This is a genomic window from Xanthobacter autotrophicus ATCC 700552, assembly GCF_043194565.1.
Taxonomy (GTDB): Bacteria; Pseudomonadota; Alphaproteobacteria; order Rhizobiales; family Xanthobacteraceae; genus Xanthobacter; species Xanthobacter autotrophicus_F.
The window spans coordinates 230686-272395 of sequence record NZ_JBAFVS010000007.1 but is presented as its reverse complement, the minus strand read 5'-3'; the positions used below and the strand labels follow the sequence as shown (position 1 = coordinate 272395).

The 41710-nt window shown below is 68.2% G+C and carries 33 protein-coding genes and 1 tRNA gene (1 of these 34 cut by a window edge); 19 read left to right on the top strand and 15 right to left on the bottom strand.

Annotation, left to right across the window (positions count from 1 at the left end; translation table 11 throughout):
* Positions 1 to 118 precede the first annotated feature (118 nt).
* The 11 genes from V5F48_RS10425 (at position 119) to rpoC (ending at position 14072) form a co-directional block, all read left to right on the top strand.
* Positions 119 to 697: a hypothetical protein gene (locus tag V5F48_RS10425; RefSeq protein ID WP_394258632.1), complete on the top strand. Its 579-nt coding sequence runs from the start codon at positions 119 to 121 to the stop codon at positions 695 to 697.
* Positions 698 to 867: 170 nt separating this feature from the next.
* Positions 868 to 944: transfer RNA gene (locus tag V5F48_RS10420), tRNA-Trp, on the top strand.
* 225 nt (positions 945 to 1169) lie between these two features.
* Entirely contained in the window at positions 1170 to 1367 is a 198-nt protein-coding gene (gene secE / locus V5F48_RS10415) for a preprotein translocase subunit SecE (RefSeq protein WP_282641352.1), read from the top strand.
* 17 nt (positions 1368 to 1384) lie between these two features.
* Complete coding sequence (gene nusG / locus V5F48_RS10410) at positions 1385 to 1915, top strand: transcription termination/antitermination protein NusG (protein ID WP_012115334.1); 531 nt, start codon at positions 1385 to 1387, stop codon at positions 1913 to 1915.
* A gap of 167 nt (positions 1916 to 2082) precedes the next feature.
* Positions 2083 to 2532, top strand: a complete 450-nt coding sequence (gene rplK, locus V5F48_RS10405) for a 50S ribosomal protein L11 (protein WP_012115335.1) — start codon at positions 2083 to 2085, stop codon at positions 2530 to 2532.
* 5 nt (positions 2533 to 2537) lie between these two features.
* Positions 2538 to 3233, top strand: coding sequence for a 50S ribosomal protein L1 (gene rplA, locus V5F48_RS10400; RefSeq protein ID WP_394258631.1), 696 nt, complete (start codon positions 2538 to 2540; stop codon positions 3231 to 3233).
* Between the two features lie 221 nt (positions 3234 to 3454).
* Positions 3455 to 3694 carry a YjiS-like domain-containing protein gene (locus V5F48_RS10395; protein ID WP_394258630.1) on the top strand — a complete coding sequence of 80 codons (240 nt, stop codon included), beginning with the start codon at positions 3455 to 3457 and terminating at the stop codon, positions 3692 to 3694.
* Positions 3695 to 4429: 735 nt separating this feature from the next.
* Positions 4430 to 4948 carry a 50S ribosomal protein L10 gene (gene rplJ, locus V5F48_RS10390; protein ID WP_394110859.1) on the top strand — a complete coding sequence of 173 codons (519 nt, stop codon included), beginning with the start codon at positions 4430 to 4432 and terminating at the stop codon, positions 4946 to 4948.
* A 69-nt stretch (positions 4949 to 5017) separates the two neighbouring features.
* Positions 5018 to 5389, top strand: coding sequence for a 50S ribosomal protein L7/L12 (gene rplL, locus V5F48_RS10385; RefSeq protein WP_394110858.1), 372 nt, complete (start codon positions 5018 to 5020; stop codon positions 5387 to 5389).
* Positions 5390 to 5673: 284 nt separating this feature from the next.
* On the top strand, positions 5674 to 9750 hold the full coding sequence (gene rpoB, locus V5F48_RS10380; protein ID WP_394110857.1) for a DNA-directed RNA polymerase subunit beta: 4077 nt from the start codon (positions 5674 to 5676) through the stop codon (positions 9748 to 9750).
* A gap of 137 nt (positions 9751 to 9887) precedes the next feature.
* Complete coding sequence (gene rpoC, locus V5F48_RS10375; protein ID WP_394258629.1) at positions 9888 to 14072, top strand: DNA-directed RNA polymerase subunit beta'; 4185 nt, start codon at positions 9888 to 9890, stop codon at positions 14070 to 14072.
* Between the two features lie 111 nt (positions 14073 to 14183).
* Here the strand turns inward: rpoC and V5F48_RS10370 are convergent, their stop codons facing one another.
* The 7 genes from V5F48_RS10370 to V5F48_RS10340 form a co-directional block, all read right to left on the bottom strand.
* Positions 14184 to 14687 carry an ureidoglycolate lyase gene (locus V5F48_RS10370; protein ID WP_394258628.1) on the bottom strand — a complete coding sequence of 168 codons (504 nt, stop codon included), beginning with the start codon at positions 14685 to 14687 and terminating at the stop codon, positions 14184 to 14186.
* Between the two features lie 38 nt (positions 14688 to 14725).
* Positions 14726 to 15994, bottom strand: coding sequence for a Zn-dependent hydrolase (locus V5F48_RS10365; protein ID WP_394258627.1), 1269 nt, complete (start codon positions 15992 to 15994; stop codon positions 14726 to 14728).
* A complete protein-coding gene (locus tag V5F48_RS10360; RefSeq protein ID WP_394258626.1) occupies positions 15994 to 16974 on the bottom strand; it encodes an ABC transporter ATP-binding protein in 981 nt (326 codons plus the stop codon). The genes V5F48_RS10365 and V5F48_RS10360 overlap by 1 nt, the downstream gene beginning before the upstream one ends.
* On the bottom strand, positions 16971 to 18053 hold the full coding sequence (locus V5F48_RS10355) for an ABC transporter ATP-binding protein (RefSeq protein WP_394258625.1): 1083 nt from the start codon (positions 18051 to 18053) through the stop codon (positions 16971 to 16973). Before V5F48_RS10355 ends, V5F48_RS10360 begins: the two co-directional genes overlap by 4 nt.
* A complete protein-coding gene (locus V5F48_RS10350; protein WP_394258624.1) occupies positions 18050 to 18934 on the bottom strand; it encodes an ABC transporter permease in 885 nt (294 codons plus the stop codon). The genes V5F48_RS10355 and V5F48_RS10350 overlap by 4 nt, the downstream gene beginning before the upstream one ends.
* A gap of 27 nt (positions 18935 to 18961) precedes the next feature.
* Entirely contained in the window at positions 18962 to 19906 is a 945-nt protein-coding gene (locus tag V5F48_RS10345; protein ID WP_394258623.1) for an ABC transporter permease, read from the bottom strand.
* A gap of 254 nt (positions 19907 to 20160) precedes the next feature.
* The gene (locus tag V5F48_RS10340; protein ID WP_394258622.1) at positions 20161 to 21843 is read right to left on the bottom strand and encodes an ABC transporter substrate-binding protein; all 1683 of its coding nucleotides are present in this window, start codon (positions 21841 to 21843) and stop codon (positions 20161 to 20163) included.
* Between the two features lie 355 nt (positions 21844 to 22198).
* Between V5F48_RS10340 and V5F48_RS10335 the strand changes: the two genes are divergently transcribed.
* The 5 genes from V5F48_RS10335 to V5F48_RS10315 all read left to right on the top strand — a co-directional run bounded on the left by V5F48_RS10335 (position 22199) and on the right by V5F48_RS10315 (position 28499).
* Positions 22199 to 22894 (top strand): aspartate/glutamate racemase family protein, encoded by a 696-nt coding sequence (locus V5F48_RS10335; protein WP_394258621.1) that lies wholly within the window; start codon positions 22199 to 22201, stop codon positions 22892 to 22894.
* A 95-nt stretch (positions 22895 to 22989) separates the two neighbouring features.
* Positions 22990 to 24837 (top strand): sensor histidine kinase, encoded by a 1848-nt coding sequence (locus tag V5F48_RS10330; RefSeq protein ID WP_394258620.1) that lies wholly within the window; start codon positions 22990 to 22992, stop codon positions 24835 to 24837.
* Positions 24834 to 25469 (top strand): response regulator transcription factor, encoded by a 636-nt coding sequence (locus V5F48_RS10325; RefSeq protein WP_394258619.1) that lies wholly within the window; start codon positions 24834 to 24836, stop codon positions 25467 to 25469. Before V5F48_RS10330 ends, V5F48_RS10325 begins: the two co-directional genes overlap by 4 nt.
* Before the next feature lie 174 nt (positions 25470 to 25643).
* Complete coding sequence (locus V5F48_RS10320) at positions 25644 to 25790, top strand: hypothetical protein (protein WP_394258618.1); 147 nt, start codon at positions 25644 to 25646, stop codon at positions 25788 to 25790.
* Positions 25791 to 26114: 324 nt separating this feature from the next.
* Positions 26115 to 28499 carry a tetratricopeptide repeat protein gene (locus tag V5F48_RS10315; RefSeq protein ID WP_394258617.1) on the top strand — a complete coding sequence of 795 codons (2385 nt, stop codon included), beginning with the start codon at positions 26115 to 26117 and terminating at the stop codon, positions 28497 to 28499.
* A gap of 25 nt (positions 28500 to 28524) precedes the next feature.
* Here the strand turns inward: V5F48_RS10315 and V5F48_RS10310 are convergent, their stop codons facing one another.
* The 7 genes from V5F48_RS10310 to V5F48_RS10280 all read right to left on the bottom strand — a co-directional run bounded on the left by V5F48_RS10310 (position 28525) and on the right by V5F48_RS10280 (position 36956).
* Entirely contained in the window at positions 28525 to 29211 is a 687-nt protein-coding gene (locus V5F48_RS10310; RefSeq protein ID WP_394258616.1) for a response regulator transcription factor, read from the bottom strand.
* A 52-nt stretch (positions 29212 to 29263) separates the two neighbouring features.
* Positions 29264 to 31966 carry a DUF4118 domain-containing protein gene (locus V5F48_RS10305; protein WP_394258615.1) on the bottom strand — a complete coding sequence of 901 codons (2703 nt, stop codon included), beginning with the start codon at positions 31964 to 31966 and terminating at the stop codon, positions 29264 to 29266.
* Positions 31967 to 32118: 152 nt separating this feature from the next.
* Entirely contained in the window at positions 32119 to 32724 is a 606-nt protein-coding gene (locus V5F48_RS10300; protein WP_394258614.1) for a K(+)-transporting ATPase subunit C, read from the bottom strand.
* 11 nt (positions 32725 to 32735) lie between these two features.
* The gene (kdpB, locus tag V5F48_RS10295) at positions 32736 to 34829 is read right to left on the bottom strand and encodes a potassium-transporting ATPase subunit KdpB (RefSeq protein WP_394258613.1); all 2094 of its coding nucleotides are present in this window, start codon (positions 34827 to 34829) and stop codon (positions 32736 to 32738) included.
* 159 nt (positions 34830 to 34988) lie between these two features.
* Positions 34989 to 35138, bottom strand: coding sequence for a hypothetical protein (locus V5F48_RS10290; protein ID WP_394258612.1), 150 nt, complete (start codon positions 35136 to 35138; stop codon positions 34989 to 34991).
* Between the two features lies 1 nt (position 35139).
* The gene (gene kdpA, locus V5F48_RS10285; RefSeq protein ID WP_394258611.1) at positions 35140 to 36855 is read right to left on the bottom strand and encodes a potassium-transporting ATPase subunit KdpA; all 1716 of its coding nucleotides are present in this window, start codon (positions 36853 to 36855) and stop codon (positions 35140 to 35142) included.
* Positions 36856 to 36866: 11 nt separating this feature from the next.
* On the bottom strand, positions 36867 to 36956 hold the full coding sequence (locus V5F48_RS10280; RefSeq protein WP_041575709.1) for a K(+)-transporting ATPase subunit F: 90 nt from the start codon (positions 36954 to 36956) through the stop codon (positions 36867 to 36869).
* Between the two features lie 765 nt (positions 36957 to 37721).
* On the opposite strand from V5F48_RS10280, the gene V5F48_RS10275 reads away from it, so the two are divergent.
* The 3 genes from V5F48_RS10275 to V5F48_RS10265 all read left to right on the top strand — a co-directional run bounded on the left by V5F48_RS10275 (position 37722) and on the right by V5F48_RS10265 (position 41029).
* Positions 37722 to 37955 carry a hypothetical protein gene (locus V5F48_RS10275; RefSeq protein ID WP_394258610.1) on the top strand — a complete coding sequence of 78 codons (234 nt, stop codon included), beginning with the start codon at positions 37722 to 37724 and terminating at the stop codon, positions 37953 to 37955.
* Positions 37952 to 39376, top strand: coding sequence for an amidase (locus tag V5F48_RS10270; protein ID WP_394258609.1), 1425 nt, complete (start codon positions 37952 to 37954; stop codon positions 39374 to 39376). Before V5F48_RS10275 ends, V5F48_RS10270 begins: the two co-directional genes overlap by 4 nt.
* Before the next feature lie 111 nt (positions 39377 to 39487).
* Positions 39488 to 41029: an acyl-CoA synthetase gene (locus V5F48_RS10265; protein WP_394258608.1), complete on the top strand. Its 1542-nt coding sequence runs from the start codon at positions 39488 to 39490 to the stop codon at positions 41027 to 41029.
* A gap of 7 nt (positions 41030 to 41036) precedes the next feature.
* Here V5F48_RS10265 and V5F48_RS10260 read toward each other — a convergent pair whose 3' ends face one another.
* On the bottom strand, positions 41037 to 41710 hold the final stretch of the coding sequence (locus V5F48_RS10260; RefSeq protein WP_394258607.1) for a GMC family oxidoreductase. Its footprint extends 997 nt past the window's final position; 674 of the gene's 1671 nt are visible here — the last part of the coding sequence; the start codon falls outside the window, past its right edge; its stop codon occupies positions 41037 to 41039.

The window sequence follows — 41710 nt, the reverse complement described above, 5'->3', positions numbered from 1 at the left end:
TGGAGCAGGGGTGGTTGCTTCGATCATCGAGTGATCCGACCCATCGTCGGATCGCTAATTTGCAATGGAAATCGGAAAGGCAGGCTTCGGCCTGCCTTTCTTGCGTCAGGGGGGATGAATGGTCAGGGCCATTCGGATACATGGATCGATCGCGGCCCTGTGCGGGGCGTTGCTGGGCTGCGCGACGCCGCAACAGGTGGAAGACGCCCAGGCAAAGCGGGCGCAGAGCTGGGGCGGGCGTACGCTTATCGGCGCCTACCGCTTCAGCGGACCTATCGCCGCATACTTCGAGCCGCCTCCGTCGGGCGCGATGGGCGGGCGGCTTCTGGTCTGGGAAGAGGGGCGCCGCGAGGTAATCCAAGGCGAATGGACGATCCGGAACTTCAAGCTCTGCGTGAAGCCGAACGTCTACTACAAGGAGATGATGGGCGCGCCCTTCGACCGGGAGGCGTGCCTTGGATTTGACTCCAGCGTGGTCGAGTTCGACCACTACGCTGGCGACGTGTTCGTCCTCAAGGGCAAGCGCGACGCACCCTATGTGAGCAGCAAGGCGGACAACGACAAGTTCGCGGCCGTGATGCGCACCACCCCCTATTTCGCGCCTTCCAACGGCGGCTTCAGCGAGGCGCTCTATCCCGCCCACGAAACGCCCAAGGCCGGTGCCGCGGAAGCTGTGGCTACCGGCGTTGCGCAGTAGCATACCCCTTTACACGCGCCGCGCATGCCACTACACACACCCGTCCGATGCGCTGGGTCACTCCCCGGCGCGGCGGAGTCTACCCTCGAGGCCGGCGGGCGATGGCTCGCGCTTCGGGGTGCCGGCCCTGATGCCGGGGCGAAGCCCTTCGGGCAACGCTCTCAGGCTATAGGAGTGTAGCTCAACTGGTTAGAGCACCGGTCTCCAAAACCGGGGGTTGGGGGTTCGAGTCCCTCCACTCCTGCCACTTCCGAGAGGGGCGGCAGGCACGGCGAGACGGCGGCAAAGGGGCGCGACGACGCAGCCCCATCCCCGCCCGAATGATCCCGTAGCAAGGTCTCGCAAGAGCCGGCGCCAGCGGGTCGGAGTATTCTTGAGGCGGCGTTTCTGCCGCGACACAGAGGTGGCGGTCACCGGAGCAGCCCATGGGGCGTCCGGACCAGGCGGCCGGGAACGATTGGCGAAGAGCGCTATGGCGAAGAACAGTCCTGTCGAGTTCTTTCAGCAGGTCCGCGCCGAAACGGCGAAGGTCACCTGGCCGACCCGGCGCGAGACGCTGATCACCACGGGCATGGTGTTCGTGATGGTCCTCCTTGCCTCCATCTTCTTCCTCATCGTCGACCAGATCATCCGATTCGGCGTGTCGACCCTCCTGACCCTCGGGCACTGAGCGGAAAGGAAGGCATTATGGCCAAGCGCTGGTACATCGTTCACGCCTATTCCAACTTCGAGAAGAAGGTGGCCGACTCCATCCGCGAGCAGGCCGATCAGCGCGGGCTCACCGACCTGTTCGAGCAGATCCTCGTTCCCACCGAGAAGGTGGTGGAGGTACGCCGCGGCCGGAAGGTGGATGCCGAGCGCAAGTTTTTCCCCGGCTACGTGCTGGTGAAGATGGACCTCACCGACGAGGCCTTCCATCTCATCAAGAACACGCCGAAGGTCACCGGCTTCCTGGGCGCCGACAACAAGCCCATGCCCATCTCCGAATCCGAGGCCATGCGCATCCTGCAGCAGGTGCAGGAAGGCATCGAGCGGCCCAAGCCCTCCATCACCTTCGAGGTGGGCGAGACGGTGAAGGTGGCGGACGGTCCGTTCGCCTCGTTCAATGGCATCGTGGAAGAGGTGGACGAGAGCCGCTCGCGCGTGAAGGTGGCGGTGTCCATCTTCGGTCGCGCGACGCCGGTGGAACTGGAATTCGCTCAGGTCGAGAAGGTCTGAGCCGAACGGGCGGCGTTCGCGCCGTCTGAAGTGGGTGCCGTGCCGCAAGGCAGGGCGCCGGCGTGGGAGGGGAGGGAGCGTCTCGCCAAGCGCTCCTATGATCCGCACCACGCGATCCCGCCCGCAAGCCCCCGAGGGGGTGCGCGGCGCATCTTGGGAGTTGTGCAATGGCGAAGAAAATTACCGGTTACGTCAAGCTGCAGGTGCCTGCCGGCAGCGCCAATCCGGCCCCGCCGATTGGTCCCGCGCTCGGCCAGCGCGGCTTGAACATCATGGAATTCTGCAAGGCGTTCAACGCCCAGACCGCGCAGCTCGAAAAGGGCATGCCGATCCCGGTGGTGATCACGGCCTACCAGGACCGCTCCTTCACCTTCGAGCTGAAGACCCCGCCGGTCTCCTACTTCCTGAAGAAGGCCGCCGGCCTCGAGACCAAGAAGAAGCCCGGCTCCGGCTCGAAGACGCCCGGCAAGGGCACCTTCGTGGGCAAGGTCACCCGCGCCCAGCTCTCGGAGATCGCCGAGAAGAAGATGAAGGATCTGAACTGCGAGACCGTTGAGGCCGCCGTCCAGATGATCGAAGGTTCGGCCCGCTCCATGGGCCTGCAGGTTCAGGGGTGAGCGCCATGAAGCAAGGCAAGCGCATCCGCGCCGTCAACGAAGGCATTGACCGCGTCAAGCTCTATCCCCTCGACGAGGCCCTGGCGCTCCTGAAGGAGCGCACCACGGCCAAGTTCGACGAGACCATCGAGGTCGCGCTGAACCTGGGCGTCGATCCCCGCCATGCGGACCAGATGGTCCGCGGCGTGTGCAACCTGCCCAACGGCTCGGGTCGTACCGTGCGCGTGGCGGTGTTCGCCCGCGGCGCCAAGGCCGACGAAGCCAAGGCGGCGGGTGCCGATATCGTGGGCGCCGAGGACCTCCTCGAGACCATCCAGGGCGGCACCATCGAGTTCGATCGCTGCATCGCCACCCCGGACCTGATGCCGCTGGTCGGTCGTCTCGGCAAGATCCTGGGCCCGCGTGGCCTGATGCCGAACCCGAAGGTCGGCACCGTGACCATGGACGTGAAGGGCGCCGTCGCCGCCGCCAAGGGCGGCGCGGTGGAGTTCCGCGTCGAGAAGGCGGGCATCATCCACGGCGGCATCGGCAAGGCCTCGTTCCCGGCCGACAAGCTGGCCGAGAACATCCGCGCCTTCGTCGACGCGGTGGTGAAGGCCAAGCCCGCCGGCGCCAAGGGCACCTACCTGCAGCGCGTGGCGGTGTCCTCCACCATGGGCCCCGGCATCAAGGTGGAACCGGCGACCGTCCACACCGCCTGATTGGTCTGACGGTACACGTTTTGAAAGGCCGGGCCTGGTGCCCGGCCTTTCGCTTTGGGTGGCCTTTGCATCGGGCGGCTACGTTGCCGATCCGTTAAGACGCTACCAGCATGCGGCAGGGCAGGGCTGCATTCTGAGCAATTCTGCTGCACCGCAACGCGGTCTATCTTGTCTCAAATGCTGCGTTGCAGCTAACGCCTCCGTGGCGTGAGGAGAAGACCATGTTCGCACTTCAGACCTTGTGGATCGCCCTCCGCAGCTTCTTCGCCGGCGCGGTGATGCGCCGCCGCGTGGTGGACGAACTCACCGCCCTGAGCGACCGGGACTTGTCCGATATGGGCGTCAGCCGCTCCGACATCCGCCGGCTTGCCCGCGAAGCGGCCGAAGAAGCCGGTGCCCGTTCTGCAAGGCGGCCCGCAGGCCGGCCGGCCCCGCTTTCGGGTTCGGTCCGCACGGCCTGAGACTCGCCGCCGAAGCTGCGGTGACGAACGGATCGCTGGGAGGAACGGATCGCCGGCCTTGTGCCACCTTGGGCGCGAGGCGGATCATCGCCCCAGGCAGGCGGTCCTGCCACCTGATGCCAACCCGCTCGTGCCGCCCCCTCATGCAAAAAATGCGCAAAGGGCGTGACAAGAGGGGCGGCGCCCTATATATCGACTGTTTCCGGGCGGTCCGCCGTCCGGTCAAAGTATCTGTAGCTTTCGCCCTTGACGGGGCGAAAGGGCTGGGAGGGTTCGCCCGCCCGGCCTAATCGTCTGTTAGAAGTCTGTCTCCGCGACCTTTCGGTCACGCGTGACGTTCGATCGGCAGACGATGAGTCCTGTCCGAGACTGCCGGCGCCCTGATGTTCGCTCAATTTTGCGAACGATCAAGGCTTAATTCTCGCACCCGCCTCGCCGAGGTGGGCTTTGGAGAGCCAGCATAGACGGGGAAGACCGTAATTTTGCCTCCGCCGTCCAGGGTCGACAAGGCCATGTGACGCGGGGATGAAGATCGGTTCGGAACCAGCGCCTTGCGCTCCGCGACACGGTTATCCGTGCCCGGATCAAGAGGGGACAGGGCATGAGAGCGTCGCGGATCGCGGCCTTCATGTCGCTTTCGACAGGTTGGTCGCGGTGTGCGGCAAGGCGCAACCGGCGGGATCTCGAGCCCCATTCGGGGTGAGGGTGCCGCCACAGGCTTAAAGAGAGCCAGACGTGGATCGAGCGCAAAAACAAGAGCTCGTCACGACGCTCACGGATGTGTTCAAGAGCACCTCCGTCGTCGTGGTCGCCCACTATTCCGGCCTCACCGTTGCCCAGCTGTCGCGCCTGCGCCGGCAGATGAAGGCGAGCGGTGCGACTGTAAAGGTGGCCAAGAACCGCCTCGCCAAGATCGCTCTGGAAGGCTCCGACGTCGCCCATGTGTCGACCCTTCTCAAGGGTCCGACCCTGATCGCCTATTCCAGCGATCCGGTGGCGGCGCCGAAGGTGGCTGTCGAGTTTGCCAAGACGAATGACAAGTTCGTGATCCTTGGCGGAGCGATGGGCACTACGGCCCTGAACGTGGACGGAGTGAAGGCGCTTGCGACCCTTCCGTCCCTGGACGAACTGCGTGCCAAGCTCGTCGGCCTTATCCAGGCCCCGGCGACCAAGCTGGCGCAGCTCACCACCGCGCCGGCAGCCAAGCTCGCCCGCGTGTTCGGGGCCTATGCCAAGCAGGACGAAGCTGCGTGAGGACCGGGCCGCAGCTGGCGGCCTGATCTCGCAAATCCAGAATCCGAACCTATCTTAAGGACTATTCCCATGGCTGACCTGACCAAGCTCGTCGACGAGCTCTCCTCCCTGACCGTTCTCGAGGCCGCCGAGCTGGCGAAGCTCCTCGAGGAGAAGTGGGGCGTTTCTGCCGCCGCCGCCGTGGCTGTTGCCGCTGCCCCGGCCGCTGCCGCCGCCGCCGTGGAGGAGCAGACCGAGTTTACTGTCGTCCTCGCTGCGATTGGCGACAAGAAGATCGAAGTCATCAAGGAAGTGCGCGCCATCACCGGCCTCGGCCTCAAGGAAGCCAAGGACCTGGTGGAAGGCGCTCCCAAGCCCGTCAAGGAAGCCGTTTCCAAGGACGAGGCCGAGAAGCTCAAGGCCCAGCTCGAGAAGGCTGGCGCCAAGGTCGAGCTCAAGTGAGCTTTTGACGTTCGGGGTCCCGGCGCAAGCCGGGACCCCGTCCATAGCATCGCTCCCGGATCTTCGGGGGTGATGCATCGGAGACGACGGTTCTCCCGGCAGCCGGTGCGGGCAACGCCCCGCGGCTGCCGGGAGAGCCGTCATAATGCTGAAGGGGGATGGCTTTTGCCCCCACCTCTTCAGGTTTGACGGTGGTGAGGTTCCGGTGCCGGCGCGGCGTGCCCTTGGTCTCTCCTGAGACGACGGGTGCCGGACCGAGGGGACCAGGACGGACGAGGATCGAGATGGCGCAAACGTTCACCGGTCGTAAGCGGATCCGCAAGTTCTTCGGCAAGATCAAGGAAGTGGCCGAGATGCCGAACCTCATCGAGGTTCAGAAGGCGTCCTACGACCAGTTCCTCCAGATCGAGGAACCCAAGGGCGGACGCGACGACGACGGCCTGCAGGCGGTGTTCAAGTCGGTGTTTCCCATCTCCGACTTCTCCGGCGCCTCCATGCTGGAGTTCGTGCGCTACGAGTTCGAGCCGCCCAAGTATGACGTGGACGAGTGCCGCCAGCGCGGCATGACGTTCGCCGCCCCGTTGAAGGTCACGCTGCGCCTCATCGTGTTCGATGTGGATCCCGATACCGGCGCCAAGTCGGTGAAGGACATCAAGGAGCAGGACGTCTACACCGGCGATATCCCGCTCATGACCATGAACGGAACGTTCATCGTGAACGGCACCGAGCGCGTCATCGTCTCCCAGATGCACCGTTCGCCGGGCGTGTTCTTCGACCACGACAAGGGCAAGACCCACTCCTCGGGCAAGCTTTTGTTCGCCGCCCGCATCATCCCCTATCGCGGCTCCTGGCTGGACATCGAGTTTGACGCCAAGGACATCGTGTTCGCGCGCATCGACCGGCGCCGGAAGATTCCGGTGACGAGCCTGCTCTATGCCCTCGGCCTCGACAACGAGGAAATTCTCGCGACCTTCTACGAGATGATTCCCTTCACGCGGGAGAAGGGCGGCTGGCGCATGCCGTTCGATCCCAAGCGCATGAAGGGCTACAAGGCGGTCGCTGACCTCATCGATGCCGATACCGGCGAAGTCGTGCTGGAGGCCGGCAAGAAGCTGACCGTGCGCGCCGGCCGCCAGCTCGCCGAGAAGGGCCTGAAGGCCCTGCGCATCTCCAATGAGGAGATGATCGGCCAGTATATCGCCGAGGACCTGGTGGACCTGGCCTCGGGCGAGATCCATGCCGAGGCGGGCGAGGAAATCACCGAGAAGACTTTGAAGCTGCTCGAAGAGAACGGCTACAATGAAATCCCGGTGCTGGACATCGACCATGTCAATACCGGCGCCTACATCCGCAACACGCTGATCGCCGACAAGAACGTGACCCGCGAGGACGCGCTCTTCGACATCTACCGCGTGATGCGCCCGGGCGAGCCGCCGACCATCGATTCGGCGCAGGCCATGTTCCATTCGCTGTTCTTCGACAGCGAGCGCTACGACCTGTCCGCGGTCGGCCGCGTGAAGATGAACATGCGCCTCGACCTCGACTGCCCCGACACGGTGCGGGTGCTGCGCCGCGACGACATCCTCTCCGTCATCCGCACCCTCGTGGAGCTGCGCGACGGCAAGGGCGAGATCGACGACATCGACCACCTGGGCAACCGCCGCGTGCGCTCGGTGGGCGAGCTCATGGAGAACCAGTATCGCGTCGGCCTGCTGCGCATGGAACGCGCCATCAAGGAACGCATGTCCTCCGTGGACATCGACACCGTGATGCCGCAGGACCTGATCAACGCCAAGCCGGTGGCGGCGGCGGTGCGCGAGTTCTTCGGCTCGTCCCAGCTCTCGCAGTTCATGGACCAGACCAACCCGCTGTCGGAGATCACCCACAAGCGCCGCCTCTCGGCGCTTGGCCCGGGCGGCCTGACGCGCGAGCGCGCCGGCTTCGAGGTGCGCGACGTGCACCCGACCCACTACGGCCGCATCTGCCCCATCGAGACGCCGGAAGGCCCGAACATCGGCCTGATCAACTCGCTGGCCACCTTCGCCCGCGTGAACAAGTACGGCTTCATCGAGGCGCCCTATCGCCGCGTGGTGGACAGCAAGGTCACCGACGAGGTGGTCTATCTCTCCGCCATGGAGGAGGGGAAGTATTACGTCGCGCAGGCCAATATCCCGCTCGACGCCGAAGGCCGCTTCGAGGAAGACCTGATCGTCTGCCGCCATGCGGGCGACGTGCTTCTGGTCGCCCCCGACCGCGTGGACTTCATGGACGTGTCGCCCAAGCAGCTGGTGTCGGTGGCCGCGGCGCTGATCCCGTTCCTTGAGAACGACGACGCCAACCGCGCGCTCATGGGCTCCAACATGCAGCGCCAGGCGGTGCCGCTGGTGCGCTCGCAGGCGCCGCTGGTGGGCACCGGCATGGAAGCCGTGGTGGCCCGGGACTCGGGCGCCGCCATCGCCGCCCGCCGCACCGGCGTGATCGACCAGGTGGACGCCACCCGTATCGTCATCCGCGCCACGGAAGAGGCCGATCCGTCCAAGTCGGGCGTCGACATCTACCGGCTGATGAAGTTCCAGCGCTCCAACCAGTCCACCTGCATCAACCAGCGTCCGCTGGTGCGTGTGGGTGACCAGGTGAAGCGCGGCGACATCATCGCCGACGGTCCCTCGACCGAGCTTGGCGAACTGGCCCTCGGCCGCAACGTGCTCGTCGCGTTCATGCCGTGGAACGGCTACAACTTCGAAGATTCCATCCTGCTCTCGGAGAACATCGCCAAGGAGGACGTGTTCACCTCGATCCACATCGAGGAATTCGAGGCCATGGCCCGCGACACCAAGCTCGGGCCGGAGGAAATCACCCGCGATATTCCCAACGTCTCGGAAGAGGCGCTGAAGAATCTCGACGAGGCGGGCATCGTCTATATCGGCGCGGAAGTGCGCGCCGGCGACATCCTCGTGGGCAAGATCACGCCCAAGGGCGAAAGCCCGATGACGCCGGAAGAAAAGCTGCTGCGCGCCATCTTCGGCGAGAAGGCCGCCGACGTGCGCGATACCTCGCTGCGCCTGCCGCCGGGCACCACCGGCACCATCGTGGAAGTGCGCGTGTTCAACCGCCACGGCGTGGACAAGGACGAGCGCGCCCTCGCCATCGAGCGCGAGGAAATCGAGCGCCTCGCCAAGGACCGCGACGACGAGCAGGCGATCCTGGACCGCAACGTCTACGGCCGCCTGATCGAGATCCTGGACGGCAAGACCGCCATCGCCGGCCCCAAGGGCTTCCGGAAGGAGACCGTGGTCACCCGCGAGATCCTCACCGAGTATCCGCGCTCGCAGTGGTGGCTGTTCGCGGTGGCCGACGACGCCATCATGGCGGAGCTGGAAGCCATCCGCGCCCAGTATGACGACTCTAAGAAGCGTCTGGAGCAGCGGTTCCTCGACAAGGTCGAGAAGCTGCAGCGCGGCGACGAGCTGCCCCCCGGCGTGATGAAGATGGTCAAGGTCTTCGTCGCGGTGAAGCGCAAGATCCAGCCCGGCGACAAGATGGCCGGCCGCCACGGCAACAAGGGCGTGGTCTCGCGCATCGTGCCGGTGGAGGACATGCCGTTCCTGGAGGACGGCACCAACGTGGATATCGTGCTGAACCCGCTGGGCGTGCCCTCGCGCATGAACGTGGGCCAGATCCTGGAGACGCATCTGGGCTGGGCCTGCGCGGGCCTCGGCCGGCAGGTGGCCGCGGCGATGGAAGCCTATTACGGCAAGCAGGACCTCAAGCCCCTGCGCGATCGCCTCGAGACCATCTACGGCAAGGAGGAGATCGACCAGCTCAAGGACGGGGAACTGCCCGAGCTGGGCGAGAACCTGCGCAAGGGCGTGCCCATGGCGACCCCGGTGTTCGACGGGGCGCACGAGGCCGACATCGAGCAGCAGCTGGAGAAGGCAGGCTTGGATGCCTCCGGCCAGTCCACGCTCTATGACGGGCGCACCGGCGAGCCGTTCGATCGTAAGGTCACGGTGGGCTACATCTACATGCTGAAGCTGCACCATCTGGTGGACGACAAGATCCACGCCCGCTCCATCGGCCCCTATTCGCTGGTCACCCAGCAGCCCCTGGGCGGCAAGGCGCAGTTCGGCGGCCAGCGCTTCGGCGAAATGGAGGTGTGGGCACTCGAAGCCTACGGCGCGGCCTACACCCTGCAGGAGATGCTGACGGTGAAGTCCGACGACGTGGCCGGCCGCACCAAGGTCTACGAGGCCATCGTGCGCGGCGAGGACACGTTCGAGAGCGGCATTCCCGAGAGCTTCAACGTGCTCGTGAAGGAAATGCGCTCGCTCGGCCTCAACGTCGACCTCGAAAACAGCTGACGGGAAGGTGCGGCCCGGTCGGGCCGTGCCTGCCGCCCCGTCCTCAAGGACCACATCCGCGCATCGCGGACCGCCTGACCGGCGCATCGGCCGGTCAGGGTCGAAGATAAAGGCCCACTTCGTTTGGGAGCCAGCTCATGAACCAGGAAGTCCTGAACGTCTTCAATCCGACCGTTCCGGCCCCGGCCTTCAACCAGATCCGCATCACCATTGCGAGCCCGGACAAGATCAAGTCCTGGTCCTACGGTGAGATCAAGAAGCCGGAAACCATCAACTACCGTACGTTCAAGCCCGAGCGTGACGGCCTGTTCTGCGCGCGCATCTTCGGTCCCATCAAGGACTACGAGTGCCTGTGCGGCAAGTACAAGCGGATGAAGTACAAGGGCATCATCTGCGAGAAGTGCGGCGTCGAGGTCACCTTGTCGCGCGTGCGCCGCGAGCGCATGGGCCACATCGAGCTTGCGGCCCCGGTGGCGCACATCTGGTTCCTGAAGTCGCTGCCGAGCCGCATCGGCCTCCTGCTCGACATGACGTTGAAGGATCTGGAGCGGATCCTCTACTTCGAATATTTCGTCGTGATCGAGCCGGGCACCACCAAGCTCAAGTACCGCCAGCTCCTCTCGGAGGACGAGTACCTGCGCGCCCAGGACGAGTTCGGCGAGACCAACTTCACCGCCATGATCGGCGCCGAGGCCATCCGCGAGATCCTGCGCGGCATGGACCTCGACAAGATCGCCGCCGACCTGCGCGTGGAAATCTCCGAGGCCACCACCGAGCTGAAGCCCAAGAAGCTCGCCAAGCGCCTGAAGATCGTGGAGGCCTTCCAGCTCTCCGGCAACAAGCCGGAATGGATGATCCTCACCCACGTCCCGGTCATCCCGCCGGACCTGCGTCCGCTGGTGCCCCTGGACGGCGGCCGCTTCGCGACCTCCGACCTCAACGACCTCTACCGCCGCGTCATCAACCGTAACAACCGCCTCAAGCGGCTGATCGAGCTGCGCGCGCCGGACATCATCATCCGCAACGAGAAGCGCATGCTTCAGGAAGCGGTGGATGCGCTGTTCGACAACGGCCGCCGCGGCCGCGTCATCACGGGGGCCAACAAGCGCCCGCTGAAGTCGCTCGCCGACATGCTGAAGGGCAAGCAGGGCCGGTTCCGCCAGAACCTGCTCGGCAAGCGCGTGGACTATTCCGGCCGCTCGGTGATCGTGGTGGGTCCCGAGCTGAAGCTGCACCAGTGCGGCCTGCCCAAGAAGATGGCGCTGGAGCTGTTCAAGCCCTTCATCTATTCGCGGCTCGACGCCAAGGGCCACTCGGCCACGGTGAAGCAGGCCAAGAAGCTGGTGGAGAAGGAGCGTCCCGAGGTGTGGGACATCCTCGACGAGGTCATCCGCGAGCACCCGGTGATGCTGAACCGCGCGCCGACGCTCCACCGCCTCGGCATCCAGGCGTTCGAGCCGGTGCTCATCGAGGGCAAGGCGATCCAGCTGCACCCGCTGGTCTGCTCGGCCTTCAACGCCGACTTCGACGGCGACCAGATGGCCGTCCACGTCCCGCTCTCGCTGGAAGCCCAGCTGGAAGCGCGCGTGCTGATGATGTCCACCAACAACATCCTGCACCCGGCGAACGGCCAGCCCATCATCGTGCCGTCGCAGGACATCGTGCTCGGCCTCTACTACCTCTCCATCATGAAGGAGAAGGAGCCGGGCGAGGGGATGATGTTCGCCAACATGGCGGAGATCGACCACGCCCTGAACGCCAAGGCGATCACTCTCGCCACCAAGATCCGCGGCCGCTACATCGGCGTGGACGCGGAGGGCAAGCAGTATTCCAAGATCTATGAGACCTCGCCGGGCCGCATGAAGATCGGCGAGCTGCTGCCCAAGCATCCGAAGCTGTCCTACGACGTCGTCAACAAGCTGATGACGAAGAAGGAAATCTCCAACATGATCGATGCCGTGTACCGGCACTGCGGTCAGAAGGAGAGCGTGATCTTCTGCGACCGCATCATGGCGCTCGGCTTCTACAACGCGTTCCGCGCCGGCATCTCGTTCGGCAAGGACGACATGGTGGTGCCGAAGAAGAAGTGGGAGCTGGTCGAGGAGACCCGCACCCTCACCAAGGAATACGAGCAGCAGTACAATGACGGCCTGATCACCCAGGGCGAGAAGTACAACAAGGTCGTGGACGCCTGGGGCAAGTGCTCCGATCGCGTCGCCGAGGAGATGATGAAGGAAATCTCTTCGGTCAAGAAGGACCCGAAGACCGGCCGCGAGAAGCAGATCAACTCGATCTACATGATGAGCCACTCCGGAGCGCGTGGGTCGCCCGCTCAGATGAAGCAGCTTGCCGGCATGCGCGGCCTCATGGCCAAGCCGTCGGGCGAGATCATCGAGAGCCCGATCATCTCGAACTTCAAGGAAGGCCTGACCGTGATGGAGTACTTCAACTCCACCCACGGCGCGCGTAAGGGCCTTGCCGACACCGCCCTGAAGACCGCCAACTCGGGTTACCTCACCCGCCGCCTCGTGGACGTGGCGCAGGATTCCATCATCACCGAGCGCGATTGCGGCTCGGAGAAGGGGATCCACATGCGCGCCATTATCGATGCAGGCCAGGTGGTGGCCTCGCTCGCCTCGCGCGTCCTCGGCCGCACCGCGGCGGAAGACATCGTGGAGCCGGCCACCGGCACCGTCATCGTGCCCCGCGGCACCATGATCGAGGAATGGCACGTCGAGCGGATCAACAAGTCCGGCATCCAGGAGATCAAGATCCGTTCGGTCTTGACCTGCGAGACCCGGAACGGCGTGTGCGGCACCTGCTACGGGCGCGACCTGGCCCGCGGCACCCCGGTGAACATGGGCGAGGCGGTGGGCGTCATCGCCGCCCAGTCCATCGGCGAGCCGGGCACCCAGCTCACCATGCGCACCTTCCACATCGGCGGCGCGGCGACCCTTGCCGACTCGTCTTATGTGGAAAGCAACTTCGAGGGCCTCGTCCGCATCCGCAACCGCAACGTGGCGCGGAACTCGGAAGGCGACCTCGTGGTCATGGCCCGCAACCTGGCGGTGGTCATCGTCGACGTGGACGGCACCGAGCGGGCGGTGAACCGCGTGCAGTACGGCGCCCGCCTCAAGGTGGACGAGGGCGACACCATCAAGCGTGGCCAGCGCATCGCCGAGTGGGACCCCTACACCCGCCCCATCCTCTCCGAGGTGGACGGCATGGTGGCCTTCGAGGACCTGACCGAAGGCTCCTCCATGAACGAGACGGTCGACGAGTCGACCGGCATCGCCAAGCGCGTGGTGACGGACAGCCGCTCCGGCCGTGGGCCGGAGCTGCGCCCCGCCATCCTCATCAAGAGCAAGGACGGCAAGATCATCAAGCTGCCGCGCGGCGGCGACGCCCGCTACGCCCTGCCGGTGGAGGCCATCATCTCGGTGGACCCCAACCAGACCCTCAGGGCCGGCGACGCGGTGGCCCGCGTGCCCATGGAAAGCGCCAAGACCCGCGACATCACGGGCGGCCTGCCGCGCGTGGCGGAGCTGTTCGAGGCGCGCCGTCCCAAGGATGCAGCCATCATCGCCGAAATCTCGGGCACGATCCGGTTCGGCCGTGACTACAAGAACAAGCGCCGGCTCTCCATCGAGCCGCCGGACGGCGGCGATCCGGTGGAATACCTGATCCCGAAGGGCAAGCACATCCATCTCCAGGACGGCGACGTGGTGGAGAAGGGCGACTTCATCGTCGACGGCAACCCGGCGCCGCACGACATCCTGGCGATCAAGGGCGTGGAAGAGCTTGCCGCCTTCCTCGTCAACGAGATCCAGGAGGTCTACCGGCTCCAGGGCGTGCACATCAACGACAAGCACATCGAGGTGATTGTCCGGAACATGCTCCAGAAGGTCGAGATCGACGACAGCGGCGAGACCGACTTCCTGGACGGCGAGCAGGTGGACCGCATCGAGTTCATCGAGGCGAACGAGAAGGCCGCGGAGGAGGCGAAGAAGCCCGCCACCGGCCATCCCGTGCTGCTGGGCATCACCAAGGCGTCCTTGCAGACGCGCTCCTTCTTCTCGGCGGCCTCGTTCCAGGAGACCACCCGCGTCCTCACCGAGGCGGCGGTCAACGGCAAGGTGGACCCGTTGGAAGGCCTGAAGGAGAACGTCATCGTCGGCCGCCTCATCCCGGCCGGCACCGGCGCCCAGATGTCGCGCCTGCGCACCATCGCCAACAGCCGCGACGACCTCATCGTCGCGACCCGCGACGAGCAGAGCGAAGGCCACCCCCTGGTGGAAGGCCCCGCCGACGCGGCGGAGTGATCCGCGGCCCGACAGGCTCCGACAAGACAAGAAAGGCCGCCTTCGGGCGGCCTTTTCTGTTTGAGCAGCGCAGGCTTGAACCAAGGGCCCGTGAACCAAGGGGCCTTGGAATCAGAGCGCCACGGCAAAGGGGGCGATGGCGGCGAAGTCCTCGTCGTCCGGGCCGAAGTCGCGCCACATGAAGATGGCGAACGGGGCCGGGGTGTCGAGCACGGTGAGCGGGGCGTGCCACACGCCCGGCTTCAGGGTGATGCCCTGGCCGGGACCGGGAAGGAAGGCCACCGCCGCGGCGAGGTCCGGCGCTCCGTCCGCGGCGTCCGGCGCCACCACCACCAGCCAGCGCGTGGTCGCCAGGGGCACGAAGCTCTGGGACGTGAGGCGATGCCGCTCGATGATGGTGACCGGCACCGGCCGCGCCAGGCTGGGCGCGGCGAGGATGAGGGAGAGGCTCGCCGGCGTCTGCGGCCTGAGGCTCGCCAGCGCGCCGTCGAAGTAGCTGCGCGTCCCCACTTCTCGCGGCACGCGCAGCACGTCGCCGAAGGGCGCGAAGCTCTCCGCCGTCAAAGCCTGCGCCGTCAGCGGGCGGGCGCGGAGGGGGGAGGGGGCGTTTGTCATGGCTGGCCTGTCATGGCTGGCCCCTCACGACCTGTCCTTCACGCTTTTGCGGCATCGCCGGCCAGCGCCAGCACAGCGTGGAGCAGCACGTTGGCGCCCGCCGCGCAATCGTCCCTGGTGGCGGATTCCAGCTCGTTGTGGCTCACCCCGTCCTTGCAGGGCACGAAGATCATGCCCGTGGGCACGATGGTGGCGAGGTGGAAGCTGTCATGCCCCGCGCCCGAGACCATGGGCCGGTGGCTGAGGCCCAGCTTCCGCGCCGCGGTGGCCACCGCGCCGGTGATGGCGGGATCGAAATGGGTGGGCTCCTTGCGCCAGATGGTGTCGAGCGCGACGCTCACCTTCCGCCGTTCGGCGATGCGTGCCACCGCCGCCTGAAGGCCCTTGTCCAGGGCGTCGAGGATGCCGGCATCCGGCGTGCGGAACTCGGCGGCGAAGGTGATCTCGCCGGGGATCACGTTGCGCGACTGCCGGGAAATGGTGATGTCCGCCACCGTGCCCACCGCGTTCGGCCCCAGCTCCACCGCCAGCTTCTCCACCGCGAGCACGATCTCGGACAAGGTGGCGAGGGCATCCTTGCGCAGGTGCATGGGGGTGGAGCCCGCATGGCTCTCGAAGCCGGTGAGGCGCCCGGCATACCAGATGATGCCCTGGCCGTGCTCCACCACGCCGATGGTGACGTTCTCCGCCTCCAAAATCGGCCCCTGCTCGATGTGCAGTTCCAGGAAGCCGCTGAATTTCTGGGTGCCCAGCGGCAGCTCGCCGCGATAGCCGATGGCGTCGAGGGCCTCGCCCACGCTCACGCCCTCCGCATCGGTGCGGGCGAGGATGTCCGCCAGCGGCAGGTCGGCCACATGGCCGGCCGAGCCCATCATGGCCGGGGCGAAGCGCGAGCCTTCCTCATTGGTCCAGTTGACCACGCACAGGGGGGCGTCGGTCTCGATACCGGCGTCGTTGAGCGCGCGCACCACCTCAAGGGCGGCCAGCGTGCCGAGGACGCCGTCGAACTTGCCGCCCGTGGGCTGGGTGTCGAGATGGGAGCCGATGCCGAGCGGCGCCTTGCCCGGGTCCCTGCCCGGCCGCAGGGCGAACATGTTGCCCAGCGCATCCACGCTCACGGTGCAGCCGGCGGCCTCGCAGGCGGCGCGGAACCAGTCGCGCACCTGCCGGTCTTCCTCGCTCAGGGTCAGCCGCTTGACGCCGCCCTTCAGCGTGCCGCCGAATTGCGCGGTTTCAAGGATGGTGCCCCAGAGGCGGTCGGCATTGATCTGGAGGTTGGACAGAGCGGGCGTCGACAGCGCGGTCATCAGGTCACCGGAACAGGATTTTCAGCCAGCACGCACCTTACCGTCCGGCCGGGGGCGAGCACCACGTCCGGAGGCAGGCGCTCCGTGCAACGCTGCTGTGCATGGGCGCAGCGCGGGGCGAAGGAACAGGCCTTCGGCGCCTGGTCGAGGGAGGGCGGGGTGCCGGGAATGGTCTGGAGCCGCGCGCCGCGCCTGGCGCCGTGCACGGTGGAGGCCAGCAGCCCCTGGGGGTAGGGATGGCGCGGCGTGCGCACGATCTCGCCGAGCGTGCCGGTTTCCACGATCTGGCCGGCATACATCACCGCCACCTTGTCGCAGATCTCGATGGCCACCCCGATGTCGTGGGTGACGAAGATGACCGACATGCCCATCTCCCGCTGCAATTCGCGCAGCAGCAGCAGGATCTGGATCTGCACCGTGGCGTCGAGCGCCGTGGTGGGCTCGTCGGCCAGCAGGATCTTGGGCTTGCAGGCAAGGGCGAGGGCGATCATGGCGCGCTGGCGCATGCCGCCGGACATTTCGTGGGGGTAGGCATCGAGCCGGCGCTTGGCGGAGGGGATGCGCACCAGCTCCAGCATCTCCAGCGCCCGCGCCGTGGCGGTGGCGTGGCTTGCGCCCTCGTGGCGCTTCACCGATTCCGCGATCTGCTGGCCGATGGTGTAGACCGGGTCCAGCGCCAGCGCCGGCTCCTGGAAGATCATGGAGACGGTACGCCCGCGGAAGGCGGAGAGGGTGGCGTCGTCCATGGCCAGCACATCCTGCCCGGCCACACTGACGCTGCCGTTGATCACCGTGCGCTTCTTGGGCAGAAGGCGCATGAGCGCGCGCATGGTCACGCTCTTGCCGGAGCCGGATTCGCCGAGCAGGCCCAGCACCTCGCCCTCGCCGAGGGAGAGCGAGACGCCATTCACCGCATGGACCGTGCGCTCGCCGGTGAAACGGATGGTGAGGTCGCGGATATCCACCAAGGGCGCGCTCATGGCGTGGCCCCCGCGATTTCGCCGGCCTTGGGGGCGAGGCTTTGGGGCGCGCGGCTGTGCCCGGAGCCGGGAATGACCATGTGGCAGGCGGCGAAATGGTCTCCGCCCGCCACCGGCGCCAGGGCAGGGCAGGCCTCGGCGCAGACCGGCTCGAAGAAGGCGCAGCGGGTGTGGAAGCGGCAGCCCGGCGGCGGATCGATGGGGTTGGGCGGATCGCCGGTGATGGGCGGTTCCTGGGTGCGCCGGTCGGGATCGAGGGCCGGCATGGCGGCGAGCAGCGCCCGCGTATAGGGATGGGCCGGACCGTCCCACACCTCGTCCACCGGCCCCAGCTCCACCACCTGGCCCAGATACATCACCAGCACCCGGTCGGAGATGTAGCGCACCACGTTGAGGTCGTGGCTGATGAACAGATAGGTGAGGCCGAACTCGCGCTTGAGGTCGGTGAGCAGGTTCAGCACCTGCGCCTCCACCGACTTGTCCAGCGCCGAGACCGCCTCGTCCAGGATCACGAGGCGCGGCTTCAGGGCCAGCGCCCGGGCGATGTTGACGCGCTGGCGCTGGCCGCCGGAGACCTCGTGGGGGTAGCGGTTGGCGAACACTTCGGGGCGCAGCCCCACCTTGTCCATCAGCTCGCGGGCCAGCGCCCGGGCATCCCGGTCGGCGATGCCGTGCACCTTGGGGCCGAAGGCGATGGAATCCTCGATGGTGAGGCGCGGGTTGAGGGAGGCGTAGCTGTCCTGGAACACCATCTGCATGCCACGGCGGAACTCGCGCATGCCCAGCGTCCCGCCCACGGTTTCCCCGTCGAACAGGATCTCGCCGGCATTGCGGGTCATGAGGTGCATGAGCAGGCGCGCGGTGGTGGACTTGCCGCAGCCGCTCTCGCCCACGATGCCCACCGTCTCGCCCTTGGCGATGGAGAAGGACACGTCATCCACCGCCCGCACCGTCTTCTTCTCTCCGAGGAAGCCGCCGCCCACGGGGAAGTGCTTGGTGAGGTGCTTCACGTCGAGCAGCGGCTGGGCCGGCCCGCCGACGTCCGGAAGGGGCGCGAGAAGGGGCTCGATGAGGGTCAATTGCGGATGTCCATGGCGCTGCGCAGCCCGTCGCTGAGCATGTTGAAGCAGATGGAGACGGCGAAGATCATCACCCCCGGCAGCGCGGCCACGCCCGGGTTGACGTAGATGGCGGTGCGCAGGGTGTTCAGCATCAGGCCCCATTCCGGCTCCGGCGGCTTGGTGCCGAGGCCGAGGAAGGACAGGCCCGAGGCCAGGATCATGGACACCGAGATGAGCCCGGTCGCGTAGACGAAGATGGGGCCGAGCACGTTGCCCAGCATGTGCACCCGCATGATGGTGATGGCCCCGGCCCCCGAGGCGCGCGCCGCATCCACGAAATCGAGATTGCGCACCGAGGTGGTCACGCTCTCCGCCACCCGGGTGATCTGCGGGATGAACACGATGGTGAGCGAGACGATGGAATTGACCACGCCCGCGCCGAGCACACCGGAGATGGCGATGGCCAGCAGCACGGACGGGAAGGCGTAGAACACATCGATGGTGCGCATGATGACCGTGTTCACCGCCCCGCCCAGATAGCCGGCGAGCAGGCCGAGGCTGGTGCCGATGCCGAAGGCGAGCACCACCGGCAGGATGCCGATGAGCAGCGAGAGCCGCCCGCCGTAGATGAGGCGGGAGAGCATGTCGCGGCCGAGTTCGTCGGTGCCGAGCAGATAGCCGGGGGTGCCGATGTGGCGCAGCCGCCGGATCATGGAGCCCTGGTAGGGATCGGCAAGGCCGAGCCACGGGGCGAAGATGGCGGCCAGCACGATGGCGAGCAGCACCGCCGCGCACACCATGCTGACCTTGTCGCGGGAAAAGCGGCGGCCCACCGTGGCCCAATAGCCTCGGGCCTTCTGGACCGGGGCGGCCTGGAGGGCGGCGTCTGTGGCGGTCATTTGTGTTCTCCGCTCACGCTCATGTCCTCAGCTCCGCTTGATGCGCGGATCGATGGACGCCTGGGCGATATCGACCACGAGGTTGAGGAAGACGAAGAACAGCGCCAGCACCAGGATGGTGCCCTGCAGCAGCGGCAGGTCGCGCTGGAAGATCGCCGAATTGAGCAGGAAGCCCGTGCCTGGCCAGGAGAACACCGTCTCGATGAGGATGGAGCCGCCGAGCAGGTAGCCGAGCTGCAGGCCCATCACCGCCACGGCGGTGGGGGCGGCATTCTTCACCACATGGCGGAACACCTGGGTTTCCTTGAGGCCCTTGGAGCGCAGCGCCTCCACGAAATCCTGCGAGAGGATGTCGCCGGTGAGCGCGCGCACGGTGCGCGTCACGATGCCCATGGGGATCACCGACATGGTGACGGCGGGCAATATCAGGTGGCGCATGTGCGCCCAGTCCCACGACCAGCCGCCCGCGCCCATGCCCACCGCCGGCAGCCAGTTGAGCCACACCGAGAAGATGATGACCAGCACCATGCCGAGCCAGTAATGGGGCACCGACACGCCCGCCACGGCGATGGAGGTGGCGAGCTTGTCCACCCATGTATTGCGGAAATAGCCGGCCACCAGCCCGAAGAAGACACCGAAGAAAAAGCCGATGAGGGAGGCCGTCACCGCGAGGATGAAGGTATTGCCCACCGCCTGCGTCACCTCCGCGAGAACCGGGCGGCCGGACGCGATGGAGGTGCCGAGATTGCCGTGCAGCGCCTGCCAGATCCACAGACCGAACTGCACCGGCAGCGGCCGGTCGAAGCCGTAGGCAGCGCGCATCTGCGCCGCCAGCTCCGCCGAGGCATCGGCCGGCAGCACGGCCACCAGCGGATCGCCCGGCGTGATGTGGACGAGCAGGAAACACACCAGCGCGACGGCGATGACAATCGGGATCACATAGATGATCCGCCTCAGGATATAGACCAGCACGGAGCGATCCTGCCTTGGGAAGGGGGACGCGGGGCCGACGGGGCTCCGCCTCTGGGATTGGCACGTTTGGGGTGGCGCGGCGGGCTCTTGCCGCTTTCTCCCCTCTCCCCTCGCGGGAGAGGGGCCGGGGGTGAGGAGGCTGCAACGCCGGGATCTGGCCCGGCCGGTCGCGAAGGACCCCTCATCCGTCTCGCGGCGTCGCCGCGATCCACCTTCTCCCGCAAGGGGAGAAGGCAAGCCCAAGCCCTCTGGCATCACTGCGAGATCGACACCGGCGAGAAGTCCACGAACCAGCTCTTGGGCTGCACGAAGCCCTTGATCTTGGGGCTCATGGCGCGCGGGCCCACGTCGTGCGCCACATAGAGGAAGGCGGCATCGTCCACCGAGGCGGCATGCAGCTCGGCGAGCGCCGCGTCGCGGGCGGTGGGATCGAACGCGGTGCGGGCCTTCTTCACCAGCTCGTCGAACCTGGGATTGTTGTTGAAGCCCCAGTTGTTGGACACCGGCGGCGCCATGCCCGACTGCAGGAAGCGCACCATGGCGAAGAAGGGGTCCATGGCGGCATAGGTCACGTTGATGGCGTTGGCGCCGTTGGCGCTCGGGTCCCTGGCGCCCTTGCGCCAGTTGGTGAACAGGGTGTTCCACTCGATCACGTCGAGCTCAACGTCGAAATAGCACTCGGCCAGCGCCTGCTGGAGATATTCGTTCATGGGCAAGGGCAGCATCTGGCCTGAGCCGGAGGCGGAAGTCTGGGTCTTCACCTTCAGCTTCTTGTCGGGGCCGAAGCCGGCCTCCTTCATCAGCTTCTGGCCGGCGGCCACGTCATATTTGATCTGGAAGGTGGGATTGCCGCGCCAGGGATGGCCGGGTTCCACGGTTCCGGTGGCCGGCACCATGAGGCCGCCCAGCAGCCCGTCCCTCATGCCCTCGCGGTCGATGCACAGGTTTGCCGCCTTGCGCACCCGGATGTCGTTCCACGGCGAGCCTTCGATGCGGGAGAACTGCCACGGCCACACGTGGGGCTGCTCGTTGCTCTCGATCTTGAAGCCGCGGGATTTCAGCTGGGCGATGGCGTCGGGGGCGGGGGCCTCGATCCAGTCCACCTGGCCGGCCATGAGCGCGGCGGTGCGGGCATTGGCCTCCGGCATGGGCAGGAGGATCATCCTGTCGGTCTTGGGCACCCGCGCCTTGTCCCAATAGGCCGCGTTCTTCACCAGCTCCAGCCGCTCGCGGGGCACGAAGCCGGTCATCTTCCACGGGCCGGTGCCGGATGCGTTGCGGGCGAAGGCGGTCCAGGCGGCGGCCGCCTTGGCCTTGGCATCGGCGCCGTCGGCGGCGTCATAGAATTTCTGCCACTGGGCGGGGCTGGCCATGAACAGGTTGGTGAGGTTGTAGGGCAGGAAGCTGTCCGGCTCCTTGGTGGTCAGCTCCACCGTGAGGTCGTCGATCTTCTTCGCCGAGACCAGGGTGGGCATGCGCGAGGCGGTGACGCCCACCTGGCTGGCGTCGAACTGGGGCGCCTCCTTGTTCAGCACCTTGCCCACGTTCCACACCACGGCATCCGCGTTGAACGGCGCGCCGTCGTGGAAGGTGACGCCGGGGCGCAGCTTGAACACCCACTTGGTCTTGTCGGCGTCGTCCACCTTCCATTCGGTGGCAAGGCCGGGGATGAGCACGCTGGGCTTGGTGGCGGACGACAGGTCCCAGTTCACCAGCGCGTCATACATGGTGACGCCGGTGAAGCGGTTGCCCTCGAAGCCCTGGTCCGGCTGGCCGAGGGTGCGCGGGATGTCGGCGGCGGTCATGCCGATGCGCAGGGTGGTCTCGGCGCCGGCGACGCCCGGCGAGATGCACGCAAAGCTCGTGGCCAGCAGAAGGGCGGCGGTCTTCAGCGTGTGGCGACCGGAGCGGATCCGCTTTTCAGTTTGCAGCATCATGGAGTCCTTTGCGGCGAGATGCACAGTTCACGTGCTGCCCGGTTTGTTAGCAACCGGCGTGCCACAGCCTCGGGTTCCTCCAAAATGCAGCTCTCCCTAAGGGAGTAACCAAACGATTCAGTTTCGAATCATCCACGATTTATCTTTATGCCTAAACATATGGCAGTATTGGTGTTCAGGTATGCGATTGGGGTCCATGTGCAGGGGCGGCGCTCGCTTGCCCGGCGCGCTTTCCCGGCCCGGATCAGCCGCAGCAGGCCGGGCGCCGGTCATTTGACCGGTTCCGATTGCCGCCCCGTCCCAAGCGCACGTAGTGTCGCCGCCGATTGACCCAGTGTGACCCGGCGAGGCCGTCTTGAAGATCCTGGTGCTGAACGGAAACACCACTACCCACGTGACGGAGCGCATGATTGCGGCACTGGAGCCCGGATGCCCGGAAAGTGTGCAGCTGGTCGGCGCGACGGCGCCCTTCGGCATGCCCTATGTGTCGACGCGCGGGGCCGTCGCAGTGGCCACCCATGCGGTTCAGGACGCCGTGCGTGCGGCGGTGGAGGATGAGCAGGCGGCCGGCCGGGCGCCCTTCGACGCCTGCTTCTATGCCTGTTTCGGCGAGCCGGGGATCGAGGCGCTCCGGGCGGAACACGCCTTCCCGGTGGTGGGCATGGCGGAAGCCAGCATCCTCACCGCCCTCCAGCTCGGGGAGCGCTTTGCCATCGTCACCGTGGGGGCGGAATGGCCGGCCATGCTGCGCGACCTGATGCGGCGGACCGCCCTGGAGGCACGCTGCGCCGGCATGGGCGTGGTGCCGGGCGATGCCCTCGCCGTCGCCACCGGCCGGGAGGACGGGCTGAAGCTGGTGCGCGCGGCGGTGGACGAGGTGATCGCCCGCCAGGCTCCGGATGTGGTCATCGTCGCCGGAGCGGCGCTGGCGGGCTACGGCACGGCGCTCGCTGCGCAGGCGCCGGTGCCGGTTCTCGATTCCCTCACAGCGGGTTTCGAGCAGGCCCTCGCTTTGGCCCGGCTGGGCCTCCGGCGAAGGGGGCATGCATGAAGCCGGTGAGGCGCAATCGCAGCATGCGCGCAGGCGGCATCGGTCCGGATCGGCTGCATGTGCGGTCGGGCGCGGCTTGGATCGCCTGCCGTGGCATGGCGATCGGCGTCCTGCTGCTGGTCCTGCTGCATCCTGTCGGGGCCGAGCCCGCCCGGCGCCATGTGCTGGTTCTGTTCGAGAACAACCGCCTGCTGCCGGCCAACGTGCTGGGCGACCGCGGCATCACCAGCGCGCTGGCAGAGGTGGACCGGAGCACCGAGATCAGCACCGAGTTCCTCGATTATCCGCGCTTCAGCGGGGCCGCCTATGGGGCCACCGTCACCCGGTTCCTGAAGGAGAAATACGCGGCGCGGCCCCCCGGCGTCGTCATCGTCGCCGGCGACAGGGCGCTCGACTTCGCCCTGAACACACGGTCCGAGCTGTTCCCCCATGTTCCGGTGGTCCATGTGGGGGTTGCCCGCTCCTACCTCGCCTCCGGTCCGCCCTTGCCTGACGACGTGGTGGGCGTGCCGTTCGATCGGGACTTCGGCGGCACCATCGGGCAGGCGTTGCAATGGCATCCGCAGGCCCGGCATCTGGTTCTGATCACCGGCGCGTCGGAACATGACCGGAACTGGGAGGAGGAGCTGCGCCAGGCGGCCGGGCGCTTCGAAGACCGGGTCAGCATTGAAACGCTTGCGGGCCGCCCGATCGCGGAGGTGCTGAAGCGGGTGGCGGAGCTCGGCACCGACGCGGTGGTGGTCACGCCCGGATTTTTCCGCGACGGGGCCGGCAGCCTTTTCACGCCGGCGGACTCGGTGCGGCTGATTGCGCAGGCGGCGCCGGCGCCGGTCTACGGACCGTTCGTCACCTTCATCGGCACCGGTGTTGTGGGCGGGTGGATGACCAGTTTCGAGGCCATGGGCCGCGAGGGCGGGGTCATCGCCAACCAGCTGCTCGCGGGGCAGGCCCCCTCGGCCCTGCGCCTGCCGCCGGTGATGCCGGTGGCGCTCCATGTGGACTGGCGGCAGATCGAGCGCTGGGGCATCGATCCGGCGGCGGTGCCGGCCGATGCCATCGTCCGGTTCCGCTCGCCCGGCTTCTGGCAGACCTACAGCAAGGAGGCGATAGCGGTTGGCCTCGCCTTCCTGCTGCAGAGCCTGCTGCTGACGGCGCTTTTGGTCGAGCGCAACCGCCGCCGCCGCGCGCAGTCGAGCGTGGACCAGTATCGCTTCGAGCTGGCCCATGCATCCCGGCTGGCGGTGGCGGGCGAATTGACCGGCTCCATCGCCCACGAGATCAACCAGCCGCTCGCGGCCATCCTGAGCAATGCGGCGGCGGCGGAAATGATGCTGGAGTCCGGCACGGCACGGCCCGGCGAGCTGAAGGACATCCTGGCCGACATCCGGCGCGACGACCTGCGGGCCAGCGAGGTCATCCGCCGGCTGCGGGCGCTGCTCGCCAAGCATGAGGTGGAGCGCCAGCCCTTCGACCTCAATGAGATCCTGAGCGACGTCATCGCCCTTTTGGGCGCCGAGGCCCGCCGCCGGCGCATCGCGCTGAGCGCGCGGCCGGCCTCCGAGACCATCACGGTGGTCGGTGACCGCATCCAGCTCCAGCAGGTGCTGATCAACCTGATCATGAACGCCATGGACGCGCTGGCGGACACGCCCGAGGAGCAGCGCAATGTTACCGTGTCGCTCGAAGGGGCGGCGACCGGCGCCACCATCCGGGTGCGCGATCGTGGACACGGAATTACCGGCGACCATCTGGCGAAGCTGTTCGAGTCCTTCTTCACCACCAAGCGCAAGGGCATCGGCCTCGGCCTGTCCATTGCGCGCACGCTGGTCGAGGCCCATGGTGGCACCATCGCGGCCGAGAGCGTGCCGGGGGAGGGCGCCGTCTTCACCATCTGGCTCCCCCGGGTCGTGCCCGGCGGCAGCGGCTGGATCGGGGCAACATGAGTTCGGCACCGCTGGTCCATGTGGTGGACGACGACGATTCCCTGCGCACCGCCGTGGTGCGCCTGCTGACTGCCGCCGGCCTGGAGGTGCGGGCCTATGCCTCCGCCGGCGATTTCCTGCTCCACCCGATCCCCGAGGGGCCCGGCTGCATCCTTCTCGATCTCAGGATGCCCGGCCCTTCCGGGCTGGAGCTTCAGCGGGCCCTGCGCGATCGAGATGCGACGTTGCCCGTGATCTTCTTCACCGCCCATGCGGACGTCGCCTGCAGCGTCGAGGCCATGAAGGCGGGTGCGGTGGATTTTCTCATGAAGCCGGTGGAGCCGCAGGTGCTTCTGGATGCGGTCCATCGCGCGCTCGAATGCGATGCGCTGCGGCGGGCCGCCCGTGCGGATGCGCAGGATCTGCGGGACCGTTTCGCCTTGCTGTCGCCGCGCGAGCGCGACGTGTTCGATCTGGTGGTGGCGGGCAAGCTCAACAAGCAGATCGCGGACGAGCTTGGCATCGCGGAGCGCACGGTGAAGGCCCAGCGCGCGCAGCTCATGATCAAGCTGGGAGCCGAATCCGCCGCCGAGCTTGGGCGCCTTGCCGAACGGTTGCAGCGCTTGTCCGAAGGCCGGCGCGACGACAGGTGAGTGCGCGCGGGTGGCTGCACCCCGGGGCGTATCCTGCTCCATCCCGTTGCCCTTTCGGGCATGGCGCCCTGCCCCTTTTACGGATGGTCCGACGGGTATTGCGGCTCCAAAGATGGATGGCGAAAGCGCCTTCGACCATGCGAGTCGGCGGCGCGCAACTGGGCGCGGTGCGCATTGACGACTTCAAGTACCAGTTTTCCAGCAGCCCTGCGGCTGGCCACCGCGGTCGACTATCCGCCCATGCAGGCGCCGGCCTCGTTCAACCTGGACGCCGTGAAGCGCAAGATCGACGAGACGGTCAAGAACCAAGCCGGGCAGTAGGCTAGATCTACGGTCATCGGTTCTCCCGCCCCGTCCTCCGCGGCGGCGGGCTAGGCCGGTAGCCGTCGACCAAGGCCGCCGCGATCGAGCCGCAAGGCTTGGTCGCGGCGGACGAGGCGACCCGTGCAGGCCCTGTTCGACGAGGCCAAGGCGGAAGGGCAGGACCGCCATCAGCATGAAGGCGGACTGGAAGCGGATTTTCGCGTTCGAGCCTTGATGCGCGGGGGGTAACCCGCACTATCATGCGATGGACACGGGCGCTGCGGTCGCGGTGCGCCCGGCGGGGAGCCCCGACCTCGCAACGGGCAAGGGACAACGCATCCGATGGGGCTTCCGCGTTTCGCCGGGACGGTTCTTGCGGCTTTGACGGCCGGGATTTCCGCCGCCCTGCTGGTGCTGGCGGTGGGGCTGGCGCGCGGCGACGCGGCGCGGCCCCATGCGGCGGGGCTCGGCCCCGGTGGCGTCGGCACCCTCGCGTCCGCCCTCGCCACCGACCACGTGGGATCGGCGGCCTGCGCCGCCTGCCATGCGGGAGAGGCCAAGGCCTGGCTCGCCTCCCAGCATGCCCAGGCCATGACCATCGCCGGCCCCGAAACCGTGCGCGGCGACTTCGGCGACGTGACGGTGGAGCACCAGGGGTCAAAGGCGCGCTTCTTCCGCGACGGCCCGCGCCACAGGGTGGAGACCGAGGGCCGCGACGGCAAGACCGCCGCCTTCGAGGTCACCCACACCTTCGGGGTGGAGCCGCTCCAGCAATATCTCGTCACCTTCCCGGACGGCCGGCTGCAGGCGCTGCCGTTCGCCTACGATACCCGTCCGAAGGCGCAGGGTGGCCAGCGCTGGTTCCATCTTTATCCGGACCAGCCGATGCCGGCGTCCGATCCGCTGCACTGGACAAGGTCCCAGCAGAACTGGAACTTCATGTGCGCGGAATGCCATTCCACCGCCGTCCGCAAGGGCTATGACGCGGCATCCGACACCTTCCACACCACGTTCTCCGAGATCAGCGTGGGCTGCGAGAGCTGCCACGGGGCCGGAGCCGGGCACGCGGCGTGGGCGGCAAAGGGCGCCGATCCCAAGGTGGCGGGCAAGGGCTTCGCCGCCGTCGCGGCGCCCCGTCCCGCCCCCGACTGGACGCCTGATCCCGCAACCGGCAGCCCGGCTCACGGCGTCGCCCGCCAGCCGGGGGACGAGGTGGAGACCTGCGCCCGCTGCCATGCCCGGCGCGGCACCTTCTCGCAGGACTGGCATCCCGGCCGCCCGCTCACCGACACCCACATGCCGGCCCTGCTCTCCGAAGGCCTGTTCGAGGACGACGGGCAGATGCGGGACGAGGTGTTCAACGACCACGCCTTCAAGCAGAGCCTGATGTATGCGAAGGGCGTCGTGTGCAGCGACTGCCACGATCCCCATTCCGCCAAGCTCAAGGCGGACGGCGCGCAGGTGTGCGCCCAGTGCCACCTGCCGGCGCGCTTCGCCACGCCGGCCCACACCGGTCATCCGCCCGGCAAGTCGGGGGACAAGGTGCCCGCGGAAAAGACGCCGGACTGCGTGTCCTGCCACATGCCGGCGCGTACCTACATGGTGGTGGACCCGCGGCACGACCATTCCTTCCGCATCCCGCGCCCCGACCTCTCGGTGGCCCTCGGCACCCCCAACGCCTGCACCGACTGCCACAAGGACAAGCCGGCGAGCTGGGCGGCCGAGGCGGTGGAACGCTGGCACGGGCCGAACCGGAAAGGTCACCAGAGCTGGGCGGAGGCGGTGCATCGCGCCCGCGCCGGGGAGCCGGCCGCCCGCGACATGCTGCTGAAGCTGGCCGCCGAACCGGCGGTGCCGGGCATTGCGAAGGCAACCATCATCAGTGAGCTGCAGCGTTTTGCCTCCCTCGCCACGGAGACGGCGACCACGAAGGCGCTGGCGGACCCCGACCCCATGGTGCGGGTGGCGGCGCTGCGCAGCCTCGCGGGCGCGCCCCTGGAGACCCGCTGGCGGCGGGCCTCCGACCTCCTCGCCGACCCGGTCGCGGCGGTGCGCATGGAGGCGGCGTCGGCGCTGGCGGACCAGCCTTTGGCTGGCCTGTCCGAGGGCGAGAAGGCCCGTCTCGAAGCCGCCTTCGCGGCCTATGAGGCGGCCCAGCGGCTCAATGCGGACCGGCCCGAGGGCCGGGCCAACCTTGCCACCTTCCTTCTGCGCCGGGGCCAGCCCGCCGCGGCCGAGGCGCAATTGCGCGCCGGCCTCGCGCGCGAGCCGGAGGCAACGCCGCTGGCCGTCAATCTCGCCGACCTCTATCGCGCCCAGGGCCGGGAGGCGGAGGCCGAACAGGTACTGCGGCAGGCGATCGCCCTGGCGCCGCGGGCCGCCGCGCCGCGCCACGCCCTGGGCCTCAGCCTCGCCCGGCAGCGGCGCTATCCGGAGGCGGTGGAGCAACTCGCCGCCGCCGCGACGCTCGCGCCGGACGACGCGCAATATGCGTATGTCCATGCGGTCGCCCTCCAGTCCACGGGCCAGCCGGCCGCGGCGCAGCGGGTGGTGGCCGATGCCCTGGCGCGCCACCCCTACGATCCGCAGCTTCTCATGCTTGCCTTGCAGGACGCCCTGCAGGCCCGCGATGCGGCGCGTGCCGCTCCCCTGGCGCAGAAGCTCTCCGACATGCGGCCGGACGATCCCGAGATCGCCCGCCTGGCGGCTCGCCTGCGGCGGCCCTGAAGCCGGACGGCGTGGCCTGCGCCGGTCAGTCGGGCTCGGCCAGCCGGTAGCCGACGCCGGTCTCGGTGCGGATGTAGCGCGGCTGCTCGGCGTTATCCTCCAGCTTCTGGCGGAGCTGGCGCACATAGACCCGCAGATACTGCACATCATAGGCCTGCCCCCAGACCTTTTGCAGGATGAAGGTGTGGGTGAGCACCCGGCCGGCGTGCTGCACCAGCAGGCGCAGGATGTCGTATTCCTTGGGTGAGAGCTTCACCTCCCGCTCCTTCAGCCGGACGATGCGGCGCACCAGGTCCACCGAAAGGTCGCCCACCTTGAACAGGGGCTTTTCCCCCTGCTGCTGCAGGCGGTGGCGCAGCGCGACGCGCAGGCGGGCGATCAATTCGTTCATGCCGAACGGCTTGGTCACATAATCGTCGGCCCCACCCTCCAGCGCCTCGACGATGCCCGCCTCGTCGGTGCGGCTCGACAGGATCACCACGGGGATGTCCAGGCCCTCCGCGCGCCAGTGGGCCAGCAGGTCGCGGCCGGGCATGTCGGGCAGGCCGAGGTCGAGGATGACGAGGTCGGGGCGCGCCGAGGCCACGCGGGCCATGGCCTCGGCGGCGGTGGCGGCGCTGGTCACGTCATAGCCCTGGGTGGACAGCCCGGCATTGAGCAGCTTGCGGATGGCCGGCTCGTCATCCACCACGAGGAGCTTCACGCCGTTCATGCTGCATCCCTCATCGTGCGCCCTTCATCGTGCGCCCGCCATCGTGGGTCTTTCATGGCAGCGCCTTCAGCGCGCGGGCCTGAGGCGGCACCGGCATGCGGATGGTGAAGGCGGCACCTTGCCGGTCGGATCGCGGGTCGGCGGTGAGGGTGCCGCCCATGGCCTCCAGGAAGCCGCGGCTGATGCCGAGCCCGAGGCCGGTGCCGGCCCGCACCTGGTCGCCCTTGCGGACGCGATAGAATTTGTCGAACACGCGCTCGCGGTCCGCCTCGGCGATGCCCGGCCCCTCGTCCAGCACGCAAAGCGTGACGACGGCGCCGTCGGACCAGCTCTCGATGCGCACCAGCGAGCCCTCCGGGGCGTATTTGGCGGCATTGTCGAGGAGGTTGAACAGGGCCTGCTCGAACAGCACGGGATCGATGTTGAGCATGGGCAGGTCCGGGGCGAGGTCGATCTCGAGGCGGTGATGCCGCAGGATGGACTGGGCGCGGTTGAGCGCGCTGCCCACCACCTCGCTGACGTCGCACAGGCCGGCATTGGGCACGATGGCCCCGGATTCCAGCCGGGTCATGTCGAGGAGGTTGGCGATGAAGCGGTTGAGCCGCTCGGCCTCCTCCTCGATGGTGGAGAGCAGGTCGGAGCGGGCCTCCTCGCCGAGCGCGGAGAAGAAGCTGCGCAGGGTGCCGGCCGCGCCCATGATGGAGGCAAGCGGCGTCTTCAGGTCGTGGGAGATGGAGGTGAGCAGCGCCGTGCGCAGCCGGTCGGTGGCGGCATCGAGCCTTGCCTTCTCCACGTCCGCCACCAGGTTCACCCGCTCCACGGCCAGCCCTGCCTGGTCGGCCAGCGCATCCACGAGGCGCCGTTGCTCGGGGGTGAGCAGCGGCCCCTCCTTGTCGCGGTCGATGCCGATTACCCCCACGGCGCCGCGCCCGGTCTGCATGGGCATGAACAGGCGTTTTGCCCCCGGCAGGGTATCGGCGCCGCGCCCGGCCCAGCGGTTGTTCTCGAACGCCCAGCGGGCGGCGGCAAGGTCGGCGGCGTCGATGGCGTCTTCCGGCGGATAGGCCGCCTTCACCGCCAGGGTGTCGGCGTCCGGCAGCATGATCACCACCCGCACGTTCAGCATGGAGGCGATCTGGAAGGCGGTGGCCCACAGCAGGTCGTCGAGGGTGCCGGCGCCGGCGAGCTTCTTCGAGAACAGGTAAAGGTCTTCCGCCGTCTTCGCCCGCGCCCGCGCCGCCAGCGCCTGGGCCCGCACCCGCGCCGTGAGGTTCGAGGCGATGATGGCCACCACCAGGAAGAAGAACAGGGCGACCACGTTCTCCGGGTCTGTAATCGTGAAGGTGTAGAGCGGCGGGATGAAGAAGAAGTTGAACGCCAGCATGGCGGCGACGGAGCCGAGCAGCGCCGGCGCCAGCCCGTAGCGCACCGCGCTCACCAGCACCGCCGTCAGGAACACCAGCGCGATGTTCTGGAGCGCGAGGATCTTCTGGAGCCCGAAGCCGACGAGGGTCGCCAGCGTGACGATGACCAGGCTCTCAAGATAGGGCCGTGCATCCCGCCGGCCGGCGGCCTGGGGGCCGTGGGCGCGGCCGGGCGCCGCCGCCTCGGTCTCGCCGGCAATGACGTGGACGGAGATGTTGCCGGAGCGGCGCACCAGTTCGTGCACCACCGAGCCGTGCAGGATCTCGAACCAGCGGGAGCGGTCCGACTTGCCGATGACGATATGGGTCACGTTGGCGGCGCGGGCATGGGCGAGCACGTCGTCGGCGATGCGGGTGCCGCCGGCAATGGTCACGGCTTCCCCGCCCATGCGCTCCGCCAGCCGCAGGAAATCGGCGATGCGGTCGCGCTCGGCGGTGTCGAGCCTCAGCGCACGCTCGGTCTCCACGTAGAGCGCCATCCACGGCGCCCGCAGCCGGTCGGCGAGGCGCTTGGTGTAGCGCACCAGCGCGGCGCTGCGCGGGTCCTCGCTGAGGCAGACCAGCACCCGCTCGCCCGCCGCCCACGGGCCGGAAATGGCATGGGCGCGCATGTGGGAGAGAAGCTGCTCGTCCACCCGCTCGGCGGTGCGGCGCAGGGCCAGTTCCCGCAAAGCGGTGAGGTTGCCGGGGGAGAAATAATTCTCCACCGCCCGCCGCGCCGTCTCGGGCACGTAGACCTTGCCCTCCTTCAGGCGCTGGAGGAGGTCGCCGGGGGTGATGTCGATGACCTCGATATCGTCGGCGCGGTCGATGATGGCGTCGGGCACCGTCTCGCGCACCCGCACGCGGGTGATCTGCGCCACCACGTCGTTGAGGCTCTCCACATGCTGGATGTTGAGGGTGGTGTAGACGTCGATGCCCGCCGCCAGCAGCTCTTCCACGTCCATGGTGCGCTTGGCGTGGCGGCTTTCCGGAGCGTTGGTGTGGGCCAGCTCGTCCACCAGCACCAGGGCCGGGCGGCGGGCGAGGATGGCGTCGAGGTCCATCTCCTCGATCATCTGCCCCTTGTAGGCGATGCTCCGGCGCGGGATGACCTCAAGGCCCGCCACCAGAGCCAGGGTCTCGCGCCGGCCGTGGGTCTCCACCACGCCGATCACCACGTCGGTGCCCTCGTTCCGGCGGGCATGGCCGGAGGCCAGCATCTCGTAGGTCTTGCCGACGCCGGGAGCGGCCCCGAGGAAGATCTTCAGGCGGCCGCGTGTCTCCCGCTCGGCTGCCGCGAGCAGGGCATCGGGCGAAGGCCGCAGGTCCGCGGCACGGTCGTCGGGCATGGCCTCCTCCGGGGTCCCGGGCGGTGTGCCACCCGGTTCCTTTTACCATCGGCCCCGGTCTTTGACCGGTGCCGAGCGGGTTCGCTCAAGCGCCGCGCGGGCTTGGCCAGAGGCCCGTGAGTCAAACCCACGGGCCTTTCGTTACCGGTCTGTCACTGCGGGCGCGCCTTGTCGAGGGCGAGGTTCAGGGCGAGCACGTTCACGCGGGGCTCGCCGAGGAGGCCGAGGGTGCGGTCCTCCACGTTTTCCGCCACCAGCCGGCGCACCACGCCCGCGTCGAGGCTGCGCGCCTTGGCGACGCGCGGCACCTGGAACAGGGCCGCCTCGGGCGAGATGTGGGGGTCGAGCCCGCTGCCGGAGGTGGTCACGAGGTCCACCGGCACCGGGTCGCGGGGGTTCTCGGCCTTGAGGGTCTCAAGATCCGCCTTCACGCGGTCGGTGAGGGCCGGATTGGTGGGGCCGAGGTTGGAGCCCATGGAGTTCGCGGCATTGTAGGGCGAGGCCACGGTCTTGGCGGCATCGGCGGGATCGGCGCCGGTGGTGGCGGAGGGCCGGCCGTGGAAATAACGCTCGGACGCGAAGTTCTGGCCGATCAGCGCCGAGCCGATCACCGTCCCGTCGCGAGTGATGAGGCTGCCGTTGGCCTGCCGGGGAAAGAGCACCTGCGCCGCCCCGGTCATGGCGAGCGGGTAGGCAAGGCCGGTGAGCGCCGTCAAAGCGATGAGCACGACAAGCGCGGGACGAAGTTCCTTCAGCATGATGATGTTCCTCAAACGAGGTGAAGGGCCGTGACCGCAAGGTCGATGGCCTTGATGCCGGCGAACGGCACGAGGATGCCGCCGAGGCCGTAGATCAGAAGATTGCGCTTCAAGAGCGCCGCCGCCCCGATGGGCCGGAAGGCGACGCCCTTCAGCGCCAGCGGGATGAGGGCGATGATGATGAGCGCGTTGAAGATGATGGCGGACAGGATGGCGCTCTGGGGCGAGGCCAGCCCCATCACGTTCAGCGCGCCGAGCTGCGGGTAGAAGGCCACGAACATGGCGGGGATGATGGCGAAATACTTCGCCACGTCGTTGGCGATGGAGAAGGTGGTGAGCGAGCCGCGCGTCATCAGCAGCGCCTTGCCGATCTCCACGATCTCGATGAGCTTGGTGGGGTCGCTGTCGAGGTCCACCATGTTGCCGGCCTCGCGGGCGGCCACCGTGCCGGTGTTCATGGCGACGCCCACGTCGGCCTGGGCCAGAGCGGGCGCATCGTTGGTGCCGTCGCCGCACATGGCCACCAGCTTGCCCTTGGCCTGCTCGTCGCGGATCAGCTTCAGCTTCGCCTCGGGGGTGGCCTGCGCGAGGAAGTCGTCCACCCCGGCCTCGGCGGCGATGGCGGCGGCGGTGAGCGGGTTGTCGCCGGTGATCATCACCGTGCGGATGCCCATGCGCCGCAGCTCCGCGAAGCGCTCGCGGATGCCGCCCTTCACGATGTCCTTCAGGTGGATGACGCCGAGCAGCCGCCCGTCCCGCGCCACGGCCAGAGGCGTGCCGCCGGACTTGGCGATCTCCTCGGCAATGGCATTGATCTCGCGGATGGATTCCTGGCTCACCAGCGCGCGCACGTTCTGCACCGCGCCGGAGGCGGTGACGGTGCTGCCGCCGGCCTGGACAGAAGCGAGGATGGCGTCCACCGCGCCCTTGCGGATGGATGAGCCGTCCACGTCCACGCCGCTCATGCGGGTCTGGGCGGTGAAGGGGACGAACAGGGCGTGGAGGCTCGCCATGTCGCGGCCGCGGATGGCGTATTTCTCCTTGGCCAGCACCACGATGGAGCGGCCTTCCGGGGTCTCGTCGGCGAGCGAGGCGAGCTGGGCGGCGTCCGCCAGATCCTGCTCGCTCACCCCGCGCACCGGGCGGAAGGCTGAGGCCTGCCGGTTGCCCAGCGTGATGGTGCCGGTCTTGTCGAGCAGCAGGGTGTCCACGTCGCCCGCCGCCTCCACCGCGCGGCCCGACATGGCGAGCACGTTGAAGCGCACCAGCCGGTCCATGCCGGCGATGCCGATGGCCGAGAGCAGCGCGCCGATGGTGGTGGGAATGAGGGTGACGAACAGCGCCACCAGCACCACCACGGAGATGGAGCCCCCCGCGTAGGACGCAAAGCTCGGAATACTTGCGGTGGCGAAGATGAAGATGAGCGTCATGCCCGCCAGCAGGATGTTGAGGGCGATCTCGTTGGGCGTCTTCTGCCGCTCGGCGCCTTCCACCAGCGCGATCATGCGGTCGAGGAAGGTTGCGCCCGCCGCCGCCGTGATGCGCACCTTGAGGTGATCGGAGACCACCGTGGTGCCGCCGGTGACGGCCGAGCGGTCGCCGCCGGATTCGCGGATTACCGGCGCGCTCTCGCCGGTGATGGCGGCCTCGTTCACCGAGGCGACGCCTTCCACCACCTCGCCGTCGGAGGGGATGACGTCGCCGGCTTCCACCAGCACCACGTCACCCACCTTCAGCGCGGTGCCGGGCACGGTGCGCCATGCGTTGCCCTCGCCGGTGAGGAGCTTCGCCACCGTCTCGCTGCGGGTGCGGCGGAGGGATTCCGCCTGCGCCTTGCCGCGCCCTTCCGCCACCGCTTCCGCGAAATTGGCGAACAGCACGGTGAACCACAGCCACAGGATGATCTGGAAGGAAAAGCCCAGGCCGGAGCCCGAGGCAAAGAGGTCGCGCACGAACAGCACCGTGGTGAGGAGGGCGACCACCTCCACCACGAACATCACCGGGTTCCGCACCATCGCCCGCGGGTCGAGCTTGCGGAACGAGGCGCCGACGGCGGGCAGGAGGATGGCGGGGTCGAGCAGGCTTACGGAATGGGATCTGGCCATGGCGGCACTCCCGGGGGAAGAGGAATCAGTGGGCTGAAACGTTCAGCGCCAGAGCACGCGCCGATCAGATTGCGTTGCAATCGGATCGGGTAACGCGTTCTCTTGCTTAGAGTTAGAGGCGGATTCACTGCTCGGATTTCAATCCGAGCAGATCCGGCTCTAGGCGATGACGGCCTGGATGGCGGCCGCAAGCACCAGGGCGGCGACGGACACGATCAGGATGAGTTCGGAGGCCGAGAGCGGCAGGCGCCGCGCCTTGGGCTCCCGCCCGGCGCGCGGCCGGGCGGGCGGGTGGTGGTGGTGGTCCATGTCAGCCTCCCGCGCCGAAGCTCTGTCCCGCCGCCGCCGCCAGATGCTCGACGATGGGACCCAGCGACAGGGCCGGGAAGAAGGTGAGCCCGCCCACGATCAGGATGACGCCCACCAGCAGGCCCACGAACAGGCCGCCGGTGGTGGGGAAGGTGCCCGCCGAGGCCGGCACGGTCTTCTTCGCCGCCAGCGCGCCGGCCAGCGCCATGGCCGGCACGATCATGAGGAAGCGGCCGACGAACATGGAGGAGGCCAGCGTCAGGTTGTAGAAGAAGGTGTTGCCGGTGAGCCCGCCGAAGGCCGAGCCGTTGTTGGCGGTGGCCGAGGTGAAGGCGTAGAGGATCTCCGAGAAGCCGTGCGGCCCCGGATTGGCGATGGACGCCACCGCCGAGGGCAATACTGTCGCCACCGCGGTCCAGCCGAGCATCATCAGAGGCAGGATGAGGATGGCGAGCATGGCCATCTTCACTTCCTTGGCCTCGATCTTCTTGCCCACGTATTCCGGCGTGCGGCCGACCATGAGGCCCGCCACGAACATGGTGATCACCACGAACAGCAGCATGCCGTACATGCCCGCGCCGACGCCGCCGACGATGATCTCGCCCAGCTCCATGTTGATGAGCGGGATCATGCCGCCGAGCGCCGTGAAGCTGTCGTGCATGGCGTTCACCGCGCCGCAGGACGCCGCCGTGGTGATGACGGCGAACAGGGCGGAGGCGACGATGCCGAAGCGCACCTCCTTGCCCTCCATGTTGCCGCCGGAGAGGCCCAGCGCGTTCAGCGCCGGCGTGCCGGCAGCCTCGGCCCAGTAGGTTACGCCGACGCCGGCCACGAACAGGACGCCCATGGCGGCAAGGATCGCCCAGCCCTGCTTCTCGTTGCCCACCATGCGGCCGAACACGTTGGTGAGCGCCGCGCCCAGCGCGAAGATGGAAACCATCTGCACGAAGTTGGAGAGGGCGGTGGGGTTCTCGAACGGGTGGGCGGCATTGGCATTGAAGAAGCCGCCGCCATTGGTGCCGAGCATCTTGATGGCCACCTGCGAGGCCGCCGGACCCAGCGCGAGGGTCTGCTTGCCGCCTTCAAGGGTGGTGGCGTCCACATAGGGGCCGAGCGTCTGGGGGATGCCCTGCCACACCAGGAACAGGGCGAAGACCACGCAGATGGGTAAAAGCACGTAGAGGGTGCAGCGGGTGATATCCACCCAGAAATTGCCCACCGTCTGCGCCGAGGCGCGGGAGAAGCCGCGGATCAGCGCCATGGCGAGCACGATGCCGGTGGCGGCGGAGAGGAAGTTCTGGTGGGTGAGGCCCAGCATCTGCACGAGGTAGCCCATCGTGCTTTCACCACCGTAATTCTGCCAGTTGGTGTTGGTGATGAAGCTGATGGCCGTATTGAAGGCAAGGTCCGGCGCCACCGCGCCCATGCCCTGCGGATTGAGGGGCAGGAGATCCTGCACGCGCATGAGCGCATAGAGCAGGAGGAAGCCGCCCACATGGAAGAGCAGCATGGCGACCGTATAGGTCAGCCAGTGCTGTTCCCGGCTCGCATCCACCCCGCCGAGGCGGTAGACGAGTTTTTCCACCGGCGCGAGGACGGGGGAAAGCAGGGTGCGTTCGCCCGCGAACACGCGGGTCATGTAGCCGCCGAGCGGCCGCGTCAGCACAAGCACGACGAGGCAGAACAGGGCGATCTGGATCAGGCCGTTGGGTGTCATGGGAGGATGCCTCAGAACCGCTCGGGATTGAGGAGCGCGAAGGTGAGGTAGAAGAGAAGCCCCGCGGTCACGAGGCCGCCGAGCGCATAATCAAAGACCATGGAAGTTCTCCCTGGTGCGCCGGACGGGCGCACAAGACTTGATCCGGCGGCAGGGCGAGAGGCCGCCCCGGATTTCGGCGCGAAAGATCTTTCGCTCAGAGCCGCTCGCAGAGGTGGCCGTAGCCGATGGCGACGGCGAACAAGCCGAGGCCGAGAGCAAGCATCAGAAGGTCGAGCATGACTTTGGCTTTCCGGTCCGTTTCGGGGGCGCGCGGCACCGGTTTGCGGAGCGCTCGCCTCACGGGCCTGAAGCTGGCCCCAACGGGATCAAGATTCGAGAGGGATGCCGCAGGGGCGGCATAGGAATCTCATAAAGATTGCGGGGAGGGTGTGGGGTGGTTGGAGGGTCCTTCTGCGGCGGCTGTGACCGCGTCCGGTGGAACCCTCTCCCGCCCGAGGCCGGATGTTTCCGGCCTCGGCTCGTGGGAACCGAACTCGGCAGAAGCCGAGTTCGGGCGGGGGAGGGCAGGGTGGGGGCAGACCCGCTCCGCATTCCCGATCGCCGGTGTTTCCCCAGCGCCGTGCCCCCTCCCCAGCCCTCCCCCGCTCCGAAGCCGGATGTTTCCGGCTTCGGCTCATGGGAGCCGAACTCGGCAGCAGCCGAGTTCGGGCGGGAGAGGGGGCAGGGCGGTGCTTCGTTGCGAACCGAGACATTACCGGCGTGCGCGCCGCCTTCTCCGTGCCCGATGCAGCCTCTACACTCGCGGCGAATCCCGCCCCGAAGCGCCGTCCGCGCCCATCCCACGCTGCCCCGGAACCCTGCCCATGACCCAAGACGACATCGCCGCCCGCGTGAGGGCGGACAACGGCATCACGCTGACCGAGGCAGAGGCGCGGGCGGTTTCCGTGCTGGCTGGCGATCTCAATGCCCGCGTGTCCGCCGGTGCCGACCAGCGCCTCGCCCTCGACTCGACTCCCTGGAGCTTCGCCACCCTGTGCGCCGAAATCGCCGCTGGCCTGAAGTCCAGCGAAAAGACCAGCAAAGGGGCGGGCGAATGAGCGGCTTCTTCACCCTCGGCGTGGTCGAGATGGCCGATGCCGTGGCCGATGGCTCGGTCTCGTCGGAAGCGTTGGCGGAAGAGGCGCTGAAGCGGCTTGAAACCCTCGGCCCGCGCTACAATGCGGTGATGCGGATCGAGCCCGAGCGGGCGCGGGAACAGGCGCGTGGCGTCGACCTCGCGCGGGCGCGGGGCGACAGGCTGGGCCCGCTTGCCGGCGTGCCCCTGGCGCACAAGGACCTGCTCTATCGTGCCGGCCGCATCGCCACCGGCGGCTCGCTGATCCGCAAGGATTTCGTGCCGGATGTGACCGCCAGCGTGCTGGAGCGGCTGGATGCTTCCGGCGCGCTGGATCTGGGCTCCCTGCACCTTGCGGAATTTGCGCTCTCGCCCACCGGCTTCAACGCCCATTACGGCCACGGCCTCAGCCCGTGGAACACCGCCTACGGGGCCGGCGGCTCCTCCTCCGGCTCGGGGGCGGTGGTGGCGGCGCGCATCGTGCCGGGGGCGCTCGGATCGGACACCGGGGGCTCCATCCGCCATCCCTCGGCCATGTGCGGGGTCACGGGCCTGAAGCCCACCCATGGCCTCGTGCCCCTCTACGGCGCCATGCCCCTGGCGCCGAGCCTCGACACCATCGGCCCGCTCACCCGCACCGCCCGCGACGCCGCGCGCATGATGACGGTGATCGCCGGCCCCGACCCGCGCGACGCCGCCACCCTGCCGGCCCCGCGTCTCGATTTCGAGGGCGCTCTGACGGGCGACCTGAAGGGCCTCACCATCGCCGTGCCCTCCGGCATTTACCGCGATCTGGCGACGCCGGAAATCGCGGCGCTCATGGACCACAGCCGCGCCGTGCTGAAGGAGGCCGGCGCGCGCCTCGTCGAGACCGGTGCGCCGGACATGGCGCTGGTGAACGCGCTGATGCAGGTGGTGATGCTGGTGGAGATGGCCACCCTCCACCGCCGCTGGCTCACCGAGCGGCCGCAGGACTACAGCCCGCAGGTGCGCGCCCGCATGCTGCCCGGCCTCGCCCTGCCGGCCACGCGCTACGCCGAAGCCCTGATGATGCGCGCCAGCGTCACGCGCGACTGGCTCGCCGCCACCATGGGCGCGGCGGACATGGCGCTTATACCGACCCTTCCGGTTCCGGTGCCCAGCATCGCCGAGACCACCGCCGGCCCGCCGGAGGACATCGCCGCGGTGGTGGGGCGCCTCGCGGCCTTCACCCGGGGCATCAATTATCTGGGGCTGCCGAGCCTGTCGGTGCCGTGTGGCTTCACCGCCAACGGCCTGCCGGCCGCGTTCCAGTTGGTGGGCCGGCCCTATGCCGAGCCGGTGCTGCTCAAGGCGGGCGACGCCTATCAGCGCCGCACCAATTTCCACACCCTGCTGCCCCCCGGCTGCGGGCCGCTGGCGTGAGCCGGCCAACCGGGCCGTTCACGCCATCCGCGGGACGGCGGCCCGGTCCGATCCGATGCCATGGCCCGGCGGCCGGTGCCGTCTGGCTATGGAAGTCCATGCTGATCCAAGATGAGCGCCATGGTCCCCGTCATGAGCGACGCCCTGCCCGACACCCCCTTCAACCTCGCCCGCTATTGCCTCCACCAGGGGGCGGACGGGGCCAAGCCCGCCCTGCTGGTGGCGGAGGGTCCCAAGGGGCGCATTGTCGAGACCTGGACCTATGGCGAGATGCGCGCGGCGGTGGCGCGCATGGCCGGGGGCTTCGCCGCTTATGGCCTGCCGCGCGGGTCGCGGGTGCTGCTGCGGGTGGGCAACACCTCGCAGTTTCCCCTGCTGTTCTTCGGGGCCATCGCGGCGGGGCTCGCGCCCATTCCCACCTCCACCTTGCTCACGAAGGACGAGGTGGACCTCATCCTCGCTGATTCCGGCGCGCTTCTGGTGGTGGGCGACGGCTCCGGCGCCATGCCCTCCGAGCCCGGCGCGGCGCGGGTGCTCGGGCCAGCCGGGATCGCCGAACTTGAACACGCCGATCCTGCCGAAGTTTCCGATACGACGGCGGACGATCTCGCCTTCCTCGTCTACACCTCCGGCACCAGCGGCCGGCCCAAGGGCGTCGCCCATGCCCAGCGCGCGGTGCTGGGCCGCAGGCCCATGCGGGAGGGCTGGCTCGGGCTTGCGGAGACGGACCGCCTGTTCCACGCCGGGGCCTTCAACTGGACCTACACCCTCGGCGCCGGCCTGATGGACCCGTGGTCGGCGGGGGCGACCAGCATCGTCCATCTGGGCGAGCGCCCGCCCGAGGCCTGGCCCGACCTGCTGGAGGCCACCGGCGCCACCCTGTTCGCCGCCGTCCCCGGCCTCTACCGCCGCATCCTGAAATACGGCGCCGTCACGCCCCGCCGCTTTCCCGCGCTGCGCCATGGCCTTACGGCAGGCGAGGCGCTCAAGCCGACGCTGCATCGCGACTGGCTCAAGGCCACCGGCCGCCCGCTCTACGAGGCCCTCGGCATGAGCGAGATTTCCACCTACGTCTCATCGGGTCGGCATGTGCCCACACGCCCCGGCAGCCCCGGCAAGCCGCAGGCGGGCCGGCGGGTGTGCGTGCTGCCATCGGATGCGGGGGCGGATGCGGCCGACCAGCCGCTGCCACAGGGGGAGGCGGGCGTCCTCGCCGTCCACCGCTCCGATCCCGGCCTCATGCTCGGCTATTGGGGCCTGCCGCAGGAGACGGCGGCGGTGACGCGCGGCGACTGGTTTCTCACCGGCGACCTCGCCCGCTTCGATGCCGACGGCTACCTCTGGTACGAGGGCCGCTCCGACGACCAGATGAATGCCTTCGGCTATCGCGTGGCGCCGGAAGAGGTGGAGCGGGCGCTGGCCGATCATCCCTCCGTCGCCGAGGCGGCGGTGGTGGAGGTGAAATCCGGTGATGTCTCCATCATCACCGCCTTCGTGGTGCTGCACGAGGGGGCGGCAGGCGATGCGGACGCGCTTGGGCATCACGTGGCCCGGCATCTGGCCGAATACAAGCGTCCGCGCGCCTATGTCTTTGTGCCGGAGCTGCCGCACACGCCCTCGGGCAAGGTGTTGCGCCGTGCCCTGAGGACGTGAATGGGTTTCACGCCGCCGCGGTGGCGGAGGATGCGCCCAGCGCCGCATCCGCGATGGCGAGGCGCGCGCCCATCTCGGCGATCATGGCGGTGGGCGTGTTGGTGTTGCCCGAGGTTATCGTGGGCATCACCGAGGCGTCGATGACGCGCAGCCCGTCGATGCCGTAGAAGCGCAACCGTTCATCCACTACCGCCATGGGATCGTCCGGTCGGCCCATCTTCGCCGTGCCGACGGGATGGAAGATGGTGGTGCCGATATCGCCCGCCGCCTTGGCCAGCGCTGCGTCGTCCTCGCCCACCGCGGGGCCGGGCAGGTATTCTTCCGGCCGATAGGGGGCGAGGGCCTGCTGGCGCATGAGGCGGCGGGTGACGCGGATGGCGTCCGCCGCCACCTGCCGGTCCTCCTCGGTGGAAAGATAATTGGGGGCGATCTGCGGCGCGGCATCCAGCGCCCGGGAGGTGAGGCGCACCACGCCGCGGGATGTGGGCCGCAGGTTGCAGGCTGCCACCGTGATGGCCGGGAAGCGGTGCAGCGGCTCGCCGAACTTGTCCAACGACAGCGGCTGCACGTGGAACTGGATGTTGGCCCGCTCCTGCCGCGGGTCTGAGCGGGTGAAGATGCCGAGCTGGGATGGCGCCATGGTGAGCGGCCCGCGCCGGCGCAGGGCATAGTCCACGCCCA

What these genes read in the sequence shown, in the direction of transcription:
- nusG (WP_012115334.1), top strand. Translation starts at nt 1,385, where the DNA reads ATGGCCAAGCGCTGGTACATCGTTCACGCCTATTCCAACTTCGAGAAG.
- kdpB (WP_394258613.1), bottom strand. Translation starts at nt 34,829, where the DNA reads ATGGCCAGATCCCATTCCGTAAGCCTGCTCGACCCCGCCATCCTCCTG.
- rpoC (WP_394258629.1), top strand. Translation starts at nt 9,888, where the DNA reads ATGAACCAGGAAGTCCTGAACGTCTTCAATCCGACCGTTCCGGCCCCG.
- V5F48_RS10395 (WP_394258630.1), top strand. Translation starts at nt 3,455, where the DNA reads ATGTTCGCACTTCAGACCTTGTGGATCGCCCTCCGCAGCTTCTTCGCC.
- rplK (WP_012115335.1), top strand. Translation starts at nt 2,083, where the DNA reads ATGGCGAAGAAAATTACCGGTTACGTCAAGCTGCAGGTGCCTGCCGGC.
- V5F48_RS10305 (WP_394258615.1), bottom strand. Translation starts at nt 31,966, where the DNA reads ATGCCCGACGACCGTGCCGCGGACCTGCGGCCTTCGCCCGATGCCCTG.
- V5F48_RS10360 (WP_394258626.1), bottom strand. Translation starts at nt 16,974, where the DNA reads ATGAGCGCGCCCTTGGTGGATATCCGCGACCTCACCATCCGTTTCACC.
- V5F48_RS10325 (WP_394258619.1), top strand. Translation starts at nt 24,834, where the DNA reads ATGAGTTCGGCACCGCTGGTCCATGTGGTGGACGACGACGATTCCCTG.
- V5F48_RS10275 (WP_394258610.1), top strand. Translation starts at nt 37,722, where the DNA reads ATGACCCAAGACGACATCGCCGCCCGCGTGAGGGCGGACAACGGCATC.
- V5F48_RS10370 (WP_394258628.1), bottom strand. Translation starts at nt 14,687, where the DNA reads ATGACAAACGCCCCCTCCCCCCTCCGCGCCCGCCCGCTGACGGCGCAG.
- kdpA (WP_394258611.1), bottom strand. Translation starts at nt 36,855, where the DNA reads ATGACACCCAACGGCCTGATCCAGATCGCCCTGTTCTGCCTCGTCGTG.
- V5F48_RS10280 (WP_041575709.1), bottom strand. Translation starts at nt 36,956, where the DNA reads ATGGTCTTTGATTATGCGCTCGGCGGCCTCGTGACCGCGGGGCTTCTC.
- V5F48_RS10365 (WP_394258627.1), bottom strand. Translation starts at nt 15,994, where the DNA reads ATGACCGCGCTGTCGACGCCCGCTCTGTCCAACCTCCAGATCAATGCC.
- rplA (WP_394258631.1), top strand. Translation starts at nt 2,538, where the DNA reads ATGAAGCAAGGCAAGCGCATCCGCGCCGTCAACGAAGGCATTGACCGC.
- V5F48_RS10330 (WP_394258620.1), top strand. Translation starts at nt 22,990, where the DNA reads ATGGCGATCGGCGTCCTGCTGCTGGTCCTGCTGCATCCTGTCGGGGCC.
- V5F48_RS10290 (WP_394258612.1), bottom strand. Translation starts at nt 35,138, where the DNA reads ATGGACCACCACCACCACCCGCCCGCCCGGCCGCGCGCCGGGCGGGAG.
- V5F48_RS10300 (WP_394258614.1), bottom strand. Translation starts at nt 32,724, where the DNA reads ATGCTGAAGGAACTTCGTCCCGCGCTTGTCGTGCTCATCGCTTTGACG.
- V5F48_RS10340 (WP_394258622.1), bottom strand. Translation starts at nt 21,843, where the DNA reads ATGATGCTGCAAACTGAAAAGCGGATCCGCTCCGGTCGCCACACGCTG.
- V5F48_RS10310 (WP_394258616.1), bottom strand. Translation starts at nt 29,211, where the DNA reads ATGAACGGCGTGAAGCTCCTCGTGGTGGATGACGAGCCGGCCATCCGC.
- secE (WP_282641352.1), top strand. Translation starts at nt 1,170, where the DNA reads ATGGCGAAGAACAGTCCTGTCGAGTTCTTTCAGCAGGTCCGCGCCGAA.
- V5F48_RS10270 (WP_394258609.1), top strand. Translation starts at nt 37,952, where the DNA reads ATGAGCGGCTTCTTCACCCTCGGCGTGGTCGAGATGGCCGATGCCGTG.
- V5F48_RS10425 (WP_394258632.1), top strand. Translation starts at nt 119, where the DNA reads ATGGTCAGGGCCATTCGGATACATGGATCGATCGCGGCCCTGTGCGGG.
- V5F48_RS10350 (WP_394258624.1), bottom strand. Translation starts at nt 18,934, where the DNA reads ATGACCGCCACAGACGCCGCCCTCCAGGCCGCCCCGGTCCAGAAGGCC.
- V5F48_RS10315 (WP_394258617.1), top strand. Translation starts at nt 26,115, where the DNA reads ATGGGGCTTCCGCGTTTCGCCGGGACGGTTCTTGCGGCTTTGACGGCC.
- rpoB (WP_394110857.1), top strand. Translation starts at nt 5,674, where the DNA reads ATGGCGCAAACGTTCACCGGTCGTAAGCGGATCCGCAAGTTCTTCGGC.
- V5F48_RS10265 (WP_394258608.1), top strand. Translation starts at nt 39,488, where the DNA reads ATGAGCGCCATGGTCCCCGTCATGAGCGACGCCCTGCCCGACACCCCC.
- rplL (WP_394110858.1), top strand. Translation starts at nt 5,018, where the DNA reads ATGGCTGACCTGACCAAGCTCGTCGACGAGCTCTCCTCCCTGACCGTT.